53 protein-coding genes, 1 pseudogene and 1 riboswitch (2 of these 55 cut by a window edge) are annotated in these 56922 nt (G+C 67.7%); of the genes and pseudogenes, 25 read left to right on the forward strand and 29 right to left on the reverse strand.

Annotated features, from left to right (window positions below; translation table 11 throughout):
• Nucleotides 1-100, forward strand: partial view of a Stk1 family PASTA domain-containing Ser/Thr kinase gene (gene pknB, locus CGUA_RS08815; RefSeq protein WP_290194811.1) — the end only. The gene continues 2072 nt to the left of window position 1, outside the view; the window shows 100 of its 2172 coding nt (coding positions 2073-2172); the start codon falls outside the window, past its left edge; it ends in the stop codon at nucleotides 98-100.
• A 173-nt stretch (nucleotides 101-273) separates the two neighbouring features.
• On the opposite strand, the gene CGUA_RS08820 is transcribed toward pknB, so the two are convergent.
• Entirely contained in the window at nucleotides 274-1665 is a 1392-nt protein-coding gene (locus tag CGUA_RS08820; RefSeq protein WP_290194813.1) for a class II 3-deoxy-7-phosphoheptulonate synthase, read from the reverse strand.
• A 48-nt stretch (nucleotides 1666-1713) separates the two neighbouring features.
• A complete protein-coding gene (locus tag CGUA_RS08825; RefSeq protein WP_290194815.1) occupies nucleotides 1714-2223 on the reverse strand; it encodes a polyadenylate-specific 3'-exoribonuclease AS in 510 nt (169 codons plus the stop codon).
• A 97-nt stretch (nucleotides 2224-2320) separates the two neighbouring features.
• Between CGUA_RS08825 and CGUA_RS08830 the strand changes: the two genes are divergently transcribed.
• Nucleotides 2321-3565 carry a glycosyltransferase 87 family protein gene (locus CGUA_RS08830; RefSeq protein ID WP_290194818.1) on the forward strand — a complete coding sequence of 415 codons (1245 nt, stop codon included), beginning with the start codon at nucleotides 2321-2323 and terminating at the stop codon, nucleotides 3563-3565.
• Here CGUA_RS08830 and CGUA_RS08835 read toward each other — a convergent pair.
• The 13 genes from CGUA_RS08835 to ctaC form a co-directional block, all read right to left on the reverse strand.
• Nucleotides 3450-4637, reverse strand: a complete 1188-nt coding sequence (locus tag CGUA_RS08835; protein WP_290194821.1) for an acyltransferase family protein — start codon at nucleotides 4635-4637, stop codon at nucleotides 3450-3452. The genes CGUA_RS08830 and CGUA_RS08835 overlap by 116 nt on opposite strands.
• Before the next feature lie 135 nt (nucleotides 4638-4772).
• Nucleotides 4773-5528 (reverse strand): lysophospholipid acyltransferase family protein, encoded by a 756-nt coding sequence (locus CGUA_RS08840; protein WP_290194823.1) that lies wholly within the window; start codon nucleotides 5526-5528, stop codon nucleotides 4773-4775.
• A gap of 73 nt (nucleotides 5529-5601) precedes the next feature.
• Nucleotides 5602-6576, reverse strand: a complete 975-nt coding sequence (locus tag CGUA_RS08845) for an ROK family protein (protein ID WP_290194826.1) — start codon at nucleotides 6574-6576, stop codon at nucleotides 5602-5604.
• A gap of 109 nt (nucleotides 6577-6685) precedes the next feature.
• Nucleotides 6686-7816, reverse strand: a complete 1131-nt coding sequence (locus CGUA_RS08850; protein ID WP_290194828.1) for a glycosyltransferase family 4 protein — start codon at nucleotides 7814-7816, stop codon at nucleotides 6686-6688.
• Nucleotides 7817-7866: 50 nt separating this feature from the next.
• The gene (locus CGUA_RS08855) at nucleotides 7867-8937 is read right to left on the reverse strand and encodes an NlpC/P60 family protein (protein ID WP_290194830.1); all 1071 of its coding nucleotides are present in this window, start codon (nucleotides 8935-8937) and stop codon (nucleotides 7867-7869) included.
• 193 nt (nucleotides 8938-9130) lie between these two features.
• Entirely contained in the window at nucleotides 9131-9895 is a 765-nt protein-coding gene (locus CGUA_RS08860) for a C40 family peptidase (RefSeq protein WP_290194831.1), read from the reverse strand.
• A gap of 8 nt (nucleotides 9896-9903) precedes the next feature.
• Nucleotides 9904-10080: riboswitch (cyclic di-AMP (ydaO/yuaA leader) on the reverse strand.
• A 48-nt stretch (nucleotides 10081-10128) separates the two neighbouring features.
• The gene (locus CGUA_RS08865; protein ID WP_290194833.1) at nucleotides 10129-10380 is read right to left on the reverse strand and encodes a hypothetical protein; all 252 of its coding nucleotides are present in this window, start codon (nucleotides 10378-10380) and stop codon (nucleotides 10129-10131) included.
• Between the two features lie 344 nt (nucleotides 10381-10724).
• On the reverse strand, nucleotides 10725-12362 hold the full coding sequence (gene qcrB, locus CGUA_RS08870; RefSeq protein ID WP_290194834.1) for a cytochrome bc1 complex cytochrome b subunit: 1638 nt from the start codon (nucleotides 12360-12362) through the stop codon (nucleotides 10725-10727).
• Entirely contained in the window at nucleotides 12362-13582 is a 1221-nt protein-coding gene (qcrA, locus tag CGUA_RS08875) for a cytochrome bc1 complex Rieske iron-sulfur subunit (RefSeq protein WP_290194836.1), read from the reverse strand. Before qcrA ends, qcrB begins: the two co-directional genes overlap by 1 nt.
• On the reverse strand, nucleotides 13579-14469 hold the full coding sequence (gene qcrC, locus CGUA_RS08880) for a cytochrome bc1 complex diheme cytochrome c subunit (RefSeq protein WP_290194838.1): 891 nt from the start codon (nucleotides 14467-14469) through the stop codon (nucleotides 13579-13581). Before qcrC ends, qcrA begins: the two co-directional genes overlap by 4 nt.
• Nucleotides 14470-14514: 45 nt before the next feature.
• On the reverse strand, nucleotides 14515-15129 hold the full coding sequence (gene ctaE / locus CGUA_RS08885; RefSeq protein ID WP_290194840.1) for an aa3-type cytochrome oxidase subunit III: 615 nt from the start codon (nucleotides 15127-15129) through the stop codon (nucleotides 14515-14517).
• A 583-nt stretch (nucleotides 15130-15712) separates the two neighbouring features.
• Complete coding sequence (ctaF, locus tag CGUA_RS08890; protein WP_290194842.1) at nucleotides 15713-16144, reverse strand: aa3-type cytochrome oxidase subunit IV; 432 nt, start codon at nucleotides 16142-16144, stop codon at nucleotides 15713-15715.
• Nucleotides 16145-16183: 39 nt separating this feature from the next.
• Nucleotides 16184-17227, reverse strand: coding sequence for an aa3-type cytochrome oxidase subunit II (gene ctaC / locus CGUA_RS08895; protein WP_374725074.1), 1044 nt, complete (start codon nucleotides 17225-17227; stop codon nucleotides 16184-16186).
• A gap of 575 nt (nucleotides 17228-17802) precedes the next feature.
• Here ctaC and asnB point away from each other — a divergent pair.
• A complete protein-coding gene (gene asnB, locus CGUA_RS08900; protein ID WP_290194846.1) occupies nucleotides 17803-19734 on the forward strand; it encodes an asparagine synthase (glutamine-hydrolyzing) in 1932 nt (643 codons plus the stop codon).
• Between the two features lie 398 nt (nucleotides 19735-20132).
• Nucleotides 20133-20333: pseudogene (locus CGUA_RS13195) on the forward strand (hypothetical protein); the annotation flags it as partial.
• Here the strand turns inward: CGUA_RS13195 and CGUA_RS08905 are convergent.
• Nucleotides 20293-21183: a DUF1266 domain-containing protein gene (locus CGUA_RS08905; RefSeq protein WP_290194847.1), complete on the reverse strand. Its 891-nt coding sequence runs from the start codon at nucleotides 21181-21183 to the stop codon at nucleotides 20293-20295. The pseudogene CGUA_RS13195 and the gene CGUA_RS08905 overlap by 41 nt on opposite strands.
• Nucleotides 21184-21370: 187 nt before the next feature.
• Nucleotides 21371-21715: a HesB/IscA family protein gene (locus CGUA_RS08910; RefSeq protein ID WP_290194849.1), complete on the reverse strand. Its 345-nt coding sequence runs from the start codon at nucleotides 21713-21715 to the stop codon at nucleotides 21371-21373.
• Nucleotides 21716-22013: 298 nt separating this feature from the next.
• Here CGUA_RS08910 and CGUA_RS08915 point away from each other — a divergent pair, with 298 nt between their 5' ends.
• A complete protein-coding gene (locus tag CGUA_RS08915; protein ID WP_290194850.1) occupies nucleotides 22014-22769 on the forward strand; it encodes a DUF3043 domain-containing protein in 756 nt (251 codons plus the stop codon).
• A gap of 152 nt (nucleotides 22770-22921) precedes the next feature.
• Entirely contained in the window at nucleotides 22922-23989 is a 1068-nt protein-coding gene (locus CGUA_RS08920; protein WP_290194852.1) for a nicotinate-nucleotide--dimethylbenzimidazole phosphoribosyltransferase, read from the forward strand.
• A gap of 133 nt (nucleotides 23990-24122) precedes the next feature.
• Here CGUA_RS08920 and CGUA_RS08925 read toward each other — a convergent pair whose 3' ends face one another.
• Nucleotides 24123-25226 (reverse strand): branched-chain amino acid aminotransferase, encoded by a 1104-nt coding sequence (locus CGUA_RS08925; protein WP_290194854.1) that lies wholly within the window; start codon nucleotides 25224-25226, stop codon nucleotides 24123-24125.
• Between the two features lie 83 nt (nucleotides 25227-25309).
• Between CGUA_RS08925 and CGUA_RS08930 the strand changes: the two genes are divergently transcribed.
• Entirely contained in the window at nucleotides 25310-26911 is a 1602-nt protein-coding gene (locus tag CGUA_RS08930) for a leucyl aminopeptidase (protein ID WP_290194856.1), read from the forward strand.
• Between the two features lie 60 nt (nucleotides 26912-26971).
• Here the strand turns inward: CGUA_RS08930 and CGUA_RS08935 are convergent, their stop codons facing one another.
• A complete protein-coding gene (locus CGUA_RS08935) occupies nucleotides 26972-27367 on the reverse strand; it encodes an oxidoreductase (RefSeq protein WP_290194859.1) in 396 nt (131 codons plus the stop codon).
• Nucleotides 27368-27515: 148 nt separating this feature from the next.
• Here CGUA_RS08935 and sucB point away from each other — a divergent pair, with 148 nt between their 5' ends.
• From sucB to CGUA_RS08980, 9 genes are all read left to right on the forward strand, one after another.
• Entirely contained in the window at nucleotides 27516-29699 is a 2184-nt protein-coding gene (gene sucB, locus CGUA_RS08940; RefSeq protein ID WP_290194861.1) for a 2-oxoglutarate dehydrogenase, E2 component, dihydrolipoamide succinyltransferase, read from the forward strand.
• Between the two features lie 170 nt (nucleotides 29700-29869).
• Nucleotides 29870-30925, forward strand: coding sequence for a glycine cleavage T C-terminal barrel domain-containing protein (locus CGUA_RS08945; RefSeq protein WP_290194863.1), 1056 nt, complete (start codon nucleotides 29870-29872; stop codon nucleotides 30923-30925).
• 136 nt (nucleotides 30926-31061) lie between these two features.
• Nucleotides 31062-33944: an aminomethyl-transferring glycine dehydrogenase gene (gene gcvP / locus CGUA_RS08950; RefSeq protein ID WP_290194865.1), complete on the forward strand. Its 2883-nt coding sequence runs from the start codon at nucleotides 31062-31064 to the stop codon at nucleotides 33942-33944.
• A gap of 16 nt (nucleotides 33945-33960) precedes the next feature.
• Nucleotides 33961-35067: a glycine cleavage system aminomethyltransferase GcvT gene (gene gcvT, locus CGUA_RS08955; RefSeq protein ID WP_290194867.1), complete on the forward strand. Its 1107-nt coding sequence runs from the start codon at nucleotides 33961-33963 to the stop codon at nucleotides 35065-35067.
• Between the two features lie 33 nt (nucleotides 35068-35100).
• Nucleotides 35101-35496: a glycine cleavage system protein GcvH gene (gene gcvH / locus CGUA_RS08960; RefSeq protein ID WP_290194869.1), complete on the forward strand. Its 396-nt coding sequence runs from the start codon at nucleotides 35101-35103 to the stop codon at nucleotides 35494-35496.
• Between the two features lie 89 nt (nucleotides 35497-35585).
• Nucleotides 35586-36380, forward strand: a complete 795-nt coding sequence (lipB, locus tag CGUA_RS08965; RefSeq protein WP_290194872.1) for a lipoyl(octanoyl) transferase LipB — start codon at nucleotides 35586-35588, stop codon at nucleotides 36378-36380.
• A 69-nt stretch (nucleotides 36381-36449) separates the two neighbouring features.
• A complete protein-coding gene (gene lipA / locus CGUA_RS08970) occupies nucleotides 36450-37490 on the forward strand; it encodes a lipoyl synthase (protein ID WP_290194875.1) in 1041 nt (346 codons plus the stop codon).
• A gap of 95 nt (nucleotides 37491-37585) precedes the next feature.
• Nucleotides 37586-38386, forward strand: coding sequence for a DUF4191 domain-containing protein (locus CGUA_RS08975; protein ID WP_290194878.1), 801 nt, complete (start codon nucleotides 37586-37588; stop codon nucleotides 38384-38386).
• 73 nt (nucleotides 38387-38459) lie between these two features.
• Nucleotides 38460-39053: a GyrI-like domain-containing protein gene (locus CGUA_RS08980; protein WP_290194880.1), complete on the forward strand. Its 594-nt coding sequence runs from the start codon at nucleotides 38460-38462 to the stop codon at nucleotides 39051-39053.
• 8 nt (nucleotides 39054-39061) lie between these two features.
• On the opposite strand, the gene CGUA_RS08985 is transcribed toward CGUA_RS08980, so the two are convergent.
• Nucleotides 39062-39541 (reverse strand): RDD family protein, encoded by a 480-nt coding sequence (locus CGUA_RS08985; RefSeq protein WP_290194882.1) that lies wholly within the window; start codon nucleotides 39539-39541, stop codon nucleotides 39062-39064.
• A gap of 128 nt (nucleotides 39542-39669) precedes the next feature.
• Here CGUA_RS08985 and glnA (CGUA_RS08990) point away from each other — a divergent pair, with 128 nt between their 5' ends.
• Nucleotides 39670-41106, forward strand: a complete 1437-nt coding sequence (glnA, locus tag CGUA_RS08990; protein ID WP_290194884.1) for a type I glutamate--ammonia ligase — start codon at nucleotides 39670-39672, stop codon at nucleotides 41104-41106.
• Nucleotides 41107-41268: 162 nt separating this feature from the next.
• Here glnA (CGUA_RS08990) and CGUA_RS08995 read toward each other — a convergent pair whose 3' ends face one another.
• Together CGUA_RS08995 and CGUA_RS09000 are read right to left on the reverse strand one after the other, a co-directional pair.
• Nucleotides 41269-41412 carry a hypothetical protein gene (locus CGUA_RS08995; protein ID WP_290194886.1) on the reverse strand — a complete coding sequence of 48 codons (144 nt, stop codon included), beginning with the start codon at nucleotides 41410-41412 and terminating at the stop codon, nucleotides 41269-41271.
• Between the two features lie 257 nt (nucleotides 41413-41669).
• Nucleotides 41670-42947, reverse strand: a complete 1278-nt coding sequence (locus CGUA_RS09000; protein WP_353959846.1) for an NAD(P)/FAD-dependent oxidoreductase — start codon at nucleotides 42945-42947, stop codon at nucleotides 41670-41672.
• Nucleotides 42948-43057: 110 nt separating this feature from the next.
• Here CGUA_RS09000 and CGUA_RS09005 point away from each other — a divergent pair, with 110 nt between their 5' ends.
• The 4 genes from CGUA_RS09005 (at nucleotide 43058) to CGUA_RS09020 (ending at nucleotide 46168) form a co-directional block, all read left to right on the forward strand.
• The gene (locus CGUA_RS09005; protein WP_290194889.1) at nucleotides 43058-44014 is read left to right on the forward strand and encodes an Ldh family oxidoreductase; all 957 of its coding nucleotides are present in this window, start codon (nucleotides 43058-43060) and stop codon (nucleotides 44012-44014) included.
• 88 nt (nucleotides 44015-44102) lie between these two features.
• Complete coding sequence (locus CGUA_RS09010; protein ID WP_290198362.1) at nucleotides 44103-44990, forward strand: SDR family oxidoreductase; 888 nt, start codon at nucleotides 44103-44105, stop codon at nucleotides 44988-44990.
• A gap of 126 nt (nucleotides 44991-45116) precedes the next feature.
• On the forward strand, nucleotides 45117-45308 hold the full coding sequence (locus CGUA_RS09015; RefSeq protein ID WP_290194891.1) for a hypothetical protein: 192 nt from the start codon (nucleotides 45117-45119) through the stop codon (nucleotides 45306-45308).
• 44 nt (nucleotides 45309-45352) lie between these two features.
• Nucleotides 45353-46168, forward strand: a complete 816-nt coding sequence (locus tag CGUA_RS09020; protein ID WP_290194893.1) for a DUF1206 domain-containing protein — start codon at nucleotides 45353-45355, stop codon at nucleotides 46166-46168.
• Here the strand turns inward: CGUA_RS09020 and CGUA_RS09025 are convergent, their stop codons facing one another.
• Nucleotides 46169-46906 (reverse strand): PIG-L deacetylase family protein, encoded by a 738-nt coding sequence (locus tag CGUA_RS09025; protein ID WP_290194895.1) that lies wholly within the window; start codon nucleotides 46904-46906, stop codon nucleotides 46169-46171.
• Nucleotides 46907-47211: 305 nt separating this feature from the next.
• On the opposite strand from CGUA_RS09025, the gene CGUA_RS09030 reads away from it, so the two are divergent.
• Entirely contained in the window at nucleotides 47212-48369 is a 1158-nt protein-coding gene (locus CGUA_RS09030) for an ornithine cyclodeaminase family protein (protein WP_290194897.1), read from the forward strand.
• Nucleotides 48370-48379: 10 nt separating this feature from the next.
• Here the strand turns inward: CGUA_RS09030 and CGUA_RS09035 are convergent, their stop codons facing one another.
• On the reverse strand, nucleotides 48380-49132 hold the full coding sequence (locus CGUA_RS09035) for a VIT1/CCC1 transporter family protein (RefSeq protein ID WP_290194899.1): 753 nt from the start codon (nucleotides 49130-49132) through the stop codon (nucleotides 48380-48382).
• A 311-nt stretch (nucleotides 49133-49443) separates the two neighbouring features.
• On the opposite strand from CGUA_RS09035, the gene glnA (CGUA_RS09040) reads away from it, so the two are divergent.
• Entirely contained in the window at nucleotides 49444-50880 is a 1437-nt protein-coding gene (gene glnA / locus CGUA_RS09040) for a type I glutamate--ammonia ligase (RefSeq protein ID WP_290198363.1), read from the forward strand.
• A gap of 65 nt (nucleotides 50881-50945) precedes the next feature.
• On the opposite strand, the gene CGUA_RS09045 is transcribed toward glnA (CGUA_RS09040), so the two are convergent.
• The gene (locus tag CGUA_RS09045; protein ID WP_290194901.1) at nucleotides 50946-52382 is read right to left on the reverse strand and encodes a hypothetical protein; all 1437 of its coding nucleotides are present in this window, start codon (nucleotides 52380-52382) and stop codon (nucleotides 50946-50948) included.
• A gap of 122 nt (nucleotides 52383-52504) precedes the next feature.
• On the opposite strand from CGUA_RS09045, the gene CGUA_RS09050 reads away from it, so the two are divergent.
• Nucleotides 52505-52993: a hypothetical protein gene (locus CGUA_RS09050; RefSeq protein WP_290194904.1), complete on the forward strand. Its 489-nt coding sequence runs from the start codon at nucleotides 52505-52507 to the stop codon at nucleotides 52991-52993.
• Here CGUA_RS09050 and CGUA_RS09055 read toward each other — a convergent pair.
• Nucleotides 52990-53517, reverse strand: a complete 528-nt coding sequence (locus CGUA_RS09055) for an NUDIX hydrolase (RefSeq protein ID WP_290194907.1) — start codon at nucleotides 53515-53517, stop codon at nucleotides 52990-52992. The two genes, CGUA_RS09050 and CGUA_RS09055, sit on opposite strands and share 4 nt — an antisense overlap.
• A gap of 90 nt (nucleotides 53518-53607) precedes the next feature.
• Between CGUA_RS09055 and CGUA_RS09060 the strand changes: the two genes are divergently transcribed.
• Nucleotides 53608-54930 carry a hypothetical protein gene (locus CGUA_RS09060; protein ID WP_290194909.1) on the forward strand — a complete coding sequence of 441 codons (1323 nt, stop codon included), beginning with the start codon at nucleotides 53608-53610 and terminating at the stop codon, nucleotides 54928-54930.
• Between the two features lie 17 nt (nucleotides 54931-54947).
• Here the strand turns inward: CGUA_RS09060 and CGUA_RS09065 are convergent, their stop codons facing one another.
• The 3 genes in view from CGUA_RS09065 to thrC are tightly spaced (at most 5 nt apart) and all read right to left on the reverse strand, a layout consistent with a single transcriptional unit that may run on beyond the window.
• Nucleotides 54948-55925 carry a trypsin-like serine protease gene (locus CGUA_RS09065; protein ID WP_290194911.1) on the reverse strand — a complete coding sequence of 326 codons (978 nt, stop codon included), beginning with the start codon at nucleotides 55923-55925 and terminating at the stop codon, nucleotides 54948-54950.
• On the reverse strand, nucleotides 55903-56076 hold the full coding sequence (locus CGUA_RS09070; protein WP_290194913.1) for a hypothetical protein: 174 nt from the start codon (nucleotides 56074-56076) through the stop codon (nucleotides 55903-55905). Before CGUA_RS09070 ends, CGUA_RS09065 begins: the two co-directional genes overlap by 23 nt.
• Before the next feature lie 5 nt (nucleotides 56077-56081).
• Nucleotides 56082-56922 carry the 3' portion of a threonine synthase gene (gene thrC, locus CGUA_RS09075; protein WP_290194915.1) on the reverse strand. Its footprint extends 602 nt past the window's final position, so only the last 841 of its 1443 coding nucleotides appear in the window; the start codon falls outside the window, past its right edge; its stop codon occupies nucleotides 56082-56084.

Here is a 56922-nt window from a genome sequence, read left to right on the forward strand (position 1 = left end):
CGTCTCCGGCAAGGACGACAAGGACTCCGTCACCGAGCAGTCCCCCGCCGCCGGCGAACCGGCCCGTGCCCGCCAGCGTGTGACACTGGAGCACGACTAATCCGAGGATCCGACCGGAAGCACCCGCAACCGGAGGATTCCTAAGCAGTTGATGCTCCCCGGTGGGCACAACCACTGCCACTGGGACGGGAATCGGGCGTCGACAAGCCTCAGTGGCAATGGTTGTGCCCACAAAAAACTCCCCACCGGCGGTGGGGAGTTGTCGAACAGGGGCTAGTTGCGCAGCATTTCCGCGACCAGGAACGCCAGCTCCAGGGACTGCTCCGGGTTCAGGCGCGGGTCGACCGCCGAGGCGTAGTGACGCGGCAGGTCGATATCGGTGATGTCCATGGCACCACCGAGGCACTCGGTGACGTTGTCGCCGGTGAGCTCGATGTGAATGCCGCCCGGGTGGGTGCCCAGGGCGCGGTGGACCTCGAAGAATCCCTGCGCCTCGTCGATGATCTTGTCGAAGTGGCGGGTCTTGTAGCCGTTGGAGGCCGTGTGCGTGTTGCCGTGCATCGGGTCGCACTGCCAGATGACCTTGAAGCCCTCCTTCTCGACGGCCTCGACGACGCCGGGGAGCACCTCCCGGACCTTGTCGTAGCCCATGCGGGTGATCAGGGTGAGACGGCCGGCCTCGTTCTCCGGGTTGAGCTTCTCGCAGTAGGCGCGGATCTCGTCCGGGGTGATGGTCGGGCCGATCTTCATGCCGATCGGGTTGGCGATCATCGCGGCGAAGTTGACGTGGAAGTCGTCGATGCCGCGGGTGCGCTCACCGATCCACAGCTGGTGGGCGGAGAGGTCGTAGAGCTTCGGCTCCCCGGAGCCGTCGTCGGCCAAACGCAGCAGGGCACGTTCGTAGTCGACGAGCAGCGCCTCGTGGGAGGCGTAGATCTCGGAGGTGCGCAGGGAGTCGTCCTTGACGCCGGCGGCCTCCATGAAGCGCAGGCCGGCCCCGATCTCGTCGGCGAGCGCCTGGTAGCGGGCGCCGGCCGGGGAGGAGGCGATGAACTCGCGGTTCCACTCGTGCAGGCGGTAGAGGTCCGCCTCGCCGGAGGAGGTCAGCGCCCGGACCAGGTTCATGGCGGCGCCGGAGTTCGCGTAGGCGCGGATCATGCGGGACGGGTCGTGGCGACGCTCCTCCTCGGTGGCCTCGACGCCGTTGACGATGTCACCGCGGTAGTTGAGCAGGCCGTTGGCGTCGTGGTCGGCGGAGCGCGGCTTGGCGTACTGGCCGGCGATGCGGCCCAGCTTCACCACCGGCATGGAAGCGCCGTAGGTCAGGACCACCGCCATCTGCAGCAGGGTGCGGATGTTGCCGCGGATGTGCGGCTCGGTGTTGGTCTCGAAAGTCTCCGCGCAGTCGCCGCCCTGCAGCATGAAGGCCTTGCCGTTGGCGACGTCGGCGAGCTTGCGCTTGAGCTCGAGGACCTCGGGCGCGACCACGACGGGCGGGACGGACTCGAGGATCTTGCGGACATTGTCGGCCTGGGCCTGATCCCAGGAAGGCTGCTGCTTGGCCTCGCGGGACAGCACGTCGTCCCACCGGGCGGCGTACTTCTCGGGCAGCGGGGGCAGGTCAGGCAGCGCTGTTTCGGGGATGTCGATGGTCCAGTTACTCACATGTTCAGTTCTATCACGTCGCTCCCCCTAATCAACTTTCTCCGGGGATCAGCGCAGCACCCGATTGCTCGGTGAGAGGGGCATCACCTGCATGCAGGCGTCAAACTTCGCCTTGTTGTGGCGGGCGTCGACGAGCGCGTCGTGGAGCCCGTCCGGCGCGGGCGGAATGTGGGGGCAGCCGGCCATGTGCCAGTACTGCTTGATGTCGAGCGTCAGCCGGGGCAGCGACTTCGGCAACGCCGTCATGTCCCCGAACAGCTGCGCAAAAAGGACGTGGTCGTAGGCGCCGACCCACGCCCACAGCTGCGGGCGGGTCTTGCCGGCGGTGAGAAAGGCCAGCAGCTCGTCGCGGATGGTGGCGGTGGACTTCCACACGGGAGAGTTGGGGCTGGGCAGCTTGTCGAGCACGTTGTTGCGGACCCAGGGATTTGCGCGGCCGGAGTCGAAATCCGTGGACACGGCGTAGTACTCGCGGCCGTCCTCGGCGACGACGCCGATGGACACCAGCTCGATGGTGGTTCCGTCCTCGATGAACTCGGTGTCATAGAAGTAGCGCACGATGTTGTCATCCGTTCTCGTTCCGGCTGGCTGAACTGCTGTCCCAGCGTAGCCCCCACCCCGCACGCGAGGTCCAGTGGGGCTAGATTCTGTATTCATGAAACAGCTGCTGGCGGTCTCCGCGCTCATCACCCTCGCCCTGGCCGCGGGCATGGTCTTCAGCCTCGAGCCGCTGGGCCTGCGCTACCACCTCGACGCCGACGTCTACCGCCTCGGCGCCCGCGAGCTGCTCGCCGACGCCCACCTGTACACGGCCACCTACCTGACCCGGGTGGGTCCACTGCCCTTCACCTATCCCCCGTTCGCCGCGCTGATTTTTCTGCCGCTGGCGCCGCTGTCCGACGTGGGCGCGGGCCTGGTGCTCACCCTGGTCAATCTCGCCCTCCCCGCCGTGCTGGCCTACCTGGTCCTGCGCCATCTGCGGGTGGCCCGTCCGGGGGCGTGGACGCTGCTCCTGCTGCCGGTGATGCTGGTCGCCGAGCCAGTGTGGGAGACTGTCGCGTTCGGTCAGATCAACCTCGTTCTGGCGACGCTCGTGCTGGTCGACGCGCTTGTCCTCGCGCCCCGCGGCTCCCGGTGGCGCGGCCTCCTGACCGGGCTGGCCGCCGGTGTCAAACTCACCCCGCTGGTGTTCATCCTGGTCCCGCTGTTCCGGCGAGATCTCCGGGGCGGCGCCGGGGTGCTGGCCGGTTTCCTCGGCACCGGACTGCTGGGTGCGCTGGCCGCGCCGCAGGCCACCCGGGAGTATCTCGCCGGCGTGCTCGGCGACACCGGGCGCATCGGCAACGCCGAGTACGCCGCCAACCAGTCCCTGGCGGGGGTCTTCGCCCGGGTGGGCGTGGAGCAGCTGTGGTTGCCGAGCCTGGCGGTCGTCGGGGCGGCGGTGGTGATCGCCCTCGAGCGGGAGCACCGCCGCGGCGGCGATCCCCTGGCGATGGTGCTGCTCGCCTCCCTGGTGGCGACGCTGGGCTCCCCGGTGTCCTGGTCCCACCACTGGGTCTGGCTCGTCCCGACGACGATCTACCTGGCCGTGTCGGGCTGGCGTACCCGCCGCCGATGGTCGCGGCTCCTCGCCGGACTCGGCGCCGCGGCAATGCTGGCGCGCCCGCACTGGCTGCTGCCCCACGGCGGCGGAACGGAAACGGCCTGGCCCTGGTGGGCGCAGGTCGTGGGCTCGTCCTACGTGGTAATCGGGCTGGTTTTTCTGGCGGCCATGACGCTCCGGTCTAGGGGGACGGCTCGTGCTGGCGGTCTCTCAGCGTCTCGGGCTGCGGCGCGGTCAGCGTCGAATGGGGCAACTGGGGCGGGGTCAACGACCACTTCAGGACGGGGGTCTTGGTGATCACCCAGAAGACGAGCCCGCCGGCCAGGCAGACGGCGAAGGCGTAGGCCATCCAGAACGCGGTGTCGTTGAGCCAGTGCTCGGCGTGCCGCGCAATCGTCAGCTGCAGCTCGTACTGGAGGCGGTGGTAGCCGAGGATGAGGGCGATCGGGTGGCCCAGGTAGAGCACCAGCGTGTGGCGGCCGAAGAATTTCAGCGGCTCCGCCAGCCAGACGACGCGGGCGATCACCACGGTCACGGTGATGGCCATCGCCAGCATGAGGGACTGCACCAGCAGGAGGACGACCAGGCGCAGCTCGGGGGCGCCGACGGAGTCCGCGAGTCCGAACGGCCACGGCAGGGAAATGACGGCGCCGGAATCAGCCAGGCGGTTCCACCCGAACAGCAGTCCCAGACCCGCCAGATAGGTCAGGCCCGAGAAGATGAGACGGGAGGGCGTCAACGCGGTGGCGGCGAAGGAGCCCACCGGACCGCGCAGGTGGGCGCCCATCATGAAGATCGGCAGATAGAGCACCGCCTTGCCCACGATGTGGAAATCGTCGTGCAGCGGAAGGACGAGGACGGGCAGAAGCGACACAATGAGCGCCCCCCACCACGGCATCCGCCGGGTCAGCCAGAGGATGACGTTGAACAGGACCAGGGCGTAGAGGAACCACGCCATGTTCGTGCCGGTGACGACATGGCTGACGTAATGGCTCAGCGGCGGCAGTTCGCGGTCGAAGACCGCCTGGTACTCCTTCGCCTTGAGGAAGAGTTCCACCGGCACCCAGATGACGTAGGGAACCAGGAAGAACCACAGTCGGCGGGTTACCAGCTCGAGGAAACCGAAGCGGAGGACCTTTGTCGCGAAAAATCCGCTGACCAGGAAGAACAACGGCATCCGGAGGGGATCCAGAACCGCGTTGAACTCCGCCGCGCGGGTGTCCATGCCCCCGGGCACCGCGAGGCTGACATGGAGCAGAATGACACCGAGGATGGAAATTCCCCGCGCGATGTCAGGCCAGTCCAGGCGGCGCCGGGGCGGGGTTGCGGCCGCCGCCCCGGACATTGCTCCGCTCACGGTTCCGCTCATGACACTGACACTTCCCTACTACTGACCCCGGCTGCTCGCAGCATTAACCAAACGGAGCAATCCTATCCGCTGGACGCGACATTGGCCAGCAGCCCTCCAGCCTCCAGCCAGCGGGACCCCAGTCTCGTCGATTTCTCAGAAGCGGGTTTCCAGGGAGCCGCCGGGCTCGGCCCCCGCCGGGTACCCGTCGCCACGGGCGAGGGACCCTTTGACCTCGGAGGCGTAGACGTCGACGTAGGGCTCCTCGGTCAGCTCCGCCAGAACACGCATGACGTGATCGGTGAAGGGGCGCGCCACCGCGTGGGAATCGTGCGGGTCGAGGCCGTTCTCGCGGGCCCAGGCATGCGGGTCGATGGGCGCGCCGATGCGCATGCTCACCTTCGCGGGCCGGGGCACGACGGAGCCGATCGGGTTGGCGGCGCGGGTGTTGAGCATCGCCACCGGGATCACCGGCGCGCCGGTGGCCATCGCGATGCGCGCCATGCCGGTACGTCCCCGGTAGATCCGGCCGTCCGGGGAGCGGGTGCCCTCCGGGTAGATGCCGAGAATGTCGCCGCGGTCCAGGACCGTGCGGGCCGCCGCGAGTGTCGCGTCACCGGCGTTGTCCGCCTCACGGTCCACCGGAATCTGGCCCGCCGCGTTGAAGAACCACCGTTTGAAGCGCCCGGTCAGGCCGGGGGCGGTGAAGTACTCGGCCTTGGCCGGGAACTGCAGCTGGCGCTTCATCATCAGCGGCAGGTAGAAGGAGTCCATGACCGCCTGGTGGTTCGAGGCCATGATGGCCGCGCCCTCCTCGGGGATGTTCTCCGCGCCCTCGATCTCGGGGCGGTTGTAGAGGTGGAGCAGCGGGCCCAGCGTGGCCTTGAAGAATGAATACCACTTGTTCTGCATGGCGGTGTCTGAAGAACCCTTCTACCTCGACGAAGCGCGAGCGACGCGCAGTGAACCGGCTGGATCGTCGCAGCTAGTAGCGTGCCAGATCAGCCACGCCGATCATACCCGCCTGGGGCCCCAGATCCGCGGTAACGAGGCGGGCCAGGGGCCGGTGTCCCGCCCCCACGATCGAGTCGGCCATCGTCCCGCGGGCGCGGTCGAGGTAGAGGTCGGAATCGGCGGACACGCCGCCGGCCAGGACGACAAGTTCCGGGTCGAGGACGTCGGCGACCATGGACAGCCCGAGTCCGAGCCAGGACGCGAAGGAGTCCAGCGTCGCGAGGCCGAGGGGGTCACCTGACCGGGCGGCGGCGACGATGTCCGGGCCTCCGACGGCCGCCGGATCCGTCAGCAGCGCGGCGCGCAGTTTTCCCCCGTCGCCGACGCCCCCGGCGGCCAGCTCCTGGGCGGTCTCGACCAGCGCGGTGCCGGAGGCGTAACGCTCCAGACAGCCCGTTTTCCCGCAGGAGCAGGCGCGCCCGCCGGCGGCGACCTGGAGGTGTCCGAATTCCGGCGCGGTGCCGTAGGCGCCGCGGAAGATCGTGCCGTCGATCATCAGGGCCGCGCCGATGCCGGTGCCGACGGCGAAGAGCACCCACGTGCCCGCCCCCTGGGCCGCGCCGAAACGGTACTCGCCCCAGGCCGCGGAGTTCGCGTCGTGTTCGAGACGCACGGGCAGGTCGAGGCGCTCGGCCAGGTGGGCCCGCAGAGGGAAGTCGAGCAGCGGGAGGTGCGGCGCGAAGCGGACGACCTCGCACTCCGGGTCGAGGAACCCGGCGACGGCCAGGCCGACGGCGGCGACGGTGGGATGATCGGCGCGCAGGGCCTCGACCAGGTTGACGATGGCGTCGATCATCTCGACGTCGGAGGCGGGCGTCAGGACCGCCCGGGAGTCGATGATCTCACCGGCCGGGGTGACGACGGCGGCCCGCAGGTTGGTTCCGCCGATGTCGAAGCCGATGGTGGGCGCCCCGGCGGGGACGGTCATGCGTGCCTGGTCGGACATCTGCGATAAGCCTCTGGATCTGGGAGCGGGGTGGGAGATCAAAGGGTAAGGATATACCTTTGCCCCGGCCGCTCCTAGCGGAGGCCCGCGCGACGCGGTACCCGCGGTGTCAGTCGAGCAGGGCCCGCAGGCGGGCGCCCATGATCTCCCAGGTCCACTGCTTCTCGACGAAGGCACGCCCCGCCCGTCCCATGTCCCGGCGTAGCTCTGCGTCACTGAGGAGGCGATCCAGCGCACCGAACAATTCCCCCGTGTCGCGGCCGTCGACGACGATGCCGGTCTCCGGGGTCACCGTTTCCGGCGCTCCGCCGGAGTCACCGGCGACGACCGGTATTCCGCAGGCCTGCGCCTCCAGGTAGACGATGCCCAGCCCCTCGACGTCGAGTCCGCCGCCGCGGGTGCGCGCCGGCATGGCGAAGACGTCGGCGGCCGCGAGCAGGGCCCGCATGTCCTCGAAGGGCAGCGCGCCGGCGAAGGTGAGGGCGTCGGGCCCGAGGCGGAGGGCGTCGGCAAGCGTGCCCAGGCGGGCTCCGTAGCCGCCCTCACCGACGATGACGAGCCGGGTGCCGGGGTGGTGCCGGCGCAGCCGCGGCAGGACCCGGATGAGCTGATCCTGGCCCTTGCGCGGGACGAGCCGAGAAATGCAGATGATGACCGGCTCCCCGCCGAACCCGAAGCGTGCCCGGGTCGCTTCTCGTTCCGCTGGCGGGGCCGGACGGAAGACGTCGGTACTCACCGCCGAGGGCAGCGCCACATAACGGGGGTGCTCACCGAACGCCGGACGGATGCGGCCGAGCGTGTAGTCGGAAATGTAGGTGACGACGTCGGAGTGCCCGCCGATGCGGCGCAGCGCCTGACGGGCGCCCGGAATCATCGACCAACCGACCTCATGGCCGTGGGTGGTGGAGATGATGCGCTCGGCGCCCGCCTTCCGCGCGGCCGGCGCCAGCAGCCCCAGCGGAGCGGAGGCGCCGAACCAGACCGTGCGGATGTCGTGCTCGGCGACGATCTGTGCGACGGCGTCGGCGACCGTGGGCGTCGGCAGCATGACCGCACGGGGCCAGCGGATGATTCGGTGCCCGGCCCGGGCGTCGTGGCTGTGGGCGGCGGCCTCGTCCTGGGTGGAGGCGAAGACCATGATCTCGCTCTGGTCGAGGGTGGCGACGTAGTCGCGGAGATAGGACTGGATGCCGCCGAGCGTCGGCGGATAGTCGTTGGTCACCAGCAGCGTCGAAGGCATGGCTCACAGCCTAGTGCGTGGGACGTCGGCCCGGGCCCGTGCCGGCGGCCCTAGTAGCGGGAGGCACCGGTGATCGGCATCGAGTCGAAGGGGACGACCTGGACGGGAATGCCGTAGTCGGAGGCGTGGACGACCTGGCCGTTGCCGATGTACATGCCAACGTGGGTGGTTCCCGGGTAGTAGCCGATGATGTCGCCCGGCTGCAGATCCGACAGCGCCACGGACATGCCGCCCGCCAACTGCGCCTGGGAGGTGCGCGGGATGGTCTTGCCCTGCTGCTGATAGGCCCAGTACATCAGTCCGGAGCAGTCGAAGGCGCTCGGTCCGGTCGCGCCCCAGCTGTAGGGGGAACCGAGCTTGCTCAGCGCGGCACCGACGGCGCCGGCCCCCGACAGGGAGGCGGCCGCGGAACTGAGGTCGACCGCTGGGTTCGGCTCGACCGGGTTGTTCTGGTTGATCCAGGCTTCGCGCTGCTCTGCGTTGAGGGCGTCGATGCGCGCTTCGATGGCCTCGACGTCCTCGGCCAGCGCGCTGCGCTGCTCCTCCAGGTCACGCTGCCGGGCAGAGAGGATGCTGCGGTGGAAATTCGCCTCCGCGACGGCGGCGTGGGCGCGGCTCGCCTCCGCGGCGGCGGCCCGCAGCTCCCCCTCCAGCGCATCCAGATCCGCGGTCGTGGTGCGCGAGAGCGTGCCCAGGTAGGCCGAACGGTCGATCATGTTCTGCGGGTTCTCCGCGGACAGGGCGTTGGTCACCGGGTCCAGGGCGTCGACGCGGTACTTCGCGCCGGCGACGCCGTCGACCTGCGCCTGAAACTGAACCTGCAGTTCCCGGGCGTGCTGGGCCTTCTCCCCCGCGGTGTCCGCCTCCGCCGCGAGGCGGGCGAGGTCCTGCTCCGCGGAGTCCACGCTGTCTTCCAGCGCCTTGACCTCCTCGCTTTTCGCAGTCGCCTCGTGGGACACCGTCTCCAGCTCTGCCATGAGATCGTCCAGTTCATCCGCGCCGGCCCCCGGCGCTAGCAGGATGCCGCTGGCGGCGATCGCCGCCACGGTGGAGGTGGCTGTCAGACGGTTGGTCCGGTGATGCTTGATGCGGCGCACGAGGTTCGCTTTCTGGGGTGTCACTGTGAGGTTTTCGTTTGAAAAGTGTAGACGGGTCACCGCTTTCGAGCGCGATGAATGACTGTGATCTGGTCGTGTCTCCACCGCGTCTCCCGGTGCGCGAGCCGACGCGGGTAACCACCGGAAAACACCGCTCCCCCGGGGTGGACGGCGTCAGGCGCCGCCCACCCCGGGGGGGTGGCTCGATCTGGCGCGTCTAGAAACGGAACGCGGAGTGGATCGGCATGTAATCGATCGGACGCTGAGCGACCGGGGAGCTGGAGTTGAGGGCGTCGACCATCATGCCGTTGCCGACGTATACGGCCACGTGGGAGGCGCCGCCGTAGTAGGCGATGAGGTCGCCGGGCTGCAGCTGGCTCAGCGGGACCGGGGTGCCGGACGCTGCCTGGGCCTGCGAGGTGCGCGGAATGGACTTGCCCGCCTGGGCGTAGGCCCAGGAGGTCAGGCCGGAGCAGTCGAAGGCGTAGGGGCCGGTGGCGCCCCAGCCGTACGGGGAACCGATCTTGGACAGGGCTGCGTCGGCAATCGCCTGGCCGGTGGAGGAGGCTGCCGGGGCGGGGGCCGGCGCCGGAGCTGCCGGGGCCGGGGCCGCGACGGCTGCCGGCGCGACGACCGGCGCGGAGTAGACGACCTCGGACTCGGCCTGGTTGAGGAACTGGGTGAAGCCCGGGATCGCGGAGGACATCGGCAGGGCGCGGGCCTGGTCGATGGCCCCCTGGGCGTTGGCTCCGGAGCCGGCCTGGCCGGCCAGGGACGGGATCCAGGCCTCGATACCCGGAACGTCGGCGATGCCCGGGATGTTCTCGATGCCGGCGACCTCGGCAGAGATGCCCGTGCCGGGGACAGTGACCTCGGCGGCGTTGGCGACGCTGGGGACCAGAACGGTCGCGCTGGCGGCGGCGGCGGTGGCGGCCACGAGGCGGCGGGCGGTGCGGATGGACTGGCGACGATGCTCGGCCACGAAAAACTCCAAATTCTTCTGCGTGCCTACCGGGTTAGCTGTCGGGTGAGGAGTGAAGATCTCCCCGTCACGTTCCATACGTCCCCCGCGGGTGCAGAGTAACGCCCAAACGTGCAGTGAACCCCTGGAATTCGGGTCCCCGGTCTAATTGCGCTTGAAGGCAATCGGTTCGGCGTATTTTGTTTAGTTTCGGTTCATTGGGACCGTGCTGGTTCCGCAATGTCTCGAACAGGTTACGAAACCGCAACGAACAAAGTCCAGCCACCTTCACCCGGCGGGGTTGTTATCGCGCCGTTATCAAAAACCCGCCCTGACGGGAAGTCGGGATTGCCTTGGTGGACCAAAGTTCCTGCCCTCATCAGTTCCCGTCGTTGACGCAGTTGGGCGACGGTGTCAGTCGTGCCGGACACGAGGCCCAAATGGCCGTGCGGCACGCAGCCCACGGCGGTCAGCGCGAGAAAAGGGTCGGATGTGCGGTTGCTCACACCACCCCGCCTGCCCACCGGTTTCCGTCGGCAACCTCCGCATTCAGGCCTTTCCCACCTGCCACGCCCACCTCGGTGGCCACACCTCCACCACCTTGTGAAGGGGCCGACCGGCGAATTCGGGAGGGCGACCCCGCGGCCCGCAACGGCCCTGCCCTGTCGTGGCGGCCTCCGGGAGGCCCGCACACGCCCGCACCAGGGGGGCCACGCCACAGGCAGCATCCCGAGCCCCGTCGACGCCCCGGAGAGCCGAGGTCACCGCGCACACGTCAGAAAAAGCCTGTGCCCGCACCCCCTCGCGGGTGGTGCGGGCACAGGCTGAGCGAAACTATTCGCGCCGGGGACTAGTGGTCCAGGCCCCTGCGACGGTCAGCCTCGACGTTCGCCTTGTTGAGGGCCTCGAACATCTCGTGCTCCTCGCGGGCGTTCTCCTGCTGAATGCGGTGACGCTTCGCCATCAGCGACGGGTCATCCGGGCTGAAGTAGCCGGAGGTCTCGGAGTCCGCGAAACCAAGCTGGTTGAGCTGCTTCGGCACGTAGGAACCGGCGTACTCGAGCGGGACCGGGTGGCCGTGCTCGTCGACCGGGCCCAGCGGCTGGTGGACCTCGATGAAGGCGCCGTTCGGCAGCTGCTTGATGACACCGGTCTCGATGCCGTGCTCCAGGACCTCACGGTCGGAGCGCTGGAGACCGACGCAGATGCGGTGGGTCAGCCAGTAGGCGATCGGAGGCAGGATGATCAGGCCGATACGACCGAACCAGGTCATGGCGTTCAGGGAGATCTGGAAGAAGTGGGCCACATGGTCGTTGCCGCCCGAGATGGTGATCAGGAGGAAGAAGGTGATCGCCATTGCGCCGATGCCGGAGCGGACCGGGACGTCGCGCGGACGCTGCAGCAGGTTGTGGTGGGCATCGTCGCCCGTGGCGGCCTTCTCGATGAAGGGGTACCCGATCAGCAGGACGACCAGCACGATGGCGACCAGGGCGACCCAGAACGCGGACGGGATGGTGTAGTTGCCCAGGTAGAGCTCCCACGCCGGCATGACGCGGGCGAGACCGTCGGTCCAGAGCATGTAGATGTCCGGCTGGGAACCGGCGGAGACCTGGGAGGTGTTGTACGGACCCAGGTTCCAGATCGCGTTAATCGTGGTGAGCCCGGACATCAGCGCCAGGACGCCGGCGACGAACAGGCCCATGCCGATGGCCTTGGTGGCGAAGACCGGCATGATGCGGATACCGACGACGTTGTTCTCGGAACGGCCCGGTCCCGGGAACTGGGTGTGCTTCTGGAACCAGACCAGGAGGACGTGGGCCGCGATCAGGGCGAGAATGATGCCCGGGATGACCAGGACGTGGAGGATGTAGAAGCGGTCCAGCATCAGGTCGGACGGGAAGTCGCCGCCGAAGATGGCCCAGTGCAGCCAGGTGCCGACGATCGGCATGCCGACGATGATGGCGGACATGATGCGCAGGCCGACGCCGGAGAGGAGGTCATCCGGCAGGGAGTAGCCGAGGAAGCCCTCGACCATGCCCAGCAGGACCAGGGTGACGCCGATGACCCAGTTCGCCTCACGCGGGCGACGGAACGCGCCGGTGAAGAAAATGCGGAGCATGTGGGCGACCATGGACATCATGAACATCAGCGCAGCCCAGTGGTGCATCTGACGGACGAACAGGCCACCGCGGACCTCGAAGGAGATGTCCAGCGCGGTGGCGTAGGCGCGGGACATCTCGACGCCGTTGAGCGGAAGGTAGGCGCCGTCGTAGATCACCTTGGTGATCGACGGGTCGAAGAACAGCGCCAGGTACACGCCCGTCAACAGCAGGATGATGAAGCTGTAGAGGGCGATCTCACCGAGCATGAACGACCAGTGGGTCGGGAAGACCTTGTTCAGCTGCGGACGCAGGAAGCCTGCGACGGTGTAGCGAGAATCGATGTTGTTGCCGATTGCGGCAAGACGGTTATCAGTCTTAGTGCTCATTAGCTCTTACGCTCCCAGAATGCGGCGCCGATGGGCTCGACGAAGTTGCCGTTGGCGACGAAGTAGCCTTCCTCGTCCACGGTGACCGGCAGCTGCGGAAGGGCGCGGGCAGCGGGTCCGAAGACCGGCTTGCCGTACTGCAGGGCGTCGAACTGCGACTGGTGGCACGGGCAGAGAATACGGTTGGTCTGAGCCTCGTACAGCGAGGTCGGGCAGCCGATGTGGGTACAGATCTTGGAGAAGGCGTAGTAGTCGCCGTAGTGGAAGTCTTCCTGCCCCTCACGCTCGATGACGGAGTCAGCGTCTGCGGAGCGCAGACGGATGAGCATCACCGGGTTACGCGGACCATGGATGGAGTGCATGTGGTTCTCGTAGACGACGGCCTCCGGGTCGTACCGGTCGCCGTCGTTGACGTCGCCCTCGGCGAGCGGGAAAACAGTCTCCATGCCGCCGGCGGCCAGATCCTCGGGACGCACGCGGACCAGACGGGAAATGCCCTGGGTGGTGTAGTGCGTGCCGGTTTCACCGGTGTGCTTCTCGGCGATGGTGCCGATGTCGCGTGCCAGGTAGAGCTTGACGCCCTGCTCCTGGAGAGTCCAGCCTGAGGTCCACAGGGTGCCGTCGCCGTGGTAGTCCATTTCACGGGCGCGCCACGGGTTCTTGATGGCACCACCCAGCGGGGCGATGACGACGAGGCCGAACAGGACGCCGGCCGCGCCGAGCAGGCCCTTGATGGTGGTGCGGCGACCCAGGGTGGAGGTCGACCATGCGTCGTTCAAAAGCGCGGTGACGGTGCGACGGTCAATCTCCTCGGACGGGCCGTCGTGGCGGCGCTGAACGGAGATCTCCTCCGGAATGAACTTCTTGACGTACAGCACGACCGCCATGCCCAGGCTGATGATTGCCAGACCGGAGGTCAGGCCCAGCAGCGGGGTGTAGACGGTGTGCAGGAGATGACCCTCGTCGCCGAGCATCTTGAATTCCCACGGCCAGAAGATGTAGATGCCGAGGAACGCAATGGCGGCTACGACGGAGATCGCCAGCCAGATGGCGACGCCGGTGGCGGCGCGCTTTTCTGCCGGATCGTTCTCGATCGGCCACCGGTCCTTGCGGTAGGCGACGGTGACGCCGTCCAGCTCGGTACCGAGGCGGGCGAGCTCCTCGTTGCTCATCGCCGCGAGTTCGCGGTCGGTGTAGTCCTTCTTCACGTTGTTACTCATGAGCGCGATCCAATCCACAGTGCAACACCGATAAGCGCGGTGATACCGATCAACCACATGGCCAGGCCCTCAGAGACCGGGCCAAGGCCGCCGAGGCCCCAACCGCCCGGGGACGGGGTTTCCTTGGCGGACTTGATGAAGGCGATGAGGTCCTTCTTCTCGTCGGCGGAGAGCTGACGATCGGAGAACTTGGGCATGTTCTGCGGACCGGTGAGCATGGCCTGGTAGATCTCCTGCTCGTTCGCCGGGTCCAGGCCCGGGGCGTACTTACCGGAGGAGAGAGCGCCGCCGCGTCCGGTGAAGTTGTGGCAGGAAGCGCAGTTCAGGCGGAAGAGTTCGGAGCCGCGGGCCACGTCCTCTGCCTGGATCTGGCCGTTGTAGTTGGAGCCGCGAAGCTCCTCCATGGCGATGGTGCCGTCTTCGTTGTAGACCAGCTCCGGGCCGCCGCCATTGGCGGCGACGTAGGCCGCCAGGGCCAGGGTCTGCTGCTCAGTGTAGCGCGGCGTCTTGCGCTCGGCCTGAGCGTCGTTGGACATCATCGGCATGCGGCCGGAATGCACCTGGAAGTACACCGAACCCTCGCCGACGCCGACCAGGGACGGGCCGCGTTCTGCGACGCCCTGCAGGTTGGCGCCGTGACAGGTGATGCAGGCGACATCGTAGATGTCCTTGCCCTCCTGAATCAGGGAGGCGTCGTCACGCTGCGCGGTGGCGACCTGGGCGTCGGGGGTGAGTGCGGCACCCAGGACGCCGGCACCGGTCAGACCGATGGTCAGCGCAAAAGCGCCAGCTGCGGTTCGACGCAGCTTACGGTTACGACGCAGCTTCTTGCCGGAGGCCGATGCCCCGGCCGAAGCCTGCTCGTTGGTTGGATTGGTATCCATCATTTTCCTGTTCGTTTCGCTCCGTTGTCGGAAAGTGAGTGGGTCGTGCTACTGGACGAAGTAGATGATGATGAAGACGCCGATCCAGATGACGTCAACAAAGTGCCAGTAGTAGGACACAGCCATGGCGGCGGTGGCCTGGGCCGGGGTGAACTTCGACTTGGAGATTCGCAGCAGAATCACCACGAATGCGATGATGCCGGCGGTCACGTGAGCCATGTGGAAGCCGGTCAGGATGTAGAACACCGAACCGTAGACACTCGCCTGGATGGTGATGCCGTGGTGGATCATCTCGTACCACTCAAAGGCGACCAGTCCGAGGAAGATCACGCCGAGAAGGATCGTGACCGCGAACCACTTGCGGAGGCCGTATACGTCACCCCTTTCGGCCGCAAACACACCGAACTGTGCCGTGACAGACGAGGAGACCAGGACCAGCGTGACAATGATGCCGAGTGGCACATTCACGAGAGCTGTGTGCTCTGTCCAATCTCCCTGCATGCCGTTGGCGCGCGACGTGAAGTACATCGCGAACAGGCCGGCGAAGAACATCAACTCCTGGGCAAGAAACACAATCGTGCCGACACTGACGACATTGGGTCGATTCAGTGCCGGAACACGCTGTGGTGTTGCCATACCTTGGTTAGAAACTGCGCTCGTCACGCCTAACAGTATGGACGGATTCCGGCGGGAAGTCACCTCGACTACCCCCGACTTATCGGGAGATATTTCACCCCAACCAGCGGTTTTAGTGGCCTCCAAACAGGCTCCCGAACTTTTGGAGGCACTCGGGAACTTTCCTGCCTGACCATCCGACCTCCGCATCCACGCAGGTCACGTCGGACGGGCATCGGCGCGTGTCCGAGCGGTGGATACCGGGGGCGGGCCCCACCCCTACCTGACCTGCCGAAGAGGGGCCCCAGGAACCCTTCGAGATTGAAATCACAGAATGACCCCACCGTTCCTGCAGGTTCCAAACTTTCGGTTGACCCCCTGCCTGAGGTGCGGTTTTATGCGACTAGGCAAGGAACGATCGGCGGGCTGGAAGCGGGTTTACAGTATCCAGACAGTCAGGGGCAGATCACCCGCAGGCACCGTTCCCCCACACCCCCGATTCGGACATGACCGACACCCGGCCATGCCTAATCTAGGCCGGCCGGAAAACGTCAACGTCCCCTCTCCCCGGAAACCCGGTGGAGGGGACGTCGTGACGTTGACGGGCGGGAGGCACGGCCCGGTCAGGCTATCAGTGCTTTTCCTTCGGCATACCGTACTGCAGGGAGAGCATGGTGGAGGCCCAGATGAGCATGATCGCACCGAGGGCGATCATCCAGAAGTACATGAAGACCAGGCCGAGACCGAGGACACCGACTGCCAGGGACATCGCGAAGGGCCAGATGGAACCCGGCGAGAAGAAGCCCAGGACGCCAGCCTTGTCCTCGACCTCCGCCTCCTCCCAGTCCTCCGGGAGGGTGTCGATGCGGTTGCCCGTGAACTGAAGGTAGCCGCCGAGCATCATGGCCAGCAGGAAGGCGAGGAGGATGGCGATGGAGCCGGTGTACTCGAGTCCGTAGAGGAAGGCGTCATCCTGAACCCACATGGTGGAGAAGATGTAGACCAGAGCGACGATGCCGAGGAACGCCGCGATCGAGAACATGATTTTTGCACCTGGGCGCATTGTTTATACTCCTTTTCTTTAATGCAATCGATCGGTGGATTAAGCGTTGTAGGCGGCGTTGTTGTCGCGGGCGTTCTCACCGTCGCGGGTGGCGCGATCAGAGTTGAACGGCTGGGTGGTCACGGCGTACGGCTCCTGGCCGATGGAAGCCAGCGCCTCGGAGTTCGGTGCCTCCGGGTTGGCGATGCGGTACTCCATGTAATCGGTGAAGTCCTCCGCCGGGACGACGCGCAGCTCGAAGTTCATCATGGCGTGGTAGGTGCCGCACATCTCCGCACAGCGGCCGACGAATGCACCCTCCTCGATGGACTCGACCTGGAATGCGCGCTGCTGCTGGTTGGCCTCCGGGTGAGCGTAGACGTCACGCTTGAAGAGGAACTCGGGAACCCAGAACGCGTGGGAGACGTCGCCGGAAGCGAGACGGAACTCGATGGCGGTGTCTGCCGGCAGAACCAGGACCGGAATCTCCTCGGTGGTACCGAGGGTCTCCACCTCGTTGAAGTTCAGGTAAGACTGGTCACCCTTGGACTTGCCGTGGATGGGGTTCGGGTTGGCGACGCCCTCCGGATCAAAGGCGGACTCCTCCGCGAGAGCGTTGCGGCCCTCGTCGGTGCCCACGTACTCGGAACCGGTCGGGCTGAGTTCCGCCGCGACGTTCTGGTAGCCGAATTTCCAGTTCCACTGGAACGCGGTGACGTCGACGGTGACCCGCGGGTCCTTGTCCAGCGCGACGACCTTGGTCTGTGCCTGGACGGTGAAGAAGAACAGCACCATGACGATGACGATCGGCGCGCCCGTCAGGACGAGCTCGAGCGGAACGTTGTACTGAAGCTGCTTGGGGAACTCGCCCTCACCCTTCTTCTCCTTGGCCTTGCGGTTCCAGCGCACGATGGCGGTCAGGAACAGGGACCACATGATGATGCCGATGATCCAGGCGGTCACCCAGACCCACACCCAGAAGTTGTACATGGACTCGCCCTCGGGAGTGATCGGGTCCGGCCAACCCATGTCGAGAACGTTGGAAACGGCCTCCGGAGGGGCCACCTCACAACCGGTCAGTGCCAGTGCACCCAGGGCGACCATGCCGCCAAGGAGTGCCTTGCGGGAGAAGCCGTGCTTCTTTCGCTGTTCCACGTGTGTCTGCCTTCCTGTCCACACAAACGTCACAATGCCAGTCTTGCTGGCATTCCTATCCCAAAACATTAGTGGAAGGCTGACGTTAAGCAGCCTCCGTTTCTCTACTGATATCCGTTAACCCCTACGTCACGGGTCAGCCTTTTCATTGAGTCGGAGCGACCTTACGCAGGTGGCGCGTGACCACGGGGGATCCACCGCACACTTTCCCTGTGAGGGAAGGCACAGCCGGACTTCCCGGCCTCATCCTTTAGTTGGAACCCGTTCGGGGCCTGCCGAAAGGTTGAAGTATTTCACCTCGCCGACATGCCCGCCGCCGGCGCTTCCGGCCCGGCCGCGATCCCGGGGTGGCAGGTGGGACCATGGCCCCCCACCGCCTAAAGTGGGCTGCAACCAATCCGGCTGCCTCCACCGTGGTCCGGACCGATTCGCCCGCGCAGGCCCGTCCTGCCGAGCCACCGCATCGGGCCGGCCCGGTCGGTGGCACCGGATCTGCACCTTATATATAAGGAAGAGAGTTTTACATGTGCGGTCTTCTCGCCATGCTGACCACCGACGGTAACGGCGCCGAGTTCGTGAACGCCGTCGAGAGCGGTCTGCCCTGTATGCGCCACCGTGGCCCCGACGCTGCCGGCACCTGGCACGACGATAAGGCGGTCTTCGGCTTCAACCGTCTGTCGATCATCGACCTCGCCCACTCCCACCAGCCCCTGCGGTGGGGCCCGGAGGAGAACCCCGAGCGTTACGCGATGACGTTCAACGGCGAGATCTACAACTACATTGAGCTGCGTGCGCAGCTGCAGTCGCTGGGCGGTTACGAGTTCCGCACTTCGGGGGACTCGGAGACGATCGTCGTCGGCTTCCACCATTGGGGCGAGAAGGTGGTCGAGCACCTGCGCGGCATGTTCGCCTTCGTCATCTGGGACACCGAGACGGACACCATGTTCGCGGCCCGGGACCAGTTCGGCATCAAGCCGCTGTACTACGCCACCACCGACGCGGGCACAGTGTTCGCCTCCGAGAAGAAGTCGATCCTGGAGATGGCCGAGCCCCTCGGTCTGGACCTCACCCTTGACCGCCGGGCGGTTCAGCACTACGTGGATCTGCAGTACACCCCCGAACCGGAAAGTCTCCACGCCGGCATCCGCCGGGTGGAGTCGGGCTGCACGGTGACCCTGAAGCCGGGCGGCACCGTCGTCTCCGAGCGCTACTTCAAGCCGACGTTCGAGGTGCGTTCGGTGCCGAAGGGTTCCGAGCAGGCCCTGTTCGACCGCATCGCCGAGGTCCTGGACGATTCCGTCGCCAAGCACATGCGTGCCGACGTGACCGTGGGCTCCTTCCTCTCGGGCGGCATCGATTCCACCGCCATCGCCGCCCTGGCCAAGAAGTACAACCCGGATCTGCTGACCTTCACCACCGGCTTCGAGCGCGAGGGTTACTCCGAGATCGACGTCGCGGCGGAATCCGCCGAAGCGATCGGGGCCGAGCACATCGTCAAGGTCGTCTCCCCGGAGGAGTACGCCACCGCCATCCCGAAGATCATGTGGTACCTCGACGACCCGGTCGCCGACCCCTCGCTGGTGCCGCTCTACTTCGTGGCAGAAACCGCCCGTAAGCACGTCAAGGTGGTTCTCTCCGGCGAGGGCGCGGACGAACTCTTCGGCGGTTACACCATCTACAAGGAGCCGCTGTCCCTGGCGCCCTTCGAGAAGATTCCGGACCCGATGCTCAGGGGCCTGCGCACGCTCGGTCAGATGCTGCCGGACGGGATGAAGGGCAAGTCCCTTCTCGACCGGGGAACCCAGCCGATGGAGGATCGCTACTACGGCAACGCCCGCAACTTCACCTACGAGCAGCTCGAGCGCGTCCTGCCCTGGGCCAAGCCCGAGTGGGACCACAGGGAGGTCACCGCGCCGATCTACCAGGTCTCCAAGGAGCTGGGCATGGATCCGGTGGCACGGATGCAGCACCTGGACCTGTTCACCTGGATGCGCGGCGACATCCTCGTCAAGGCCGACAAGATCAACATGGCCAACTCCCTCGAGCTGCGGGTCCCCTTCCTGGACAAGGAGGTCTTCGAGGTCGCCCAGACCATCCCGCACGAACTGAAGATCGCCAACGGCACGACGAAATACGCTCTGCGCAAGGCCCTGGAGCAGATCGTTCCGCCGCACGTGCTGCACCGCAGGAAGCTGGGTTTCCCGGTGCCGATGCGCCATTGGCTCGCCGGCGAAGAGCTCTTCGGGTGGGCGCAGGACACCATCACCGAGTCCCAGACCGAGGACATCTTCAACAAGAAGGAGGTCCTGGAGATGCTCAAGGAGCACCGCGACGGCGTCTCCGACCACTCCCGCCGCCTGTGGACGGTCCTGTGCTTCATGGTCTGGCACGGAATCTTCGTCGAGAAGCGCATCACCCCGGACATCGAGGAGCGCGACTACCCGGTGAAGCTCTAGGGACGGGGGCACCGGCCTCGTCAGGCCCCAAGAAGGTGGTCGGTTCGCCGCCGTCACCTCCGACGTTATGGCGGGGCGGGCGGTTCGTGGCCTGGACGCGGCGGTGGCCCGGGAGCACGCGTCGGGCGAGACCGCTCCCCCGCCACCAGCGGTATCCTGCCGCTGCCCCCACCCTGGCCTCCTGCGGGGTGATGGGCCTGCGGGCGCGAAGGGGGATCCACAACGGATGACAGCCTCAAGGTGGTGGAGTCCGTCATTGCACCGGCCGGCATCGGGGTCAACGGACCCCTGGTACGCCTCGTGTTCAGGCGGGCGGTACGCCTCAATCGGCTCCGGCCTGGCGGGCGGCCTGGACCGCAACCAGCCGGGGGGATCCTGATTAACAGGATTTCCGTTACGTCGCCTATGCGGTCGGCGTCACGTACGCCGTCTCGGACACCCCGGTGACCGACCGCGAGGTGCGCTGGCCCGTGGCCACTCATGAGCTCTACCCGGGTGTCTTCGGTGCCAGGATGCCGGCGATTGCGCCCGACGTGCTTCTCGAGGGCCGGTTCAGCGTCAGCTGGACTCGGAGTTGTTGCCGCGCAGCGGCAGGATGACCCAGGGCGAGTGACCGTGCCGCAGCATCCATGCGCCGGCGATCTGATCGTCGAAGTTCTTTTCGGTGTCGCCGATCCAGTACCGGCGGGCCAGGTGATAGGCGTCCTGGAACTCTCTCCAGTCGCGATAGCGTTCCTGGTTCATGACCGTCATGGCCCGCAGGTAGGGCTCCACGTCCGTGACGGTGGCCAGCCCGACGCGAGTACCGGCCCAGGCCAGCACGGACAGTCGCTTGATGTTCCAGGCGAGCAGCGTCCTCGGCAACCGCTTCGCCGGGGGCAGGGCCAGGTCTGCGATGTCCTCCAGGAAGGGGGCGGTCAGTTTATCCCACCACCGGCGGGCGAACCCCTCCCCCATTCCCGCGTCCCGGCCTCGGGCGACGGCGGTGGCCTCCAACTGCGCGGCCTTCGCCGCCCGTTGTGGCCGGGGTTCTTCCGCCACTTGGACGATCTCGGGGTGCAACACGTCGTAGGCCAGGACCTGCTCCTCCATCTTCGTCGCCAGCTCACCGATGTTCGACATCAGGTCCGCCTTGGTCTCGATGCCCCAGGATTTCTTCAGCAGCGCGGTCAGGCCCGTGTACTCGCAGTTGCCCGCCGTCCGGGACAACCATCCCTTGGGTTCGACGACCTTGTCGGGGCCGTCGACGTAGCGCGCGTCCAGAACGGTCGCCATCGGCACACTGGCCGCGAAGCCGCGCTGCAGCTGTCCGTCCAGAGCATTCGACCACAGGAGGTAGGAGGGCATCATCCGCTGAAACTTGGTGTTGGTCAGCAGCAGCGGGTGATGGAGGAACTCCTCGTAGGTGGTGATGGAATGCTCGTCGGTGAAGGCGATGAACGGGTGCATGTCCCCCACAATATGACACGTCCCCGAATGCACCACCAGCTGGGGCGAGCCTCACAGCGACCTGTCAGACTGGGGGAGTTTTATACGTGGATGCTGTGTGAAAAAAATTATAGATAGGGTTTTGCTGACCGGAAAATGCTCCCGCCCCACCGAATCGTGACGGCGGGGCGAGTGGCGAAAAGAGAGGTTAGTTGAAGGAGTCTCCGCAGGCGCAGGAGCCACCGGCGTTCGGGTTGTCAATGGTGAAGCCCTGGGACTCGATGGTGTCGGCGAAGTCGATGGTGGCGCCGGCCAGGTACGGCACGGACATCTTGTCCACGACCAGGCTCACGCCTGCGACATTGTCGACCTGATCGCCGTCCAGCGATCGGTCGTCGAAGTAGAGCTGGTAGCGCAGGCCTGCACAGCCGCCCGGCTGGACGGCGATACGCAGGGAAAGGTCGTCGCGACCCTCCTGGTCGAGCAGGGCCTTGGCCTTGGAGGCCGCAGCCTCGGAGAGGATAACGCCGGTGTTAGAGGTCGGGGCAGTCATGAAAGCTTCTCCTTAGTACCTTCCTGAAGAGACTTCTCGTCTTAGTGTCCGAGACATTCCTCCGACTTTTGCCGGATAAATGTCGTCTGTTGTGGCCCACAATACTCCTGTCGTCACATTCAGGGAACCCGCCGGGTGCCTCGAGCTCTGGGAGTCCCCCGCCGGGGCCGGGTATCCGCGGAAAACGGGCTGGCGATCCCGCTGAATGTGAAAAGGATGCTGCGGATGCACCCTGTGCAACGCTCGGCGAGTCCGAGTTATTCCCGAAATCACCCCGGAGCCTTGTACCCTGATGACTGTGAAACTCCCGTGGCAGAAAACTGATGGCGATGGCACTGACTCGACCGACTCCGGGCGGAAGCCCGTGGGCTCCGGTGGATCGACGAAGGTCACCGGCGGTGCCGCAGTCGACGACCCCGTAGGCTCCGTGCCCGCTGACGAGCCGGGCAAGCACCCGAAGGGCTACACCCCGCCGAAGGGCCGCGCGACGCCGTCGCGACGCGAGCAGGAGATTCAGCGCGGCGTCATCCGCGATCCCAACGCCATGTCCACCGCACAGGCTTCCCAGCGCCGCAAGGAGCTGAAGAAGTCCATGTCCAAGGAGGAGTGGAAGGACTACAAGAAGAGGGAGCGCGAGGAGACCCGCGAGCGCAACCGCATCCAGCAGGAGCGGATGGCGGCCGGCGACGAACGCTACCTGCCGGCCAATGACCGTGGCGAGGAGAAGCGTTTCGTCCGTGACTGGGTCGACTCCCGCCGCTTCCTGGCCGAGTGGGTCATGCCGGGCGCCTTCATTCTCCTTATGATCATGGTGGTGGGCACCTTCGCCCCGGCGGTGGCCTCCGCCTCCTCGATCGTGGGCATGATCTTCATCCTCTACCTGCTGGTGGAGGGCATCCTGATCGGCCGCGGAGCCAACCGTGCGGTCCGCAACCGCTTCCCGGGTACCGCCCAGGCCGGATTCGGCCTCGGTTTCTACGCCTTCTCCCGTGCCTCCCAGCCACGTCGCTGGCGCACCCCGCGCCCCCGCGTCAAGCGCGGCGACACCGTGTAAACGGGGCGTAGGCACCTCCCGCCGCACCGTCTCCACCGCACCCCGCACCGCCTGGCCCACTAGGCTGTGTGGGGTGCGTGTCGTTTCCGCCCCGGGTCCGGGGCAGCGACGTCACCTGATCCGCCTGAACATCGCCTGAAGGAGCCTGTCCCATGGACGCGACCCCACCCACCGGTATCTCTGCCCCGTTCGGCCCCGTCCAGGCCCCGGACGAAGGCTCGCAGATCCGGATGGCGGAGCTGCTCGCGTCCACTCCGCGGGGCCGCTCCTACGGTCGGCTCGCCGCGGTGGGCGTACTGGCCGCCGGGTGGCACGGTGAGGTTCCGCCCCGCCCCATCACCCAGGCGCGCGTGGTGGTCTTCGCCGGTGATCACGGCATCGCCGAACGCGGGATTTCAGCCTATTCGCCGGGGGCCTCGCTTCAGCAGGCCACGGAAATCCGGGCCGGTGGCGGGGCCGTGCAGTCCATGGCGCGTGCGGCCGACGCCACGGTGCGTCTGGTCGACGTCTCCCTCGATCACGAGGCCTGGGGCGAGGAGCGGGTGAGCCGGTCCAGCGGCGCCATCGACGTGACGGACGCGATGGACGCCGGGCAACTGGAGCGTGCCCTGGAGATCGGCAGGAAGGTCGCCGACCAGGAGATCGACGCCGGTGCGGACCTGCTCATTCCCGGAGACCTCGGGGTGGGCAACACCACCGTCGCGGCGGCCCTGATGGGAATGTTCACGCGGACGGAACCGGTCGCGGTCGTGGGCCCGGGTTCCGGGGCCGACGACGAGATGTGGAAGCGCAAGGTCGCCGTCATCCGGGACGCGATGTTCCGGGTGCGCCACCTGCGGGCCGAGCCGCTGGAGGTGCTGCGCAGGATCGGCTCGCCGGATATCGCCGCGCTGGTCGGTTTCATCGGCCAGGCCGTCAGCCGACGCACCCCGGTGCTTCTCGACGGCGCGCCGGTCACCGTCGCCGCCTACCTCGTCCACCGGCTTGCCGACGGCGCCGCCCAGTGGTTCATCGCCGGGCAACTGACCCCGGAACCGGCCCATCTGCTGGCGCTGCAGAAGCTGGACCTCACTCCTCTGCTCGCCCTGGAAATGACGACGGGACAGGGCGTCGGCGCCCTGGCCGCGCTTCCCCTGATCACCTCGGCCATCGAGTTGGCCGGCGATGAGGCGGCGCTGCGGGCGGGCGACGACGCAGAGCGGGAACCTGAGGAGGAGTAAGGGGAGGAAAAAGCCCCTCCCCGCGGCAACCAGGGTGCCCGGTGCCGCGGGGAGGGATTCTTACCAGATACGTGTCTCTAGAGGTGCCACCGTGACCTGCGGGTGGAGGTTCGAGTGGCGGGGTGGGCGACGATTACTTCACCAGGGTGTGGACCCAACCGTGGAGGTCCTCGACAACGCCGCGCTGGATGCCGGTGAGGCGTTCGCGCATGGCCATGGTGACGTCACCCGGCCGGTTGTCGTTGACGGTGAACTCGCCGTGGGCGGACAGGACGCGGCCGACCGGGGTCAGCACGGCGGCAGTGCCGCAGGCCATGGCTTCCGTCATCTCGCCGGAGGTTGCGGCGTCATGCCATTCCTGGGTGGAGATGCGGCGTTCCTCCGTCTCATAACCCAGGTCGCGGGCGACTTGGAGCAGGGAGTCACGGGTGACGCCGGCGAGCAGGGAGCCGGAGAGTTCCGGGGTGACGATCTTGGCGGTCTCGCCGTCACGGTAGACGAACAGCAGGTTCATGCCGCCCATCTCCTCGATGTACTTGTGCTCGATGGCGTCAAGCCAGACGACCTGATCGCAGCCCTTCTGCTCCGCCTGGGCCTGCGCGAGAAGCGAGGCGGCGTAGTTGCCGGCGAACTTGGCCTCGCCGGTGCCTCCCGGGGCGGCGCGGGTGTACTCCTCGCTCAGCCAAACGCTGACGGGCTTTATCCCGCCCTTGAAGTAGGCGCCGGAGGGCGAGGCGATGACGAAGTAGGTGTACTTGTCGGCCGGGCTCACACCGAGGGAGACCTCGGTGGAGATCATGAACGGGCGCAGGTACAGCGCGGCTTCGCCGCCGGCGGCCGGGACCCAGTCACGGTCCACGTCGACGAGCTGACGGATGGACTCGACGAAGGTCTCGACGGGCAGTTCGGGCATCGCCATCCGGGCGGCGGAACGCTGGAAGCGGCGGGCGTTCTCCTCCGGACGGAAGGTGGCGATGGAGCCGTCCGGCTGGCGGTATGCCTTGATGCCCTCGAAGATGGCCTGGCCGTAGTGAAAGACCGTGGTGGCCGGGTCCATCGGGATCGGGGCGTAGGGACGGACCTGGGCGTTGTGCCAGCCGTTGTCCTCGTCCCACTCGATGGTGACCATGTGGTCGGTGAAGTTCTTGCCAAAAGCCGGGTTTGCGAGGATCGCGTCACGCGCCTCATCCGTAACCGGCGACGGGTTCTTCGTGATGGAAAATTCTAGAGACGTCATGGCCTGCACCTTACCCCTGGGCTGCGGCGCGTCGATAAGCTGGTGGGCACGTTCGAGTACCACCCCAGCAGAAGGAGTTTTTCATGGCCAAGTCCTCGTCCAAGGACGCTGTCGCCGACACCGACGCCGTCGCTCTCCCGGCCCACGGCACCTACCCGGAGGTGAAGCTGGCGAAGAAGGCCCCGAAGAAGGCGGACGCCTACGTCGTCCACCTGTTCTCCGGGGAGGAGTCCCCGGAGCTGCCGACGACCCGCCTGCTCGATGACGTCGCGCTCCGCGCCACCTACGAGGCGCTCACCGCCGTCGGCGCCACCGGCAAGGCCGAGGAGATCACCCGCATCCCGGCTCCGGCCGAGGTGGACGTCGACGTCATCGTCGCGGTGGGTCTGGGCGATCCGGAGGAGCTCACCGATGAGACCGTGCGCCGCGCGAGCGGGTGCCTCGCCCGCTCGCTGGCCTCCTCGAAGCTGCGCACCGTCGCCGTCACGCCCGCGCTGGATTCCGTGCAGGCCCTCGTCGAGGGTCTCATGCTGGGCGGCTACGCCTACAAGGGCATCCGCTCCGCGCAGGAGTCGGCGAAGGATGAGGACGGGACCGGGGCGGCGAAGGACGGGAAGGTCACCGAGCAGGTCTACACCGTCGTCGTCGACGAGGATCGGGACGGGGACGCCGCCGAGACTGCCGTGGACACCGGTCGCATCACCGCCGAGGCCGTCATCACCGCCCGCGACCTGGTCAACACCCCGGCCAGCCACCTCTACCCGGAGAACTACGCCGAGCTGCTCGCCGCCCTCGGCGAGGAGGCCGGTCTGGAGGTCGAGGTCCTCGACGAGAAGGCGCTGCGGAAGCAGGGCTTCGGCGGCGTGCTGGCCGTCGGCCAGGGCTCGGCCCGCCCCCCGCGGGTCGTGCGCCTGTCCTACACCCCCGCCAAGGGTGCCAAGAAGGCCCCGCAGATCGCGCTGGTGGGCAAGGGCATCACCTTCGACACCGGCGGCATCTCCCTGAAGCCGCCGGCGTCCATGGAGAACATGATCTCCGACATGGGCGGTTCCGCCGCCATGGCCGCCGCCGTCATCGCCGCCGCCCGCCTGGGGCTGGGCGTCAACGTCACCGCCACCGTCGCCCTGGCGGAGAACATGCCCTCCGGCACCGCGACCCGCCCGGGTGACGTCATCACGCACTACGGGGGCATCACCAGCGAGATCATCAACACCGACGCCGAGGGTCGGCTGGTGCTCGCCGACGCCATCGCGCGCGCCAGCGAGGACAAGCCGCAGTACCTGGTCGAGGCTTCCACTCTGACCGGCGCCCAGCTGGTCGCCCTGGGCGTGCGCACCGCCGCGGTCATGGGCACCGAGGAGTTCCGCGACCGTGTCGCCGCGACCGGCCGCGCGGTCGGTGAGAACGCCTGGTCCATGCCGCTGCTGGAGGAGCACGACAAGGAGATCAAGTCGATGGTCGCCGACATCCGAAACTCCCACAACTCCCGGCACGGCGGCATGGTCTTCGCGGGCACCTATCTCGAAAAGTTCGTGGGCGAGGACATCGAGTGGGCCCACATCGACATCGCGGGCCCGTCCTGGAACGACGGAGGCCCGCGCGGCTACACCCCGAAGCGCGCGACGGGGCAGCCGGTGCGCACCATTCTGGCGCTGCTGGCGGACCTGGCGGGCGAGCGCACCTAGAAGGAACGCTTGACGACGCCGGAACGTGGGAGCGTCGACAAGCCTTGCCCCTACCCTGAATCAGGAGTAGGGGTTTTCCCCTCTTTCGAACCTGCGTCGACGCTCCCGCGCCTCAGCTCGTTTGCGCAGGATGCGATCGCGCTCGATGCGCCGCCGCATACGGTCTGGGTAACCGGTCTCCTCGACGTCGTAGACCGGGACGCCCAGCGCCCGGGACACCGCGCCGATCCCCTTCGGGCCGCCGATGCGCCGGCGGATGAACTCGCCGTGCTGGTCGACCAGCACCACCGACATCTCGTTGAGCATCGTCTCCGGCTCAACGTAGGCCTCGACGAAGGGCCGGCCAGCGGCCCAGTCGACGAGGGCCTTGCGGTCGGCGGGGCGGATGGTGTCGCCCGGGCCCCGGGGCGGCTTGATGGAGGTGCGGGAGCGCCGACGGCCGAACAAATTGAACACTCCCCCATCATACGGTTGATCGGTTCACCCCTGCCCCTACCCCGAATCCCACGTTGGGTGGGGTTCATATGCCGACTCCGGCGGTTTATCGGTAGTCTTGGCTCTATTCGCTTCCAAAAACTTTTTAACCTGCGAGGAGTCTGAACACATGGCCTACTCCGTTGAGATGCCCGAACTGGGCGAGTCAGTCACTGAGGGCACCATTACCCAGTGGCTGAAGTCCGTCGGTGACACCGTCGAGGCTGACGAGCCGTTGCTGGAGGTGTCGACCGACAAGGTCGACACTGAAATCCCTTCCCCCGTTTCCGGCGTCCTGCTGGAAATCAAGGCCGAGGAGGATGACGAGGTCGAGGTCGGATCTGTCATCGCCATTATCGGTGAGGAAGGCGAGGCGCCCGCAGGCGACTCCGGTTCGAACTCGTCCGAGCAGGCTGAGGAGCCGGCCGCCGAAGAGCAGTCCGAGGCCCCTGCCCAGGAGCAGTCTGAGGACAAGCCGAAGGCCGCTCCGGCCGCCTCCGGTTCCGGTTCCGGTTCCGCCACCGACGTGCAGATGCCGGAGCTGGGCGAGTCCGTCACCGAGGGCACCATCACCCAGTGGCTGAAGTCCGTCGGCGACACCGTCGAGGTCGACGAGCCGCTGCTCGAGGTCTCCACCGACAAGGTCGACACCGAAATCCCGTCCCCGGTCGCCGGCACCATCGTCGAGATCCTCGCCGATGAGGACGACGAGGTCGAGGTCGGCGCCGTCATCGCCCGCATCGGTGACGCCGACGCCGCCCCGGCCGAGAAGGCTGCCCCGGCCGCCGAGGAGAAGCAGGCAGAGCCCACGGAGGTCCCCTCCGAGGCCGCCATCGAGGAAGCCGAGTCCAAGGACGAGAACGAGACCGTCGAGGAGGCCGCTCCGGCCGCCTCCGGTTCCGGTTCCGGTTCCGCCACCGACGTGCAGATGCCGGAGCTGGGCGAGTCCGTCACCGAGGGCACCATCACCCAGTGGCTGAAGTCCGTCGGCGACACCGTCGAGGTCGATGAGCCGCTGCTCGAGGTCTCCACCGACAAGGTCGACACCGAAATCCCGTCCCCGGTCGCCGGCACCATCGTCGAGATCCTCGCCGATGAGGACGACGAGGTCGAGGTCGGCGCCGTCATCGCCCGCATCGGTGACGCCGACGCCGCCCCGGCCGAGAAGGCTGCCGAGACCCCGGCCCCGGCTCCGACCAAGGTGGAGAAGAAGGAAGAGAAGAAGGCGTCGGAGAAGCCCAAGCAGGAAGCTCCGAAGGCTGAATCCGCCCCGGCCGCCGAGGCCACCCCGGCGGCGTCGGCCGGTGAGGCCGCCGAGAATGCCTCCTCCATCAAGGTCAATAATTCCGGCAACGTCCCCTACGTGACCCCGCTGGTGCGCAAGCTCGCCGAGAAGCACGGCGTCGACCTCAACTCCCTGACCGGCACCGGCGTCGGCGGCCGCATCCGGAAGCAGGACGTCGAGGCGGCGGCCAAGGCCGCGTCCGCCCCGGCCGAGGACGCCGCCCCGGCGGCCGCCGAAGCCACGGCCCCGGCCCAGTCCGGTCCGCGCGCCCGCTGGTCCACCCGTGCGGTCGACCCGGAGAAGCAGGAGCTCATCGGCACCACTCAGAAGGTCTCCCGCATCCGTCAGATCACGGCCGCCAAGATGGTCGAGGCGCTGCAGACCTCCGCCCAGCTGACCCATGTCCAGGAAGTGGACATGACCCGCATCTGGGACCTGCGCAAGAAGAACAAGCAGGCCTTCGTCGACAAGCATGGTGCGAACCCGACCTTCCTGGGCTTCATCGTCAAGGCCACCGCCGAGGCCCTGGTCTCCCACCCAAACGTCAACGCGTCCTACAACGCCGAGACCAAGGAGATGACCTACCACGCGGACGTCAACATCGGCATCGCCGTGGACACCCCGATGGGCCTGCTCGTCCCGGTGATCAAGAAGGCCCAGGACAAGTCCCTGGTCGAGATCGTCAAGGAGATCGGTGAGCTGGCCGACAAGGCCCGCAACAAGCGCCTGGCCCCGGACGACCTCTCCGGCGCGACCTTCACGGTCACCAACATCGGTTCCGAGGGCGCCCTGCTCGACACCCCGGTTCTGTCCCCGCCGCAGGCCGGCATCCTGGGGACCGCCGCGATCGAGAAGCGCCCGGTGGTCATGCAGATCGACGGTGACGACGTCATCGCCATCCGCCAGATGTGCTACCTGCCGTTCACCTACGATCACCAGATCGTCGACGGCGCCGACGCCGGACGATTCGTCCAGACCATCAAGGATCGTCTGGAGACCGCCGACTTCGAGGCTGACCTCAACCTCTAGCAAGTTATAGCGTCAAACCCCCGGCCGTGCGCCGGACTCCGCCCCCGGAGCCCGGCGCAGTGCCGGGGTTCGGCATTTTCCGGGCCAGACTTGGACGCATGCACAGGAAGGCCGCCCGGCCCCAGTAGGCTGGACACTCGACGACCACCCGCCCCGAGAAGGATGACACCATGCCCTCGTTCCGCAACAGCCACCTGCTTACCCTGCAGCAGGAGGCGGGCGCCCACTTCGTGGGCGCCCATTCCTGGGACCTGTTGACCGACTACGGCGATCCGGTCGCCGAGCACCACGCCCTCCGCACCACGGCAGGTCTGGCGGACCCGGCCTTTGTCGCCATCACGAAGGTCACCGGCCGGGGCGCGGCGGAGTTCCTCGCCGCCCGGCTGGACGGCATGCCTGCCGAGGGCCTCGAGGAGGGACAGGGCACGCACGCCTACCTGACCAACAACCTCGGCGGCATCCTCGCGGACCCGATGGTTTACAGATGCGGTGAGGCGTACCTGCTGCTGACCTGGATCGACAAGGCCCACAGCCTCTTCCACGCCCTGCACCACGAGGCGCTGGGCTCGGACGTCCTCGTCACCGACGAGAGTGGCACGCTCCAGGTCCTGGCCGTGGAGGGCCCGCGGGCGCTGGACGCCCTCCTCCCGGTGCTCGGGGATGAGGACGCCTCCGCGGTGCGGGACATGGTGACGCCGCAGATCCGCCGGGCCGGGATCGCCGGGACCGCGGCCCACATCACCCGGTTCTCCTTCAGCGGGGAGGACGGCTTCCACCTCATCATCCCCCGGGACGAGTCACCCCGGATCTGGGCGCGGCTGCTCGAGGCCGTCCGCAGCCTCGGGGGCCTGCCCGTCGGCGCCGACGCGGTCAACTCCACCCGGGTGGAGGCCGGCCTGCCCGTCTACGGTCACGAGTACTCCTCGACCATCGCCCTGCCCGACCTCATCCGGCTCAACGACGGGGACCCGGCGCCGCGGAAGAAACTCGTCGGCCTGCGGGCGAAGGCGGGGATCCCCGAGCCCCTGACCACCGGGCTGGTCGTCCGCGGTGAGGAGATCCTCGGCGAAACCACCTCCCTCGTGCACTCCCCGACCTTCGGCCAGACCATTGCGATCGCCATCCTCGACGCCGCGTCCGCGGCGGCCGGTGATGAGGTGGAGGTACAGGTCAACGGCGCCAATCAGCCCTTCATTCTCATGGACCTGCCGTTCTACGCCCGCTAATACCCCCGTCCCGCCGGATTTCCCCAGGTCATCGGGAATCGGATACCGACGGGAGGGATCCCTTCAAAGCGCGTTATTGGGATGACTAGACTCAAGGGCACCCCTGTCGGAGCAACAAGAAAGAAGCACGACCTCGATGTCCCCTCAGACTTCAGCGGCTGACTCCACTGCCGGTTTCATCGCCCGCCACCTAGGTCCCGATTCCACCGAACGCGATCACATGCTCGATGTGCTCGGCTACGACTCCCTCGACGCCCTGATGGACGCCGCGATGCCGTCGGCCATCCGTCAGGAGGCCGCCCCAGTCCTGCCGGAGCCCGTCTCCGAGGAGGCCGCCCAGGCCCGCCTGCGTGAGCTGGGCGCGAAGAACGTCGTACTCAAGGCCTTCTACGGGCAGGGCTTCTCCGACACGCTGACCCCGCCGGTCATCCGCCGGGGCGTCGTCGAGGACGCCGGCTGGTACACCGCGTACACCCCCTACCAGCCGGAAATCTCCCAGGGTCGCCTCGAAGCGCTGCTCAGCTTCCAGACGATGGTCCAGGAGCTCTCCGGACTCCCCGTCGCCAACGCCTCCCTGCTGGATGAGGCGTCCGCGGCCGCCGAGGCCGTCGGACTCATGTCCCGCGCCGTGAAGAAGGGGCGTCGCGTCATCCTCGACTCCCGTCTGCACCCGCAGGTCCTGGCGGTCGCCTCCGAGCGGGCCCGCGCCATCGAGCTCGAGGTCGAAATCACCGACCTGTCCGCCGACCTCGTCGGCGAGGATCTCGTGGGTGTGCTCATCGCCTACCCCGGCACCGAGGGCCAGGTCACTGACCCCCGCCCGGTCATCGACGCCATCCACTCCCGCGGTGGCCTGGCGGCCGTGGCGACGGACCCGCTGTCGCTGATGCTGCTCGAGTCCCCGGGCGAGATGGGCGCAGACATCGTCATCGGCAACTCGCAGCGCTTCGGCGTCCCGCTGTTCTTCGGCGGCCCGCACGCGGCGTACATGGCCGTCTCGGACAAGCTCAAGCGCCAGATCCCGGGCCGATTGGTCGGCGTCTCGGTCGACGCTCACGGCCGTCCCGCCTACCGCCTCGCGCTACAGACTCGTGAGCAGCACATTCGCCGCGAGAAGGCGACCTCCAACATCTGCACCGCCCAGGCGCTGCTGGCCGTCACCGCGTCGATGTACGCCGTCTACCACGGTCGCGACGGCCTGCTGCGCATCGCGAACCGCGTCCACGAGCGCGCCACCCGCTTCGCGGCCTCCCTGCGCGACGGTGGCGTCAGCGTCCGCCATGACGCGTTCTTCGACACCGTCGCCGTCGAGGCTCCGGGCCGGGCCCAGGAGCTCGTCGACGCCGCCGCCGACGCGGGCTACCTGGTGCGCCCGATTGACGCCGACACCGTGGGCGTCTCCTTCGGCGAGTCCGCCTCCGAGGAGGACGTGGCCGCCCTGGCCGGGGTGTTCGGCGTCGGTACCGTCGTCGCCGAGGCCGAGACGGCTATTCCCGGCTCCGTCCAGCGGGAGACCGAGACGCTGACGCACCCGATCTTCAATTCGATTCACTCCGAGACCCAGATGATGCGCTACATCCGCACGCTGGGCGACAAGGACCTGGCGCTGGATCGCACGATGATCCCGCTGGGTTCGTGCACCATGAAGCTCAACCCGACCGCGGGCATGGAGACCATCACCTGGCCGGAGTTCGCCAACGTGCACCCCTACGCACCGGACTCCCAGACCGAGGGCTGGCGTGAGCTCATCACGGAGCTGGAGGACTGGCTCGCCCAGATCACCGGTTACGCCAAGGTGTCGGTCCAGCCCAACGCCGGCTCCCAGGGCGAACTCGCCGGCCTGCTGGCGATTCGGCGCTACCACCTCGCCAACGGCGACACGGAGCGCGACATCTGCCTCATCCCGGCCTCGGCACACGGCACCAACGCGGCCTCGGCGGTGCTCGCCCACCTGCGCGTCGTCGTGGTGGCCACCGCCACCGACGGCTCCATCGACCTCGCCGACCTGGACGCGAAGCTTAGCGAGCACGGCGAGCGCGTCGCCGCCATCATGGTCACCTACCCCTCCACGCACGGCGTCTACGAGGACACCATCCGCGAGGTGTGCGACAAGGTCCACGCCGCCGGCGGCCAGGTCTACATTGACGGCGCCAACATGAACGCGCTGGCGGGCCTGTCCAAGCCGGGCCAGTTCGGCGGCGACGTCAGCCACCTCAACCTGCACAAGACCTTCACCATCCCGCACGGCGGCGGTGGCCCGGGCGTCGGCCCGGTCGCCGTGGCCGAGCACCTCGTTCCCTTCCTGCCGACCGACCCGACCACCGCGGATCCCTACGAGGAGACCCCTGTCGACCGGGGCGTGCCGGTGGCGTCCACCGCCTACGGCTCCGCCGGCGTGCTGCAGATTCCGTGGTCCTACATCGCCATGACCGGCGCCGAGGGACAGAAGGCGGCCACCCAGCACGCCGTGCTGGCCGCCAACTACCTGGCCGCGCGCCTGAGTGATGCCTTCCCGGTGCTCTACACCGGCGAGAACGGCCTGGTCGGCCACGAGTGCATCCTCGACCTGCGGGAGCTGACCGACCAGTCGAAGGTCACCGCGACGGACGTCGCCAAGCGCCTGATCGACTACGGCTTCCACGCCCCCACCCTCTCCTTCCCGGTCGCCGGCACCCTCATGGTCGAGCCGACCGAGTCCGAGGACCTCAACGAGATCGACCGCTTCATCGAGGCGATGGTCGCCATCCGCGCCGAGATCCAGGAGATCATCGACGGCGGCGTCGAGTACGAGGCCTCCGTCCTGGCCAACGCCCCGTACACCGCCCAGGCGGTCACCGCCGACGACTGGACGTTCGAGTTCAGCCGCGCCCAGGCGGCGTGGCCGGTCGACTCCATGCGCACGGGACTGACCAACAAGTACTTCCCGCCCGTCGGCCGCCTCGACGAGGCCTACGGTGACCGCAACCTGGTCTGCTCGTGCCCGCCGCCCGAGGCCTTCGACATCAGCGACGATTCTTAAACGACAGGAGACAGACATGAGTGACAACCAGCTCAAGCTCAGCCCGCTCGATCAGATCCACCGCGATCTGGGCGCGTCCTTCACCCCCTTCGGCGCCTGGGACATGCCCCTGAAGTACGGCAGCGAGCTCGAGGAGCACCGCGCGGTGCGTTCCGCCGCCGGTCTCTTCGATCTCTCGCACATGGGCGAGATCCGCGTGACCGGACCCGACGCCGGCGCCTTTCTCGACTACGCGCTGATTTCGACGATCTCAAACACCAAGATCGGCCAGGCCAAGTACTCGATGATCGTCCAGGCCGACGGGGGCATCCTCGACGACCTCATCACCTACCGCCTGGGCGAGGAGGAGTTCCTGGTCGTCCCCAACGCCTCCAACACCGACGTGGTCTGGGAGGCGTTCACCGAGCGCCAGGGCGCCTTTGACGTCACGCTGGCCAACGAATCCGACGAGACCGCGCTGATCGCCGTCCAGGGCCCCGACGCCGCCCGGATCGTCTCCTCCCTGATGTCGGAGGAGGACACCGCCGCGCTGGGCGAGCTCGGCTACTACCGCTGCATGCGTGCCGCCGTCGCCGGATTCGACGCCCTGGTCGCCCGCACCGGTTACACCGGTGAGGACGGCTTCGAGCTCTTCGTGCCCAACGCCGACGCCGTCGAGCTGTGGAACCGCGTCGCCGAGGCCGGCGGCGAGGACCTGGTCCCCTGCGGCCTGGCCTCGCGCGACTCCCTGCGGCTGGAGGCCGGCATGCCCCTCTACGGCAACGAGCTCTCCCGCGAGATCACCCCGCTGGAGGCGGGCATGGCGCGCGCCTGGGCCAAGAAGGAGGCCGACTTCGTTGGCCGCGCGGCCCTCGACGGTCGCGAGCAGACCGTCGAGATCCGGGGCCTGGTCTCCGACCAGAAGCGCGCCGCCCGCGCCGGCGCCGAGGTCTACCTCGACGGGGAGAAGATCGGGGTGGTCACCTCCGGCCAGCCCGCCCCGACCCTCGGCCACCCGATCGCGCTGGCGCACGTCACTGCCGGGGGCGACTACGACGGCCGGGAGGTCGAGGTGGACATCCGCGGCAAGCGCTATCCCTTCCGCTTCGCCACCGGAGCGTTCTACACTCGTCCCAGTAAGTAACCCGCACCACACATACACAAAGGAACCATCCCCATGACGAACATCCCCGACAACTTCGCCTACTCCGAGGACCACGAGTGGATCAGCGCCGGCCCCGACGTCGCCGCCGGCGACACGGTCCGTGTCGGCATCACCGCCGTCGCCACCGAGCGCCTCGGTGAGGTCGTCTTCGCCGAGCTGCCCGAGGTCGGCGACGCCCTGACCCACTCCGAGACCTGCGGTGAGGTGGAGTCCACCAAGTCCGTCTCCGACCTCTACGCCCCGGTCTCCGGCACCGTCACCGCCGTCAACGAGGCCATCGAGGACGACTATTCCGTCATCAACAACGATCCCTACGGCGAGGGCTGGCTCTTCGAGATCGAGGTCACCGAGGTCGGCCCGCTCATGACCGCCGACGAGTACGCCGAGGCCAACAACGTGGAGCGCTAGGCTTTTCGACGCCCCCACCGCCCCCGCCACCCCGCTTCCCAGCGGTGTCGCGGGGGCGGACCTTTCACCGGCGTAAGGTGTGAGCCATCATGAGCAACGCACCCCGAGCCCCGTTCTTCCCCGCCGACCGGTCGATCCGCGCCTCCGACCGGCCCCTGGACATCCGCCGACTCGGCGTGGTCGAGTACGAGCAGGCCTGGGAGCTGCAGGCCCGGTTGGCCGCCCAGCGCGCGGCCGACGAGATCGACGACACTGTGCTGGTGCTGGAGCATCCCAACGTCTACACCGCCGGCAAACGCACCCTCGAGTCGGACCTGCCGGACAACGGCCTGCCGGTGATCACCGTCGACCGCGGCGGCAGCATTACCTGGCACGGCGTCGGCCAGCTGGTGGTCTACCCCATCCTGAAGCTGGCCGAACCCGTCGACGTCGTCGATTACGTCCGCCGGCTGGAGGAGTCGATCATCCAGACGGTGCGCCAGCTCGGCGTGGTCGACGCCGGCCGCGTCGACGGGCGCTCCGGCGTGTGGGTCCCGGCCACGGCCCGCGCCGCCGATCCCGCGGCCCCGGAACGGGACCGCAAGATCGCCGCCCTGGGCATCCGCATCACCCGCGGCGTGACCATGCACGGCCTGGCGCTCAACTGCACCAACACCCTGGAGTACTACGAGCACATCATCGCCTGCGGCATCGACGACGCGGACGTGACCACCCTGTCGCTGGAACTGGGCCGGGAGGTCACCACCGAGGAGGCGGAGGGGCCGTTGATGACCGCGCTCGACGAGGCGCTGTCCGGGCGCCTGACCGTCGCCGACCACACCTTCGCCTCGGCACCGGACCCGGCGAAAAGAATCACCGGGCGCAGACGCTCCCAGCAGGGATGACGGGTGTCACCCCCGAACCGGGCATGCCCTCCCTCGGATTAATTGGACACCGGTTGTAGGGTGGCAGGTGTGACTATCGCACCAGAAGGACGCAAGCTGCTGCGCGTTGAGAAGCGCAACGCGCAGACCCCCATCGAGTCGAAGCCGCGCTGGATCCGCAACGCGGTGAAGACCGGCCCAGGCTACGAGGACATGAAGTCGCGGGTCAAGAGCGCCGGGCTGCACACGGTCTGCCAGGAGGCCGGCTGCCCCAACATCCACGAGTGCTGGGAGTCCCGCGAGGCGACCTTCCTCATCGGCGGAGACACCTGCTCCCGCCGCTGTGACTTCTGCGACATCAAGACCGGCAAGCCCTCGCCGCTGGACCGCGACGAACCGCGCCGCGTCGCCGAGAACATCCGCGACATGGATCTCAACTACGCCACCATCACCGGCGTCACCCGTGACGATCTGGACGACGAGGGCGCCTGGCTCTACGCCGAGGTGGTCCGCAAGGTCCACGAGCTCAACCCGAACACCGGCGTCGAGAACCTCACCCCGGACTTCTCCGGCAAGCCCGACCTGCTGGCCCAGGTCTTCGAGGCCCGCCCGGAGGTCTTCGCCCACAACCTGGAGACGGTCCCGCGCATCTTCAAGCGCATCCGTCCGGCGTTCAAGTACGAGCGCTCCCTCGACGTGATCAACCAGGCCCACAGGTTCGGTCTGATCACCAAGTCCAACCTCATCCTGGGCATGGGCGAGGAGCACGATGAGGTGATCACGGCGCTGCAGGACATGCGCGATGCCGGCACCGACATCATCACCATCACCCAGTACCTGCGCCCCGGGCCGCAGTACCACCCGATCGAGCGCTGGGTGAAGCCGGAGGAGTTCATCGAGTACCGCGACTTCGCCGAGGAGCTGGGCTTTACCGTCATGTCTGGCCCGCTGGTCCGTTCCTCCTACCGCGCCGGCAAGCTCTACGTCGACGCAATGGCCAAGCGCGGCCGCGAGCTGCCGGAGAACCTCCGGCACCTGGCGGAGACCTCCCAGGGCGCCACCGCCCAGGAAGCCTCCTCCCTGCTGGACAAGTACGGCCCGTCGGTGGACACTCCGGTCACCTACCGTTAGTCGCCGAAGTTTAATTACCGAACCACCCGTCGAAAAGCCCTGTTTTTCGACGGGTGGTTCGGCGTCTGCGCTGGGTGTGGCCTAGGATGTGGACCATGGCAGATGAGGCAGCAAAGAAGGCGAAGGCCGCTGAGAAGGCGGCGAAACAGGAGTCGCGCGCGGCGAAGCGCGCCCAGGGCAAGCAGACCCGCAGTCAGCTGTGGGGGGCGTTCAAGATGCTCGCCAAGGAGGACAAGTCACTCATCCCGCTGCTGCTGCTCGCCTGGCTCGGTACCGCGGTGGCGTTCTTCCTGGTCGGTCTGATCTGGAACGGCCAGTGGTGGATGCTCGCCCTCGGCCTCGCCTTCGGCCTGGTGCTGGCGTTCTGGCTGTTCACCCGCCGGCTGCAGGCCAACATGTACGAGCGCGTCGATGACCAGCCCGGCGCCGCCGGCTGGGTCCTGGACAACCTGCGCTCCAACGTCGGCGTCACCTGGGTGGCCAAGTCCGGCGTCGCGGCCAACACCCAGATGGATTCCGTGCACCGCGTCGTCGGCAACCCGGGCGTCGTGTTCGTCGGCGAGGGCAACCCGCACCGTCTCAAGGCGATGATGGCGCAGCAGGTCAAGCGCGCCGACCGCGTACTCGGCGGCGTCCCCATCTTCGAGGTCTACGTCGGCAACGACACCGAGGCGGGCCAGGTCCCGCTGAAGAAGCTGGAGCGCCACCTCATCGGTCTGCCGCGCAACTACAAGAAGGATCAGGTCTACGCCATCGCCGCCAAGGTCGACGCCCTCGACCGCGTCGGCGGCGGTCAGCAGGCCGGCATGCCCAAGGGCCCGCTGCCGAAGCAGGCCCAGAACATGGCGGGCATGAACCGCCGCATGCGCCGCGCCTCCGAGCGCAAGGGCAAGTAGCGCTGCCTCCCCGTTGATGACCCCGGCCCGCTCGGAGCCGGGGTCGTCACTTTTCCGGCCGTATCCTGGTGCCATGACCATCGATCTGAAGAAGGACTTCCCGCGCCTCTACCGGCCCGGAGCCCGGGACTTCGACCGGGTGACGGTGCCGCCGACCCGCTACCTCACCGTTCGGGGGGCGGGGGATCCGAACACCTCCCCCGCTTACCGACGCGCGCTGGAGCTGCTCTATTGCGCCGCCTACGTCGTGCGCGGGGCGCTGAAAGCACGGACCGGCGAGGCCTTCGTCGTCGGCCCCCTCGAGGCGCTGTGGTGGGCCGAGGACCCCTCCGTGTTCACCGCCGGAGAGAAGGACCGCTGGGAATGGACGCTGATGATCCCGCTCCCGGACCAGGTCAGTCAGGCCGATCTGGAAACGGCGCGGATCGACCCGGAGGTCTCGGTGGCGAGGCTCGACGAGGGCGATTGCCTGCAGATCATGCACGTCGGCCCCTACGCCGCCGAGGGGCCGACCCTGGCCCGGCTGCACCACGAGGTCATGCCCCGGCTCGGGGTGACCTTCAACGGGCCGCACCACGAGATTTATCTCAGTGATCCCCGCCGGAGTTCCCCCGAGAAGCTGCGGACGGTGCTGCGCCAGCCGGTACGGCCGGAGTCCCCGCAGTAACGGATCACTCAGCCCCGGATGACGGTGGTGCCGGTGGCGCGGTCGTGCATGCCGCGGCCGTCGGTGTCGACGAGGGCGGCCGGCAGGACGAAGGCGGTGAGCAGGGTGCGTACCACGGGGCGCCAGACGCCGACCTTGGCGCCCGGGACGTCGACGCGGGCGACGCCCATGCCCAGGACGGCCTGGCCGGGGGTGCGCGCGAAGATCCACACCGAGACGACCCCGAGGATGATCCAGAAGAGGTAGGTCATGGTGGAGACGTCGCCGAGCGCGTCGGTGAAGGTGGCGACGAAGGCCGCGGTCACCCAGGCGATCATCCAGTCGATGAGCACCCCGCCCATGCGGCGGCGGACCGAGGCCAGGGACCCGACGCCTTCCCTGGGCAGTCCCATGGACTTGCCCGGGTAAAAGGACGCGTCCTCGGTTCCGTCGTCGTATTCGCTCGGGATCGAAGGACCGTCGAGCCAGCTGCGCTTGTTCTGGGCCATGATCGTTGAGCCTAGTCCGCAATGGTCAGGGGGGAAAACGCGTACCCGTTATTTCTCCCGGCCTGCTTTCGTTTAGGCTGTGTGATAGTTATCCACCACCTATTGCCATCACCGAAGGGATAAACGCTGTGGCCTTCGACAGTGTCCAGGAGATCGTCAAATTCATCAAGGACGAGGGGGTGGAGTTCCTCGACGTCCGCTTCACCGACGTCCCCGGAACCGAGCATCACTTCTCACTGCCCGCCAGTGAGTTTGACGAGGACGCGGCCGCCGACGGCCTCGCCTTCGACGGTTCCTCCATCCGCGGCTTCACCACGATCGACGAGTCGGACATGATTCTCATGGCCGACCCGGGCAGCGCGTACGTCGATCCCTTCCGCACCTCGAAGACGCTGAACATGCAGTTCTTCGTCAATGATCCCTTCACGCACGAGCCCTTCAGCCGGGACCCGCGCAACGTGGCCAAGAAGGCCGAGGAGTACCTGGCCTCGACCGGCATCGCCGACACCGCCTCCTTCGGCGTCGAGGCGGAGTTCTACCTCTTCGACAAGGTCTCCTACCGCGCCGACGTCAATGAGGCCTTCTACAAGCTGGACTCGGATTCGGGCTGGTGGAACCGCGACAAGGACGTCAACCTGGACGGCACCCCGAACCTGGGCAACAAGACGCGCATCAAGGGCGGCTACTTCCCCAACGCACCGGTCGACCAGACCGTCGAGGTCCGCGACGCCATGGTGCACAAGCTGCAGCAGGTCGGTTTCCAGATCGAACGTTTCCACCACGAGGTGGGCACCGGCTCCCAGGAGGAGATCAACTACCGCTTCGCTCCCCTGGTGCGTTCCGCGGACATGCTGCAGACCTTCAAGTACGTCATCAAGAACACCGCGGCCCGCCACGGCAAGTCGGCGACCTTCATGCCGAAGCCGCTGGCCGGCGACAACGGTTCGGGCATGCACGCGCATCAGTCGCTGTGGAAGGACGGCGTCCCGCTCTTCTACGACGAGAACGGTTACGGTGGCCTGTCCGATCTGGCCCGCTACTACATCGGTGGCCTGCTGCACCACGCACCCGCGGTGCTGGCTTTCACCAACCCGACCCTGAATTCCTACCATCGTCTGGTCCCGGGCTTCGAGGCCCCGATCAACCTGGTCTACTCCCAGCGCAACCGTTCGGCGGCTGTGCGCATCCCCATCACGGGCAACAACCCGAAGGCCAAGCGCCTCGAGTTCCGCGCACCGGACCCGTCCGGCAATCCCTATCTGGGTCTGGCCGCCATGCTCATGGCCGGCATCGACGGCATCAAGAACCGCATCGAGCCGCACGCCCCGGTGGACAAGGACCTCTACGAGCTTCCGCCGGAAGAGGCCAAGGAGATCCCGCAGGCCCCGACCTCCCTGGAGGCCGCGCTCCGGGCCCTGGAGGAGGACCACGACTTCCTCACCGAGGGTGACGTCTTCACGGAGGACCTCATCGAGACCTACATCAAGTACAAGTGGGACCACGAGATCATGCCGACCCGTCTGCGTCCCACCCCGCTCGAGTTCGAGATGTACTACGACTGCTAGCCGCCGAGTCCACCGACCCGCCCGCCAGGTGCCCGCGCACTTCGGCGGGTTCCGGCTTTTCCGGGCCCCGCGTGTCGACGCCCCGGCCTCCCCACCTCCCTGCGGAGCCGGGAAAAAGGAAAAGACCCCCGGTGGGGTCTCTTTTTCCTCGGGTGGGGGCGCTTAGGCGGCGAGGAGGGCCGCCTCGGCGCGCTTCTGGGTGGCGGCGACGTTGTCGGTGGAGACGGTGGCCAGGATGATCAGGGCCACCGCGACGAGGACGGTGAGGATGATGACGGCGACGAAGAGAATATTTGGTGTGATCATATCCGCCACCCTAACCATGCCCGTTTATGTCCGCAATGCCCACTCCGGGCGCTTACCTGCCGCTCACCTGCGGGACACCGTGCCCGAGAGTGTGGAATTCTCCGGAAAAGGCGCCGTCTATTCCTTTACTGCAGGTCAGGCAATTTTTGATGACGTCACCCCAACCGGGATCCTGCCATGCCCGTCACAGCCCCCGGAAGCGTGACTTACACCGCCCGGAATTTGTGAGGTTGAGCACGGCCGCACGCGGGCCAGCATCATCGCAGCGGATCAAAGTCCCTGATCACGTCCAGCGTCTCACCCGTGCTGATCAGATGCGCCAGCGCGCGGCCACTCGCCGGCCCGAGCACCATGCCCCACATGCCGTGGCCGCCGGCGACGTAGACCCCAGGCGCCCTGGTCGCGCCGACCAGAGGCAGCCCGTCCGGAGTGACCGGTCGGGAACCGACCCACTCGTCATGACGGTGGTCGAAGTCCATGCCGTCGAACATCTCGGCGGCGTGCCTGACCATCGAGGCCACCCGCTGCGGGGCGAAGGGCGCGTCCGGCGACTTGAACTCCATCGTGCCGGCGATCCGGAATCGGCCCTGGTAGGGGGTGCACGCCAGCCGCTGAGCCGGCAGGTAGACCGGATAGTCGACGGGATGCTCGCCGGTGTCGACGGTGAAGGAGTAGCCGCGGCCCGCCTGAACCCGGGTGCGCACACCGAGCGTGCGGGCCAGCGCCGGGAGCCAGGCGCCGGTCGCCAGCACGACGTTGTCGGCCTGCAGCCGCTCTCCCGTGGCCAGGGAGACGACGGGCGTGCGGGTCGAACTCACGTCGCGCACCTCGACGCCGGTGCGGACGTCCCCGCCGCGGCGGCGCACGGCCTCGGCCAGCGCGTTGACGAATGGCCCGGGCTCGATGTAGCGCTGGTTGCCCATCCGGAAGACCAGACCCACGTTGTCCGAGAGGTGCGGCACCAGTTCCCGAGGATTGTCGACCTCCTCGAAGGGGACCTCCTGCCCGTGACGGACGGCGCCCTCAACCTCGCGGATGAAACCGCCGGCCTCCCTCTCGTTTTTGAAGGCCACGATGAAGGGACTCTTCTTCGTCCAGGCGTCGACCCCGCCGTCGAGCATCTCGTCGAAGGCCGCCAGCGCGTCAAGATTCATCGGCGTGAGCTTGGCCATCGTCTTGTCCCACGACTTGTCGTTGGCGTGCCTGAGAAACCGTAGCCCAAAGTCGACGACCCGCGGGCTCGGCGGAATCGGCACGTGCAGTGCCGCATCCCGGTCGAAGAGCGCCGTGGGCGTGTACGCCCAGAGATCGCGATTGGCCAGCGGGATGGTCTTGCCCGGGCTCAGCCAGCCGGCGTTGCCCCACGAGGAACCCGCCGCCACGCCGTCCCGGTCGATGACCGTCACCTCGTGCCCGATCTCCTGCAGATACCAGGCGGTCGAGAGCCCGACCATCCCGGCTCCGACGACGATGGTCTTGTCCTGCATGACACCAGCCTCCGTTTCATGATCAATGTCGCATGTCGTGCCGAGCATATACACCTCCCCGGCGTCGCGCCCCGGGTTTTCCGAACCCGCGCCCCACCCCTTCAGGGCGCCGCCGTTCCACGCTCCCCGACGGAGCCGTTTTCCGTACCCTGTGTGCCATGATCGTCACCGCAGACACCCTCCGCTCCACGTTCTTCTCCGCGCTCACGGCCCACGGAATGAACGTCACCCAGGCATCATCCACCGCCGCCGTGTTCCTCGACGCGGAACTGGCGGGCAAGTCCAGCCACGGCGCCTTCCACCTGCTCAACTACCTCGACGCGCTTGATGAGGGCAGGATCAACGGCAAGGCCCGACCCTCGGCCAGCGTGCGCGGCGCCGTCGTCCGTATCAACGCCGACGGAGGCCTGGCGCAATTCGCGCTCAAGAATTCCATCGACGAGGTCCTCGACGTCGCCCGCGCCCAGGGCGTGGCCATCGTCGCGATCGCCAACACTTTCACCACCGGCGAACTGGGCTGGTACCCGCGCAAACTCTCCCGGCACGGGATGATCAGCCTGACGACGACCAACTCCCCCGCCCTGGTCACCCTGGCAGACACCGGCGAACGCGTCATCGGGACCAACCCGGTGGCCTTCGGGGTGCCGGGCGGAATGCTGCTCGACCAGGCCATCAGCGAGGCCGCCTTCCACACGGTGCGGCAGATGTCGCAGCGCGGGGAGGCGCTGCCCGCGGGCTGGGCCGTCGACGGCACCGGCGCCCCGACCACCGACGCGGCCGAGGCCGTCGAGCACGGCGCGCTGTTGCCCTTCGGCGGGGCCCGGGGCGGCAACCTGGGTCTGACCTTCGAGATGTTGGCCATGCTCGCCGGGGGTGTCTCCTCGCTGGAGGCCACCGCCGCCCAGGCTGGTTCCCCGCGAGTCGGGCTCTTCATGATGGTGCTCGACCCCGGCCACTTCGGCGATGACGCGCTACCCCGCTTGACCTCCCACCTGGCCCGCCTCGCGGCGGAGCACGGCGTCTACGTGCCGGGCCGTGACGCCCTGCTCGGCGATCTTCCTGCCGAGGTGGAGATCGACGACGACGTCTGGGAACAGCTGAACAGCAGACTGTGAGGTCCCGTCGAAAAGCTCGGAGGGGGCCAAGGCCCCAGAAGAGGTGCCTAGGGTGGATCGCATAAGTACCCGCTAATGAAGGAGGCTCATAATGTCCCCGCTCAACGATCCCCGCACCCTCTTCCCGACCGTCGATCCCCCGGAGCAGACCCAGCCGGAACCCGGACTGGACCGTAACCTCCAGCCCCCTGCGGACCTCGGGATGGACAGCTACGTCGGCCATGAGCGCCTGGTCGGCCGCAGGGCGCTGATCACCGGCGGCGACTCCGGCATCGGCGCCGCGGCGGCCATCGCCTACGCCCGCGAGGGCGCCGACGTGGCCATCGCCTACCTGCCCGAGGAGCAGCCTGACGCGGACGTCATCCTTAAGGCGATCGGCGACGCCGGGCGCCGGGGCATCGGCATCCCGGTCGACCTGTCCACCCTGGAGGGCTGCCGAAAGGTCGTCGCCGATACCGTCGAGGCGCTCGGTGGCCTGGACATCCTGGTCAACAACGCCTCACGCCAGATCTGGCACGACGGCATTGAGAACCTGCCTGACGAGGATTTCGATTTGACGATGCGCACCAACGTCTACGCCGCCTACCGCGTCACCAAGGAGGCGCTGCCCCACCTCCAGCCCGGCTCCTCCATCATCTTCACCTCCTCGGTGCAGGCCTACGACCCGAGCGAGACGCTCATCGACTACGGCATCACCAAAGCCGCGATGAACCACCTGTCCAAGTCGCTGGCGATGGAGCTGACGCCGAAGGGCATCCGGGTCAACGCGGTCGCGCCGGGCCCGTTCTGGACCCCGCTGCAGCCGTCCCACGGACAGCCGATGGAGAAGGTCACCAGTTTCGGTCAGGCCAGCCCCCTCGGCCGTGCGGGTCACCCGGCCGAGCTTGCCGGCGCCTACGTGTACCTGGCCTCGGACGAGGCCTCCTACACCTCCGGCTCCACCCTCAGCGTCACCGGTGGACGCCCGACCCCCTAGCACGGGCGGCTAGCACATCGCCCTCTTCTTCGCCTACCTATCAGTGTCATTTCAATCTTTCCGACGTTCCTTTTCTCCCCGGGACGGCGTTAGGTTGAGGGGACTCGCATAGGAGAGGTGAACGTCATGATCAGTGACGAATACATCAGCCGGCTGGTCGAAGAGGAAATCGCCCGCGCACGCGCGACCGTGGCCCTGGATGAGGAGGAGGCGCGGGCCGACCCGATGAGTCGCTACCTGCCCCACGTTCTCGTCTCCGCGGTCCTGGTGACCGTCCTGACCACCCTGGCCGGGGTCATCGCGACAATAACATTCTGAGAAAACTCAGAGGGTTTTCCCCGGGCGCGTATTAGTCTGCAGGTATGGACTCTTCCAGCTTAAGTCGCGAGGGCAAGGACCTTGCGGAGACCGCCCGGGAACACCCGGTGCTGGACGCCGTCGCCCGATTCGGCTACGTGGTGCTGGGTCTTCTGCACCTCCTCGTCGGCTGGTTGGCCATCCGCATCGCCACCGGCTCGGGGTCCGGGGAGGCCTCCAACTCCGGCGCCCTCGCCCAAATCGCCGAGGCGCCCGGCGGGCGGGTCGTCCTCTGGCTCGCCGTCGCGGGCCTGGGGGCCCTCTCCCTGTGGCGCCTTCTCCAGGTGGCGGCCGGCCCGGAACTCAAGCACCGGGTCAAGGGCGCCGCGCTGGGGGTGGTCTATCTCTCCCTCGCCGCCACCACCGCGACCTTCGCGCGCGGGGCCAGCACCTCGGACGGGGAGAAGGCCAGCGACGTCACCGCGACGGTCCTCAACCAGCCCGCCGGTGCGATCGCCGTCGGCATCGGTGGACTGGTCATCATCGGGGTTGGCCTGTACTCCGTCTACCAGGGGGTCTCGCGAAAATTCGTCGAGAACCTGGACCGTGGCGCAGAATCCGGCAGTGTCGGCACCGCCATCGTGGTCAGCGGCATCATCGGCTACATCGCCCGCGGCGTCGCCTTCGCAGTACTGGGCGGGTTGGTCGTCTGGGCCGCGCTGACCAACGATCCGGAGAAGGCCGGCGGATTGGACGCCGCATTGCGCTACATCGGGGAGCAGCCCTTCGGCATGGTTCTGCTCATCGTCGTCGGTGTGGGCCTGATGATGTACGGCCTCTTCTGTCTGGCCCGCGCCCGCTACGCTGACGCGGACAGTTAACTACATGTCCCAGGACACGAAGCCCATCGCGTTGTCCACCCCCTGATCGCCCAGTCCGAGCTGCGTCGCCGTCTCCGCGCTCATGGCCGTGAGCATGTCCCTCGGCTCCGGGTGATCGGGCAGGTCAGCCAGGTATACCTGGTGCGCCTCCAGAGAGGCGATTCCCTTCTCCAGCGGTTCGCCGGTGACGTCCACCCAGACGTCGGGGGCTGAGACTCCCCCGACCAGGAAGCGCTCGGCCCTCCAGGGGGCCAGTCCGGCGTCGAGAAGCTCGGGGAAGGACCAGCGGTTGCCGGCGTCGCGGATGGCGTCGCCGGTGGCCTCGCCCGTGATGCGGTGGTCGACGTGATTGAAGCCCCAGGGTGCGTTGATGTCGTAGTTGCTGGTGACCACGATGTTCGGGCGGCGTCGGCGGATGTGGGCGGCGATGGCCTTGCGCACCGGCAGCCCCGCCTCCATGTGGCCGTCGGGGAAGTCGAGGACGGTCAGGTCATCGACTCCGACGATGTCGCAGGCCGCCCGCTGCTCCTTCTCACGCAACGGCCCAGCGACGGCGGGTTCGCGCTGCATGCCCGCCTCCCCGGCGGTGAGCAGCAGGTAATCGACCGCTATTCCGGTCGCGGTCCAGGCCGCGACCGCGCAGGAGATTCCGTATTCGAGATCGTCGGGGTGCGCCACGACGCACAGGATCCGCTCCACACCCGACGTGTCCAGTTGGTGAACGTTCTGCCCAGTCATAGGTCTCCTCGAGGAATGTTATTGATTAGTTATAAAACTCGGCCACCGGCAGCGCAACCCACCTTTCCGGCTCCTTAAACCCGGGACAAAACCGCAGTACAGGGGCCGGAATAGTTATGGTTCGACGGTCGACTTCCCTACGGTGAGGGCGTACCCGCCCACGGTACCCACGCCGACGTGCGCTGCGCCACGCCAGACACCGCGTGCCGCGCGCCGCCGGACAAAACATCAGAGTCGTCGGCCCGCCCCCGCGCCCCGCGCGGATGGACGCGGGGCTGACATAACCTGGAAAGACACGGATAATAATGACCTTCACTCCCCCGGAGCTTCCCCGCATCGATTTCCTCTACCTCAATGAGCAGGACATGCTCGACGCCGGAGTCGCGGACTCCGCGCGCTGCGTCGAGGTCATGGAAGAGACGCTGATCCTGCTTGCTGACGGCGACTACCGCATGGCCGGCGCCTCCGCGAACTCCCACGGCGCCCAGATCAACTTCCCGGCGCGCCCGGAGCACGCCGGCATGCCCGCTGACGGCCCGGATCGCCGCTTCATGGCCATGCCCGCCTACCTCGGCGGCCGATTCGGCACCACCGGCGTCAAGTGGTACGGCTCCAACGCCGAGAACCGTGCACGCGACCTGCCGCGTTCCATCCACGTCTTCGTCCTCAACGACACCGACACCGGTGCCCCGCTGGCGATCATGAGCGCCAACACCCTCTCCGCCTACCGTACCGGCGCGGTCCCGGGCGTCGGCGTGAAGCATCTGGCACTGTCCGACGCCGAATCCGTCGGCATCATCGGCCCCGGCGTCATGAGCCGGACCATCCTTTCCTCCGCGGTCTCCCAGCGCCCGTCGATCCGCACGGTCAAGGTCAAGGGCCGCTCGGAAGCGTCCACCTACCGGGCGGCCAAGTGGTACGCCGAGTCCTTCCCGGAGCTCGACGTGCAGGTCGTCCACTCAGAGCAGGAGGCGATCGAGAACTCCGACATCCTCATTGCCGGAACCTCCACCTCCAAGGACGGCCCGAGCGCCTTCCCCTACTTCAAGACCGATTGGCTCAAGCCCGGTGCGCTGGTCCTCGCCCCCGCCGCGGCCCGCTTCGACGATGACCTTCTCACCTCCGGCCGGGCCGACCTCGTCGTCGATTACCGCGGCCTCTACCAGGAGTGGTTCCAGGAGAACGGCCCGAAGGTCACCTATGAGGAGCTGCTCGGCATCCCCGGCAACCACTGGTGGGATCTCAAGGAGCAGGGGGTTCTTCGTGAGGAGCAGCTGGTCAACATCGGAGACATCGCCTCCGGTCACGCCCCCGGGCGCGTCAGCGACGGGCAGATCTTCCTCTATTCCATCGGCGGCATGCCGGTCGAGGACGTCGCCTGGGCGACCGACCTCTACGAGAACGCCCGCAGGAAGGGCATCGGTACCGTGCTCAACCTGTGGGACACCCCGGCGCTTAGCTAAGGGCTCACCCTCAGGCGGCTACCCCGAAGAGCGCGCCGACGCCATAGGTGATGGCCAGGCCGAGCGCGCCGCCGAGGACCAGACGCAGGACGGCCCGCCAGGGGTTGGCTTTCGACAACTTGCCCGAGACGTAGCCGGTGACGGCCAGAGCGATCAGCGTCGTCGCGGTCACCATCAGCGCACCGTTGCCCGCACCGGCGAAGAACACCGACAGCATCGGCAGAGCCGCGCCCAGCAGGAAGGAGATCGCCGACGCGCCCGCCGCGATCCAGGGGTTGGTGAGGTCCTCGGAATCGAGGCCGAACTCCAGCTTCAGGTGGACGGGAACGGTGATCTCGACGCCCCGGCTGTTGATCTCGGTGGCGGCCGTGGAGGCCGTGTCGGCGCTCATGCCCATCTCCTCGAGCATCCCGGCCAGTTCGTCGTGCTCACCCTGCGGATCCTCGGCCAGCTCCCAGGTCTCCTTCCTCACGAGTGCTTTCTCGGTGTCGCGCTGCGAGGAGACTGACACGTACTCGCCGACGGCCATCGACACAGCGCCCGCGATGGTGGAGGCCAGGCCCGCGGCCAGCACCGAACGGCTGTCCATGCCCGAGCCAATGACGCCCAGCAACAGCGCCGCGACGGAGACGATGCCGTCGTTGGCGCCGAGCACCCCGGCGCGCAGGGCGTTGAGCCGGTTGCCCAGGTCCCCGCCCGCGGAGGGGTTGGTTTCCTGTACGACGGGGTTGTCCCCGATGATGCGCTCCGAAAAGCTGGGCATGACGGTTCTCCTTCGGCGCCGGTGATATGCCTCCACCCTAAGCCGGACTTCGTGGCGCCACAACGAAACCCAGCCTTGCCTTCCTGGGGTGACGCTGAGCCATCCGGGGGGGGATTGAAAGGCTGCCTGTGCTTTCCCGCCGAGGTTTTCCCTATCCTTGGTCGGAGGCCGATGCAGGGGGACGCGCGCCCCCGGCGGCCTGTCTTGGCAGTCCGGGCGGACCGCTCACCCGCCAGCTTGGCGCGTGCGACATGTCCCCTACCCACCTTCTCTGGCCCGCCCGGCACGACGAGGAGTCGATACCCGTGCCCCTGAACTTCACTGCATATGATGAAGTCGCAGAATTCATCGAGAAGAACGACATCAAGTGGGTGGACGCCCGCTTTACGGATGTTCCCGGAATCGAGCAGCACCTCGCCATTCCGGCCCGTACCTTCGATGAGCAGGCGATGGCGACGGGGGTGGCGTTCGACGGGTCGTCCATCTCGGGATACACCTCGGTTGAGGACTCCGACATGACGCTGCTGCCCGACATCGCCACCGCCTACGTCGATCCGTTCCGCCGCTCGAAAACGCTGAACATCCAGTTCTTCGTGCACGATCCCCACACCGGCCAGGTCTTTTCCCGGGATCCGCGCAACATCGCGCTCAAGGCGGAGAAGTACCTCGCCGCCACCGGCATCGCCGACACCTGCAACGTCGGCTCCGAGGCGGAGTTCTACATCTTCGACTCGGTGCGCTACGACTCGACCAACAACGCCAGCTTCCACGAGGTCGACTCGGTGGAGGGCTGGTGGAACTCGGGCAAGGAGTTCAACCCGGACGGCTCGCGCAATCTCGGCCACAAGGTGCGCACCAAGGGCGGCTATTTCCCCACCGCCCCCTATGACCACCTGCAGGATCTCCGCGACGAGATCGGCGAGACCCTCGAGGAGGTCGGCTTCGAGGTCGAACGCGCCCACCACGAGATGGGCTCCGGTGGCCAGCAGGAGGTCAACTACCGCTTCAACTCCCTGCTTCACGCCGCCGACGACCTGCAGACCTTCAAGTACGTGGTGAAGAACGTCGCCCAGCAGAACCAGAAGTCGGCGACCTTCATGCCCAAGCCGATCGCCAACGACGGCGGCTCCGGCATGCATCTGCACATGAGTCTGTGGAAGGAGGGCAACCCGCTGTTCTTCGACGAGGCCAACTACGGTGGCCTCTCCGAGCTGGCCATGCACTTCATGGGCGGCGTGCTCCACCACGCCCCGGCCGTGCTGGCGTTCACCAACCCGACGATGAACTCCTACCATCGCCTGGTTCCGGGCTTCGAGGCTCCGGTCAACCTGGTCTACTCCAGCCGCAACCGCTCGGCGGCGATCCGCATCCCCTCGAACTCCAACAGCCCGAAGTCCAAGCGCATCGAGTTCCGGGCGCCGGATCCCTCGGGCAACCCCTACCTGGGTTTCACCGCGATGCTCATGGCCGGCCTGGACGGCATCCGCAACGAGATCCACCCGGGTGATCCGGTGGACGAGGATCTCTACGCCATGGCCGAGGAGGACAAGGTCGGCATCCGTCAGCTGCCGGCCTCCCTGGACGAGGCCCTTCACGCGCTCGAGGAGGACCATGAGTTCCTGCTGGCCGGTGACGTGTTCACCCAGGACCTCATCGACGCCCACATCAAGTACAAACGCGAGGAGGAGATCTACCCGGCGCGCCTGCGCCCGACGACCCACGAGTTCGAGCTCTACTACGACTGTTAACCCGCCTCCGCCCCACCTGCCGAGGCCTCTGCCGGCTACCGGCGGGGCGGGATGTTCCGGTTCGCTCAGCCCCGCCCCGCCTGCCGCCCGCGGATCTCCATCCGTCGCTTCGCCTCCCTGGCCTCCCGCACTGAAGTGACCCCGTCGTGGACGACGAGCGCGGCATTCGCGGCCACCCCCGTCGGGCCCAAGCGTCCGACCAGGCGGGGCTTGAGCAGGGACATCGCCACCGATCCCGCCACCCGTTTGCTGAGCCGCCGGTTAACCTGGGTGAAGGCCAGGTCACGCGCGCCCTCGCGGAGCATCGGCTCCATCGCGTGCTGGCGGACCGCCTCCCCGACGGGAACCCCGGCGTCGACGGCCTCGGCGATCGCCGCGGAGGTGGTCACGAGGTCGGCGGTGCTCATCGCCTTCGACGAGGCACGATCGGTCATCTCGACGATCCTGGTCCCGGCCGGAGTCGATTGGTCGACGGCCTTGCCGAGTTCCTCGATCAGCTCCTGTGAGTAGCCGGCGGCGGTCCGCGGGTCGAGCCCGGAATCCGGGGTGGTCGGGTTGATCACCAGCGCGAGCAGTTCGCCCGCGGCCTCCGCGTCCGAGGTCACGTAACGTACGGCGGCGCCCACCATGGCCGAGCCGGTGACCTGGATGCCTTCGGCGAGGGCGGCCACCGCCGCGCTCAGGGCGGCCACCGCCGCCGCACTGGCGACGACGACCTGATCACCGGCGATGGCGTCGACCCCCGCCACCGGCACCGGCAGCACCGCTGCGGGCAGCCACTGCAGGTAAAGGCCATCGTCGATAAGCCGGCGCCCGGCCTCCATCAGCCTCTCCGCCACCACCTCCAGCGCGCCGTCGTTCCACTCTTCCTGGGCTGTCGGCGGCGACCACGTCCCGAGGCCGTCGGTGAGCTGTCTCATCCGGGAGGCGGTCAGACCGTCCAGGTCCACCGTCGCCGAACGAAGGTCCACGGCGTTGTCGAAGCACGTGGAGAATTCGCGCATGTGGTGGAGGTACTCCTCCTGCACGACGAGCATCTGCCCGGCGATCCTGTAGTACAGCTCCGGGTCCCCCGCCCCGGCGGCGGACCGGAGCCGGCCGGCCAGGGCGTGAAACTCCCGGCCCCTGCCTTCCCAGCCGTCCCGGTGCAGCTTCGCCTGTTCCTTGTTGAGCTCCATCACCTCCCGGAGTTCAGCCAGGGCGCCGTCGTAGTCCCCGATAAGCTCACGCATGCGCCCCGCCGACGCCATCAACCCGGTGACGGCGGGGGCATGGCCCCGCGTGATCAACCGGTTCAGCGCGTCCGCGGCATCCCCCCGGAAAGAGTCCACCGCAGCCCCGGCCACTGCCTCCGCGACCGCTGTCCCCTCCTCCACCAGGAAGTCCCAGAAAGCGATTTCCGAGCTGATCACCCCCGGCCGGCCGCCGATGTGGAACGGGTATTCCAGATAGCGCTCCCACCGGTCCGGAAACACCGTGTCCACGTCAAATCCCGCTGTCATGTGAAATCCCCCCGAATTCCAGTCATCGACCGTACGGGGCCGACTCTAACCCCCGCCCCGGGCCCGGTGGCCCCGGCGCTGCGCACCGTAGTGGTCATGGGCCCGGCTAGGGTGGGGCCACCATGGCAGTGACCTTGACGCTCGTCTCCCCCGACCCTGGTGCTCCGGGCCTGCGCTCGCGCATCAGCGACACCCGGGCATTCCTGCGTGCGCGCGGCCTCATCCCCTCCCCGACCGGCCCCTACCTGCTCGCCGAGGACGGGGCGCTCCCCGTCCTGGACGGGAACACCCTCCACCTGGAGATGTCCTGGCTCGGCGAGGGCGCCCGGGGCGTCTACGCCACCGTCTGGGACGCGCAGCCGGGGCCGCACCTGGCGGAGCTGGTCTTCGACCTGGCCGACGTCGCCCGGCTGCTGCTGACCCCGAGCCCGGCCCCGCCCCACATCATCGCCTGCGGCGAGCACTTCCCGGACGCCGAGGTCGTCGACGAATCCGTCCCGCCCTGGCTCGAGGTCGCGGTACGCGCCCGGACGCCCCCTGAGCTCGAGGAGATCCTCGCCGGTGGCTGGCCCGCGTACCGCATCACCTACGCGGACCGCTACTGGACCTAGGTGCGCTTGCGCAGTCCCAGGCGCGGGCTGAAGTTTCCGGGGTGCTTGCGCTGGGCGGCCGCATCGGCGATGACCAGGCGCCACTCCGGGTTCTCGACCGGCATGTGCGCGATGGAGAACCAGCCGACCTCGCTGTTCTCGTCGTCGCCGACGGCCGGGGCCTGGCTGTCATCGGTGACGCTCAGGCGCAGGCAGATGGACATGTAGGTGGCCTGATCGCCGTTGGCGTGCACGACCGGCCGGGTGGCGCCGACCGCCAGCAGGGCGTCCACCCGGGTGTCGAGTCCGGTCTCCTCCCTCACCTCACGCACGGCCGTGACGTGGGGGTCCTCGCCCGGGTCGCAGATGCCGGTCACCGGCGTCCAGGTACCGTTGTCCGCACGCTTGACCAGCAGCACCTCCGGAACGGCCCACGGGGAGTCGTCGGTGGAGTCACGCAGCACCACCGCCGTGACGGCGGGCAGCCACATCGGATCGTGGCCGATCTTCTCGCGGGTCTTGACGATGAAATCCGGAATGGGCACGACGAGAGTACTCCTTGCAGTTCGATGACACGTGCCGATCAGTCTAGTGCGCCGGTTCCACCCACCCGCTGGACTAGACTCCTACACACTATGGCGAGCACCCCAGACAATTCCGATTCACAGCACAGTCCCCGTCTGAAGCGCCGGGCTTTTCGACGCCGGACCGACGCCGCCCCCGCGCCCCTCTCGCCGGCGGCGCGCAACGCCCTGCGCCGCGCGGGACGGATGGCCGCGGTCCCGAAGAATCCGGCCCCGCCGCCGCCCGGGTCAGCCGACTCCGACGCCCAGGCCGCCGAGGAGTACCGGGCGCTGACCCCCGCCCCGGAACCCGCGGCCGGTGCACCGGTGCCGGAGCTGACGGAGACGGCCGTACCCGACCGGCCGGAGGCGGAGAGCGTCGACGAGCCGGCTACGCCACCGGCGACGACCCCGCTCGCGGCGGAGGATGAGACGGCCCCCGCGACGATCGTGCCCGAGCCGGTCGCCGCGGACTTGCCCGGCACGGGCACGGCGGAGGAGGAGGATTCCTCCACCGACGGGGTCGCGGGGGCCGGCGGGCCGGAGGACGCGTCGGACGTCGAGAAGCGGACCCCCGCAGACGGGGAGGCGGCGCGGGCGGCGAGCACGACCGTGACCGTCGCTGAGGCGCCCCGGGAGTCGAACGCGCCGCTGCGTGGTCGGCGGCGGAAATGGGCACGGGCGGCCTACTCCGTGGCGCTGGTCGGCATCCTCGGCGGCGCCATCGGGTTGGGCGCGTACGAAGCCAACGCGGACCGGTGGCCGTCCCGGGAAACCGAGGTGCCGGCCGGGTTCGGCCCGCCGGTGGACTGGAACACGCAGGAGGTGCTCAACCTGGTCATCCCGGCCGTGCTCAGCCAGGCGGACGCGACCACCACGGAACAGGGGGTCATCCTCACTGCGCAGGCCAGCCCCGCGGCCGTGGCCCAGCCGCAGCTGCTGGCCCGGCAGATCAGCACCCTGACGCAGAACTCCTGCGCCACCAACGTCAGCATCCGTACCCCGGAGAACGTCAAGATCGATTCCTGGGGGTTCTGCTTCGACTCGCTGCCGGCGGAACTGCTGACAATGCCGCTGACGTTCGCGCTGGACAACGGGGCCTCGGCGGTCTCCTTCACCAATCACCCCTCCTTTGGCGGGGCGAAGGCCGCGACCATCACGTGGATGCCGACCACCCCGGAGGAGTACGACCGGGCGTTGGCGTCCTGGGGGCAGCTGGCCACGGAGGCGCCGCTGGACTGGATTGCGCTGGTCGTCTACGGGGCCGGGGAGATGGAGGGCTACATGGACTATGCCGACGTCAAGGACGACGACGGGCTGGTCATGGGCGACAACTCCCGGACCTCCCGCGCCGCGGAGCTCGGGATCTACGCCGACCGCTACCCCACGGAGTAGGACGGCGCCGATCCTGGCTAGCCCACGGGGACCTCGGCCTGGGGCAGCTGGGCGTCCGGGACGACCTCGCGGATCGTCTCCACGATCGTGGCCGCCGGGGTGTAGGCCACGGTCATCAGCTCCGCGCCGGGGGCGCCGCAGTCGGTGACCGGGGTCTCCGGGGTGCGGGTGCCGGAAAGCAGGCCGAGGATGACGGAGGTTCCGTCGACCTCGCCGACGACCGGGCCGCCCGAGTCGCCTTTGGCGGCGCAGATGGTGGCCGTCGCGCCCTCGGTGAGGACGAAGGAACCGTCCTCGTCATAGAGTTGCTGGCGCTGAATCGGCCCGGTCGGGCCACAGGTCAGGCCGGTGGTGCCGCCGATCTTGCAGGCGTCGTCGGGGGTGGTCGCGTGGTCGGCGAAGCGCGGTCCGCCCGCGACCAGGGAGGGCTGCTGCCCGTCCCCGGCGAAGGTCATCAACCGGTGGGGGTCGGTGACCTGGATGATGCCGATGTCGTGGTTGACCTCGGCGGGCTGGTCGAGGTCGGAGTAGATGACCCGGCCGACCTCCGTCGCGTAGTCGGCGACGGTGGTGGCGTTGGTGGGCCAGACCAGATCGCCCACGCTCCCGCAGTGGGAGGCGGTGACCGCGTAGGCGTTGCCCGCGGCGTCGCTGAAGCCGAAGGCCACGGTGCATTCCGACACCTCGAAGGGGACGCCCGGTTGGGGGTAGTCGCCGGTCAGGTGCATCGTCGTCCCCGGGGTCCACGGGCTTCCCGGGGTGGCCAGAACACCCTCGAGCGGGGCGGCCGGCGGGGCCGGGGCCGCCGGGGCGGCGTCCTCGCTGACCGCGGCCTCGAGGCTGGTCTGCTCGGCGGCCCGCTCGAAGGCGGCGTTCTCCCGGCCGGCGGCGACGAGGACGGCCACCACGGTCACGACCGCCACCAGGATCGCCAGGACCCACAGGAGCCCGCCGCGCAGGCCCGCGGCACCGTCAGTGCTGGGGTGGCTCGCCATCGGTGTCCTGCGCTTCCTGCCCGGCCGGGGAATCGACTCCGGTGTCGGACTTCCGGGCCTCCCGCTCGGCCTGGGCCTTGAGTTCACGGGCGAACTTCTCCGGATCGAACTCCTGGAAATATTCCGGCCCGCCGAAGAATTCCTGTCCCATGGGGGTCAGACCTCCGTGGTCTCGATGGAGGTGCGGATGTAGTCCTTGACCTTCTCCGCGTCGTTGGGCAGGTCGACGACGTGACGCTCGGCGTCGAGGATCCCCTCGAAGCGCTCCGGGATGGCCGGCGCTTCCCCGATGGCCTCGGCGATGGTCTCGGAGAACTTCACCGGCAGGGCGGTCTCCAGGACGACGATGGGGCTGTCGATCTTGTCGGCCCACTCGCGGGCGGCCTTGACGCCGTCGGCGGTGTGCGGGTCGATGAGCACGCCGAGACGCTCGTTGGTCTCGGCGATGGTGGCCAGGCGGTCGGCGTGGGAGGAGGTCGCGGAGAGGAAACCGTACTCTTCCGCGATGGCCGGGAAGGCGGGGTCTTCGGCGAGGGTGAAGCCGCCTGCCCGGACCCGGGTGCCGAAAAGGTCGGCGATGCGCCCGGCGTCGCGCCCCAGCACGTCGAAGACGAGGCGCTCGAAGTTGGAGGCGCGTGAAATGTCCATCGACGGGCTGGAGGTCGCCTGGGTCTCGGCGGAGGAGCGCGGGCGGTAGTCGCCGGTGCGGAAGAACTCGTCGAGGACGTCGTTTTCGTTGGTCGCGACGATGAGCTTGTCGATCGGCAGGCCCATCTGGCGGGCGATGTGGCCGGCGCAGATGTCGCCGAAGTTGCCGGTCGGAACCGAGAAGGAGACCTTCTGGTCGTTGGACTCGGTGATCTTCAGCCAGGAGGAGACGTAGTAGACGATCTGGGCCATCAGGCGTGCCCAGTTGATCGAGTTGACGGCGCCGATGGAGTACTTCTTCTTGAACTCCGGGTCACCGTTGACGGCCTTGACGATGTCCTGGCAGTCG

The organism is Corynebacterium guangdongense, assembly GCF_030408915.1.
In the GTDB taxonomy this organism is placed as follows: Bacteria; Actinomycetota; Actinomycetes; order Mycobacteriales; family Mycobacteriaceae; genus Corynebacterium; species Corynebacterium guangdongense.

Bases quoted from the DNA above. Each gene is read 5' to 3' on its own strand.
- CGUA_RS08830 (WP_290194818.1), top strand. From the start codon at position 2,321: ATGAAACAGCTGCTGGCGGTCTCCGCGCTCATCACCCTCGCCCTGGCC.
- CGUA_RS08835 (WP_290194821.1), bottom strand. From the start codon at position 4,637: ATGAGCGGAACCGTGAGCGGAGCAATGTCCGGGGCGGCGGCCGCAACC.
- CGUA_RS08840 (WP_290194823.1), bottom strand. From the start codon at position 5,528: ATGCAGAACAAGTGGTATTCATTCTTCAAGGCCACGCTGGGCCCGCTG.
- CGUA_RS08845 (WP_290194826.1), bottom strand. From the start codon at position 6,576: ATGTCCGACCAGGCACGCATGACCGTCCCCGCCGGGGCGCCCACCATC.
- CGUA_RS08850 (WP_290194828.1), bottom strand. From the start codon at position 7,816: ATGCCTTCGACGCTGCTGGTGACCAACGACTATCCGCCGACGCTCGGC.
- qcrB (WP_290194834.1), bottom strand. From the start codon at position 12,362: ATGAGCACTAAGACTGATAACCGTCTTGCCGCAATCGGCAACAACATC.
- qcrA (WP_290194836.1), bottom strand. From the start codon at position 13,582: ATGAGTAACAACGTGAAGAAGGACTACACCGACCGCGAACTCGCGGCG.
- qcrC (WP_290194838.1), bottom strand. From the start codon at position 14,469: ATGATGGATACCAATCCAACCAACGAGCAGGCTTCGGCCGGGGCATCG.
- ctaF (WP_290194842.1), bottom strand. From the start codon at position 16,144: ATGCGCCCAGGTGCAAAAATCATGTTCTCGATCGCGGCGTTCCTCGGC.
- ctaC (WP_374725074.1), bottom strand. From the start codon at position 17,227: ATGGTCGCCCTGGGTGCACTGGCACTGACCGGTTGTGAGGTGGCCCCT.
- asnB (WP_290194846.1), top strand. From the start codon at position 17,803: ATGTGCGGTCTTCTCGCCATGCTGACCACCGACGGTAACGGCGCCGAG.
- CGUA_RS08905 (WP_290194847.1), bottom strand. From the start codon at position 21,183: ATGCACCCGTTCATCGCCTTCACCGACGAGCATTCCATCACCACCTAC.
- CGUA_RS08910 (WP_290194849.1), bottom strand. From the start codon at position 21,715: ATGACTGCCCCGACCTCTAACACCGGCGTTATCCTCTCCGAGGCTGCG.
- CGUA_RS08920 (WP_290194852.1), top strand. From the start codon at position 22,922: ATGGACGCGACCCCACCCACCGGTATCTCTGCCCCGTTCGGCCCCGTC.
- CGUA_RS08925 (WP_290194854.1), bottom strand. From the start codon at position 25,226: ATGACGTCTCTAGAATTTTCCATCACGAAGAACCCGTCGCCGGTTACG.
- CGUA_RS08930 (WP_290194856.1), top strand. From the start codon at position 25,310: ATGGCCAAGTCCTCGTCCAAGGACGCTGTCGCCGACACCGACGCCGTC.
- sucB (WP_290194861.1), top strand. From the start codon at position 27,516: ATGGCCTACTCCGTTGAGATGCCCGAACTGGGCGAGTCAGTCACTGAG.
- CGUA_RS08945 (WP_290194863.1), top strand. From the start codon at position 29,870: ATGCCCTCGTTCCGCAACAGCCACCTGCTTACCCTGCAGCAGGAGGCG.
- gcvP (WP_290194865.1), top strand. From the start codon at position 31,062: ATGTCCCCTCAGACTTCAGCGGCTGACTCCACTGCCGGTTTCATCGCC.
- gcvT (WP_290194867.1), top strand. From the start codon at position 33,961: ATGAGTGACAACCAGCTCAAGCTCAGCCCGCTCGATCAGATCCACCGC.
- gcvH (WP_290194869.1), top strand. From the start codon at position 35,101: ATGACGAACATCCCCGACAACTTCGCCTACTCCGAGGACCACGAGTGG.
- lipB (WP_290194872.1), top strand. From the start codon at position 35,586: ATGAGCAACGCACCCCGAGCCCCGTTCTTCCCCGCCGACCGGTCGATC.
- CGUA_RS08975 (WP_290194878.1), top strand. From the start codon at position 37,586: ATGGCAGATGAGGCAGCAAAGAAGGCGAAGGCCGCTGAGAAGGCGGCG.
- CGUA_RS08980 (WP_290194880.1), top strand. From the start codon at position 38,460: ATGACCATCGATCTGAAGAAGGACTTCCCGCGCCTCTACCGGCCCGGA.
- CGUA_RS08985 (WP_290194882.1), bottom strand. From the start codon at position 39,541: ATGGCCCAGAACAAGCGCAGCTGGCTCGACGGTCCTTCGATCCCGAGC.
- CGUA_RS08995 (WP_290194886.1), bottom strand. From the start codon at position 41,412: ATGATCACACCAAATATTCTCTTCGTCGCCGTCATCATCCTCACCGTC.
- CGUA_RS09000 (WP_353959846.1), bottom strand. From the start codon at position 42,947: ATGCTCGGCACGACATGCGACATTGATCATGAAACGGAGGCTGGTGTC.
- CGUA_RS09005 (WP_290194889.1), top strand. From the start codon at position 43,058: ATGATCGTCACCGCAGACACCCTCCGCTCCACGTTCTTCTCCGCGCTC.
- CGUA_RS09015 (WP_290194891.1), top strand. From the start codon at position 45,117: ATGATCAGTGACGAATACATCAGCCGGCTGGTCGAAGAGGAAATCGCC.
- CGUA_RS09020 (WP_290194893.1), top strand. From the start codon at position 45,353: ATGGACTCTTCCAGCTTAAGTCGCGAGGGCAAGGACCTTGCGGAGACC.
- CGUA_RS09025 (WP_290194895.1), bottom strand. From the start codon at position 46,906: ATGACTGGGCAGAACGTTCACCAACTGGACACGTCGGGTGTGGAGCGG.
- CGUA_RS09030 (WP_290194897.1), top strand. From the start codon at position 47,212: ATGACCTTCACTCCCCCGGAGCTTCCCCGCATCGATTTCCTCTACCTC.
- CGUA_RS09035 (WP_290194899.1), bottom strand. From the start codon at position 49,132: ATGCCCAGCTTTTCGGAGCGCATCATCGGGGACAACCCCGTCGTACAG.
- CGUA_RS09045 (WP_290194901.1), bottom strand. From the start codon at position 52,382: ATGACAGCGGGATTTGACGTGGACACGGTGTTTCCGGACCGGTGGGAG.
- CGUA_RS09050 (WP_290194904.1), top strand. From the start codon at position 52,505: ATGGCAGTGACCTTGACGCTCGTCTCCCCCGACCCTGGTGCTCCGGGC.
- CGUA_RS09060 (WP_290194909.1), top strand. From the start codon at position 53,608: ATGGCGAGCACCCCAGACAATTCCGATTCACAGCACAGTCCCCGTCTG.
- CGUA_RS09065 (WP_290194911.1), bottom strand. From the start codon at position 55,925: ATGGCGAGCCACCCCAGCACTGACGGTGCCGCGGGCCTGCGCGGCGGG.
- CGUA_RS09070 (WP_290194913.1), bottom strand. From the start codon at position 56,076: ATGGGACAGGAATTCTTCGGCGGGCCGGAATATTTCCAGGAGTTCGAT.